This window comes from Pantoea sp. B623 (genome assembly GCF_024814475.1).
Lineage (GTDB): Bacteria > Pseudomonadota > Gammaproteobacteria > Enterobacterales > Enterobacteriaceae > Pantoea > Pantoea ananatis.
In genome coordinates, this window is sequence record NZ_JANUXM010000004.1 from 172,638 (window position 1) to 230,308 (window position 57,671).

At 54.8% G+C, this 57,671-nt stretch carries 46 protein-coding genes and 4 pseudogenes (1 of these 50 only partly in view); 27 read left to right on the forward strand and 23 right to left on the reverse strand.

Annotation, left to right across the window (positions count from 1 at the left end; genetic code table 11):
• A protein-coding gene (locus NXS97_RS02635; protein ID WP_064373810.1) for a methyl-accepting chemotaxis protein crosses the window boundary here: on the forward strand, nucleotides 1-243 show its 3' end. It extends 1,398 nt beyond the left edge of the window; only the last 243 of its 1,641 coding nucleotides appear in the window; its start codon lies beyond the left edge, outside the window; the stop codon is at nucleotides 241-243.
• An 80-nt stretch (nucleotides 244-323) separates the two neighbouring features.
• Here the strand turns inward: NXS97_RS02635 and NXS97_RS02640 are convergent, their stop codons facing one another.
• Genes NXS97_RS02640 through NXS97_RS02650 form a run of 3 tightly spaced genes read right to left on the reverse strand, consistent with a single transcriptional unit; the run spans nucleotide 324 to nucleotide 2,126 of the window.
• Nucleotides 324-971: an anti-sigma factor domain-containing protein gene (locus tag NXS97_RS02640; RefSeq protein ID WP_105088153.1), complete on the reverse strand. Its 648-nt coding sequence runs from the start codon at nucleotides 969-971 to the stop codon at nucleotides 324-326.
• A complete protein-coding gene (locus NXS97_RS02645; RefSeq protein WP_042676752.1) occupies nucleotides 968-1,522 on the reverse strand; it encodes a sigma-70 family RNA polymerase sigma factor in 555 nt (184 codons plus the stop codon). Before NXS97_RS02645 ends, NXS97_RS02640 begins: the two co-directional genes overlap by 4 nt.
• A gap of 40 nt (nucleotides 1,523-1,562) precedes the next feature.
• A complete protein-coding gene (locus NXS97_RS02650) occupies nucleotides 1,563-2,126 on the reverse strand; it encodes a fasciclin domain-containing protein (RefSeq protein ID WP_014593752.1) in 564 nt (187 codons plus the stop codon).
• Nucleotides 2,127-2,352: 226 nt separating this feature from the next.
• Between NXS97_RS02650 and NXS97_RS02655 the strand changes: the two genes are divergently transcribed.
• Entirely contained in the window at nucleotides 2,353-2,748 is a 396-nt protein-coding gene (locus tag NXS97_RS02655) for a cupin domain-containing protein (protein WP_089517339.1), read from the forward strand.
• A 36-nt stretch (nucleotides 2,749-2,784) separates the two neighbouring features.
• Here NXS97_RS02655 and NXS97_RS02660 read toward each other — a convergent pair whose 3' ends face one another.
• Nucleotides 2,785-3,693 (reverse strand): LysR family transcriptional regulator, encoded by a 909-nt coding sequence (locus tag NXS97_RS02660; protein WP_019105195.1) that lies wholly within the window; start codon nucleotides 3,691-3,693, stop codon nucleotides 2,785-2,787.
• A 92-nt stretch (nucleotides 3,694-3,785) separates the two neighbouring features.
• Here NXS97_RS02660 and NXS97_RS02665 point away from each other — a divergent pair, with 92 nt between their 5' ends.
• Genes NXS97_RS02665 through NXS97_RS02680 form a run of 4 tightly spaced genes read left to right on the forward strand, consistent with a single transcriptional unit; the run spans nucleotide 3,786 to nucleotide 8,175 of the window.
• Nucleotides 3,786-4,916: a DSD1 family PLP-dependent enzyme gene (locus tag NXS97_RS02665; RefSeq protein ID WP_015700275.1), complete on the forward strand. Its 1,131-nt coding sequence runs from the start codon at nucleotides 3,786-3,788 to the stop codon at nucleotides 4,914-4,916.
• 30 nt (nucleotides 4,917-4,946) lie between these two features.
• Entirely contained in the window at nucleotides 4,947-6,419 is a 1,473-nt protein-coding gene (locus tag NXS97_RS02670) for an aldehyde dehydrogenase (protein ID WP_116219746.1), read from the forward strand.
• A gap of 24 nt (nucleotides 6,420-6,443) precedes the next feature.
• A complete protein-coding gene (locus NXS97_RS02675) occupies nucleotides 6,444-7,775 on the forward strand; it encodes an FAD-binding oxidoreductase (RefSeq protein WP_116219745.1) in 1,332 nt (443 codons plus the stop codon).
• Nucleotides 7,776-7,785: 10 nt separating this feature from the next.
• Nucleotides 7,786-8,175: a RidA family protein gene (locus tag NXS97_RS02680; protein WP_015700278.1), complete on the forward strand. Its 390-nt coding sequence runs from the start codon at nucleotides 7,786-7,788 to the stop codon at nucleotides 8,173-8,175.
• A gap of 81 nt (nucleotides 8,176-8,256) precedes the next feature.
• Here the strand turns inward: NXS97_RS02680 and NXS97_RS02685 are convergent, their stop codons facing one another.
• The gene (locus NXS97_RS02685) at nucleotides 8,257-10,137 is read right to left on the reverse strand and encodes a M48 family metallopeptidase (protein ID WP_181901416.1); all 1,881 of its coding nucleotides are present in this window, start codon (nucleotides 10,135-10,137) and stop codon (nucleotides 8,257-8,259) included.
• A 364-nt stretch (nucleotides 10,138-10,501) separates the two neighbouring features.
• A complete protein-coding gene (locus NXS97_RS02690) occupies nucleotides 10,502-11,548 on the reverse strand; it encodes a GntR family transcriptional regulator (RefSeq protein WP_019105199.1) in 1,047 nt (348 codons plus the stop codon).
• Between the two features lie 284 nt (nucleotides 11,549-11,832).
• On the opposite strand from NXS97_RS02690, the gene NXS97_RS02695 reads away from it, so the two are divergent.
• The 11 genes from NXS97_RS02695 (at nucleotide 11,833) to NXS97_RS02745 (ending at nucleotide 21,936) form a co-directional block, all read left to right on the forward strand.
• Complete coding sequence (locus tag NXS97_RS02695) at nucleotides 11,833-13,209, forward strand: amidase family protein (protein ID WP_014605814.1); 1,377 nt, start codon at nucleotides 11,833-11,835, stop codon at nucleotides 13,207-13,209.
• A gap of 19 nt (nucleotides 13,210-13,228) precedes the next feature.
• The gene (locus NXS97_RS02700; protein WP_116219743.1) at nucleotides 13,229-14,104 is read left to right on the forward strand and encodes a polysaccharide deacetylase; all 876 of its coding nucleotides are present in this window, start codon (nucleotides 13,229-13,231) and stop codon (nucleotides 14,102-14,104) included.
• A 34-nt stretch (nucleotides 14,105-14,138) separates the two neighbouring features.
• On the forward strand, nucleotides 14,139-15,509 hold the full coding sequence (locus NXS97_RS02705) for an MFS transporter (RefSeq protein WP_014593743.1): 1,371 nt from the start codon (nucleotides 14,139-14,141) through the stop codon (nucleotides 15,507-15,509).
• Between the two features lie 9 nt (nucleotides 15,510-15,518).
• Entirely contained in the window at nucleotides 15,519-16,292 is a 774-nt protein-coding gene (locus NXS97_RS02710) for an SDR family NAD(P)-dependent oxidoreductase (protein ID WP_014593742.1), read from the forward strand.
• A gap of 9 nt (nucleotides 16,293-16,301) precedes the next feature.
• Nucleotides 16,302-17,048 carry an SDR family NAD(P)-dependent oxidoreductase gene (locus tag NXS97_RS02715; protein ID WP_116219742.1) on the forward strand — a complete coding sequence of 249 codons (747 nt, stop codon included), beginning with the start codon at nucleotides 16,302-16,304 and terminating at the stop codon, nucleotides 17,046-17,048.
• A 10-nt stretch (nucleotides 17,049-17,058) separates the two neighbouring features.
• Complete coding sequence (locus NXS97_RS02720) at nucleotides 17,059-17,343, forward strand: hypothetical protein (RefSeq protein ID WP_116219741.1); 285 nt, start codon at nucleotides 17,059-17,061, stop codon at nucleotides 17,341-17,343.
• Nucleotides 17,344-17,366: 23 nt separating this feature from the next.
• Complete coding sequence (locus NXS97_RS02725; RefSeq protein ID WP_014605819.1) at nucleotides 17,367-18,386, forward strand: GTP-binding protein; 1,020 nt, start codon at nucleotides 17,367-17,369, stop codon at nucleotides 18,384-18,386.
• Between the two features lie 4 nt (nucleotides 18,387-18,390).
• Nucleotides 18,391-19,587 (forward strand): PotD/PotF family extracellular solute-binding protein, encoded by a 1,197-nt coding sequence (locus NXS97_RS02730; protein WP_029568782.1) that lies wholly within the window; start codon nucleotides 18,391-18,393, stop codon nucleotides 19,585-19,587.
• A 35-nt stretch (nucleotides 19,588-19,622) separates the two neighbouring features.
• The gene (locus NXS97_RS02735) at nucleotides 19,623-20,084 is read left to right on the forward strand and encodes an NUDIX hydrolase (RefSeq protein ID WP_013025805.1); all 462 of its coding nucleotides are present in this window, start codon (nucleotides 19,623-19,625) and stop codon (nucleotides 20,082-20,084) included.
• A gap of 415 nt (nucleotides 20,085-20,499) precedes the next feature.
• Entirely contained in the window at nucleotides 20,500-20,910 is a 411-nt protein-coding gene (locus tag NXS97_RS02740) for a VOC family protein (RefSeq protein ID WP_112900388.1), read from the forward strand.
• Between the two features lie 792 nt (nucleotides 20,911-21,702).
• Nucleotides 21,703-21,936, forward strand: a complete 234-nt coding sequence (locus NXS97_RS02745) for a hypothetical protein (protein WP_029570026.1) — start codon at nucleotides 21,703-21,705, stop codon at nucleotides 21,934-21,936.
• 219 nt (nucleotides 21,937-22,155) lie between these two features.
• Here the strand turns inward: NXS97_RS02745 and NXS97_RS02750 are convergent, their stop codons facing one another.
• From NXS97_RS02750 to NXS97_RS02765, 4 genes are all read right to left on the reverse strand, one after another.
• A complete protein-coding gene (locus NXS97_RS02750) occupies nucleotides 22,156-22,692 on the reverse strand; it encodes a C40 family peptidase (protein ID WP_014593738.1) in 537 nt (178 codons plus the stop codon).
• 253 nt (nucleotides 22,693-22,945) lie between these two features.
• A complete protein-coding gene (locus NXS97_RS02755; protein ID WP_014605821.1) occupies nucleotides 22,946-23,659 on the reverse strand; it encodes an MgtC/SapB family protein in 714 nt (237 codons plus the stop codon).
• Nucleotides 23,660-23,968: 309 nt separating this feature from the next.
• Nucleotides 23,969-26,296, reverse strand: a complete 2,328-nt coding sequence (locus NXS97_RS02760) for an FdhF/YdeP family oxidoreductase (protein WP_029570018.1) — start codon at nucleotides 26,294-26,296, stop codon at nucleotides 23,969-23,971.
• 152 nt (nucleotides 26,297-26,448) lie between these two features.
• Complete coding sequence (locus tag NXS97_RS02765) at nucleotides 26,449-26,613, reverse strand: DUF2256 domain-containing protein (protein ID WP_013025800.1); 165 nt, start codon at nucleotides 26,611-26,613, stop codon at nucleotides 26,449-26,451.
• A 154-nt stretch (nucleotides 26,614-26,767) separates the two neighbouring features.
• Here NXS97_RS02765 and NXS97_RS02770 point away from each other — a divergent pair, with 154 nt between their 5' ends.
• From NXS97_RS02770 to NXS97_RS02780, 3 genes are all read left to right on the forward strand, one after another.
• The gene (locus tag NXS97_RS02770) at nucleotides 26,768-28,102 is read left to right on the forward strand and encodes a glycoside hydrolase family 10 protein (protein WP_170934914.1); all 1,335 of its coding nucleotides are present in this window, start codon (nucleotides 26,768-26,770) and stop codon (nucleotides 28,100-28,102) included.
• Nucleotides 28,099-28,536 (forward strand): GNAT family N-acetyltransferase, encoded by a 438-nt coding sequence (locus NXS97_RS02775; protein ID WP_029568780.1) that lies wholly within the window; start codon nucleotides 28,099-28,101, stop codon nucleotides 28,534-28,536. The genes NXS97_RS02770 and NXS97_RS02775 overlap by 4 nt, the downstream gene beginning before the upstream one ends.
• Nucleotides 28,537-28,647: 111 nt before the next feature.
• Nucleotides 28,648-29,877, forward strand: a complete 1,230-nt coding sequence (locus NXS97_RS02780; RefSeq protein WP_014593725.1) for an MFS transporter — start codon at nucleotides 28,648-28,650, stop codon at nucleotides 29,875-29,877.
• 40 nt (nucleotides 29,878-29,917) lie between these two features.
• Here the strand turns inward: NXS97_RS02780 and malT are convergent, their stop codons facing one another.
• Nucleotides 29,918-32,620, reverse strand: a complete 2,703-nt coding sequence (malT, locus tag NXS97_RS02785) for an HTH-type transcriptional regulator MalT (RefSeq protein WP_105087592.1) — start codon at nucleotides 32,618-32,620, stop codon at nucleotides 29,918-29,920.
• 278 nt (nucleotides 32,621-32,898) lie between these two features.
• Between malT and malP the strand changes: the two genes are divergently transcribed.
• The 3 genes and pseudogenes from malP to NXS97_RS02800 all read left to right on the forward strand — a co-directional run bounded on the left by malP (nucleotide 32,899) and on the right by NXS97_RS02800 (nucleotide 38,843).
• A complete protein-coding gene (malP, locus tag NXS97_RS02790; RefSeq protein ID WP_116219740.1) occupies nucleotides 32,899-35,301 on the forward strand; it encodes a maltodextrin phosphorylase in 2,403 nt (800 codons plus the stop codon).
• A gap of 8 nt (nucleotides 35,302-35,309) precedes the next feature.
• Complete coding sequence (malQ, locus tag NXS97_RS02795; protein WP_116219739.1) at nucleotides 35,310-37,361, forward strand: 4-alpha-glucanotransferase; 2,052 nt, start codon at nucleotides 35,310-35,312, stop codon at nucleotides 37,359-37,361.
• 810 nt (nucleotides 37,362-38,171) lie between these two features.
• Nucleotides 38,172-38,843 (forward strand): annotated as a pseudogene (locus tag NXS97_RS02800) (SOS response-associated peptidase).
• 111 nt (nucleotides 38,844-38,954) lie between these two features.
• On the opposite strand, the gene NXS97_RS02805 reads toward NXS97_RS02800, so the two are convergent.
• From NXS97_RS02805 to NXS97_RS02825, 5 genes and pseudogenes are all read right to left on the reverse strand, one after another.
• The gene (locus tag NXS97_RS02805; RefSeq protein WP_116219738.1) at nucleotides 38,955-42,797 is read right to left on the reverse strand and encodes a hypothetical protein; all 3,843 of its coding nucleotides are present in this window, start codon (nucleotides 42,795-42,797) and stop codon (nucleotides 38,955-38,957) included.
• Between the two features lie 160 nt (nucleotides 42,798-42,957).
• Nucleotides 42,958-43,206 (reverse strand): annotated as a pseudogene (locus tag NXS97_RS02810) (DUF4113 domain-containing protein); the annotation flags it as partial.
• Nucleotides 43,207-43,343: 137 nt separating this feature from the next.
• Nucleotides 43,344-43,967: pseudogene (locus NXS97_RS02815) on the reverse strand (tail assembly protein).
• Between the two features lie 87 nt (nucleotides 43,968-44,054).
• The gene (locus NXS97_RS02820) at nucleotides 44,055-44,714 is read right to left on the reverse strand and encodes a hypothetical protein (protein WP_116219737.1); all 660 of its coding nucleotides are present in this window, start codon (nucleotides 44,712-44,714) and stop codon (nucleotides 44,055-44,057) included.
• A 36-nt stretch (nucleotides 44,715-44,750) separates the two neighbouring features.
• Nucleotides 44,751-45,266: pseudogene (locus NXS97_RS02825) on the reverse strand (NlpC/P60 family protein); the annotation flags it as partial.
• Between the two features lie 148 nt (nucleotides 45,267-45,414).
• On the opposite strand from NXS97_RS02825, the gene NXS97_RS02830 reads away from it, so the two are divergent.
• Nucleotides 45,415-45,699 (forward strand): hypothetical protein, encoded by a 285-nt coding sequence (locus NXS97_RS02830; RefSeq protein ID WP_110145635.1) that lies wholly within the window; start codon nucleotides 45,415-45,417, stop codon nucleotides 45,697-45,699.
• 732 nt (nucleotides 45,700-46,431) lie between these two features.
• On the opposite strand, the gene NXS97_RS02835 is transcribed toward NXS97_RS02830, so the two are convergent.
• The 4 genes from NXS97_RS02835 to malK form a co-directional block, all read right to left on the reverse strand.
• Nucleotides 46,432-46,695 (reverse strand): hypothetical protein, encoded by a 264-nt coding sequence (locus NXS97_RS02835; RefSeq protein WP_233516652.1) that lies wholly within the window; start codon nucleotides 46,693-46,695, stop codon nucleotides 46,432-46,434.
• Nucleotides 46,696-46,960: 265 nt separating this feature from the next.
• Nucleotides 46,961-47,881: a maltose operon protein MalM gene (gene malM / locus NXS97_RS02840; RefSeq protein WP_116219736.1), complete on the reverse strand. Its 921-nt coding sequence runs from the start codon at nucleotides 47,879-47,881 to the stop codon at nucleotides 46,961-46,963.
• Between the two features lie 103 nt (nucleotides 47,882-47,984).
• Nucleotides 47,985-49,286, reverse strand: a complete 1,302-nt coding sequence (locus tag NXS97_RS02845) for a maltoporin (protein WP_015700304.1) — start codon at nucleotides 49,284-49,286, stop codon at nucleotides 47,985-47,987.
• A 41-nt stretch (nucleotides 49,287-49,327) separates the two neighbouring features.
• On the reverse strand, nucleotides 49,328-50,437 hold the full coding sequence (gene malK / locus NXS97_RS02850) for a maltose/maltodextrin ABC transporter ATP-binding protein MalK (protein WP_014593717.1): 1,110 nt from the start codon (nucleotides 50,435-50,437) through the stop codon (nucleotides 49,328-49,330).
• A gap of 367 nt (nucleotides 50,438-50,804) precedes the next feature.
• On the opposite strand from malK, the gene malE reads away from it, so the two are divergent.
• Genes malE through malG form a run of 3 tightly spaced genes read left to right on the forward strand, consistent with a single transcriptional unit; the run spans nucleotide 50,805 to nucleotide 54,485 of the window.
• Nucleotides 50,805-51,989 (forward strand): maltose/maltodextrin ABC transporter substrate-binding protein MalE, encoded by a 1,185-nt coding sequence (gene malE, locus NXS97_RS02855; RefSeq protein WP_042677592.1) that lies wholly within the window; start codon nucleotides 50,805-50,807, stop codon nucleotides 51,987-51,989.
• 57 nt (nucleotides 51,990-52,046) lie between these two features.
• A complete protein-coding gene (malF, locus tag NXS97_RS02860) occupies nucleotides 52,047-53,585 on the forward strand; it encodes a maltose ABC transporter permease MalF (RefSeq protein ID WP_019105218.1) in 1,539 nt (512 codons plus the stop codon).
• A 9-nt stretch (nucleotides 53,586-53,594) separates the two neighbouring features.
• Nucleotides 53,595-54,485, forward strand: a complete 891-nt coding sequence (gene malG / locus NXS97_RS02865) for a maltose ABC transporter permease MalG (RefSeq protein ID WP_014605835.1) — start codon at nucleotides 53,595-53,597, stop codon at nucleotides 54,483-54,485.
• A gap of 66 nt (nucleotides 54,486-54,551) precedes the next feature.
• Here malG and NXS97_RS02870 read toward each other — a convergent pair whose 3' ends face one another.
• From NXS97_RS02870 to NXS97_RS02880, 3 genes are all read right to left on the reverse strand, one after another.
• Nucleotides 54,552-55,112 carry an RNA polymerase sigma factor gene (locus NXS97_RS02870; protein ID WP_116219735.1) on the reverse strand — a complete coding sequence of 187 codons (561 nt, stop codon included), beginning with the start codon at nucleotides 55,110-55,112 and terminating at the stop codon, nucleotides 54,552-54,554.
• Between the two features lie 3 nt (nucleotides 55,113-55,115).
• Entirely contained in the window at nucleotides 55,116-55,535 is a 420-nt protein-coding gene (locus NXS97_RS02875) for a hypothetical protein (RefSeq protein ID WP_014605837.1), read from the reverse strand.
• A gap of 220 nt (nucleotides 55,536-55,755) precedes the next feature.
• Nucleotides 55,756-57,369 carry an alkaline phosphatase gene (locus NXS97_RS02880; RefSeq protein WP_116219734.1) on the reverse strand — a complete coding sequence of 538 codons (1,614 nt, stop codon included), beginning with the start codon at nucleotides 57,367-57,369 and terminating at the stop codon, nucleotides 55,756-55,758.
• Between the last annotated feature and the right edge of the window lie 302 nt (nucleotides 57,370-57,671).

Sequence of the window (57,671 nt, forward strand, 5' to 3'; positions counted from 1 at the left end):
GTGCATCAGGCCGTCAATCAGATGGATGACGTGACACAGCAGAATGCGGCGCTGGTGGAGGAAGCCTCATCGGCATCTCGCTCGCTCATGGATCAGGCCTCAGCACTGAATCAGCTCGTCGCCACGTTCGTGCTGACCGATGCCGCGCCTGTTGCCCAATCCAGCCCCGCACGGGTTTCTTCCGCCTTTGTTCAGGCTCGTGCGGCCTATGCTAAGCAGGAAGATAACTGGCAACGTTTTTAGGGTTGTGCGGCGGGTGGGGCGATAACACGGGATAAAGGCATGCCATCGTCCCACCCGCTCAACCCGCAGCCCGAATGGCGTTATCCTGTCCTGCCACTGTAAAGCACCGGGCCGGTAGGCTGCCCGGTGGGTGAACCGCCCTGGGGCTCAAGGCTGACCGCAATCACCGCGTTTTTCAGCGTATCACGTGCGGCAAGTTTGAGCTGCGTGGTCTCATGGACATTCAGCAGCCCCAACGAAACGGGCTGTTGACCGGCAGGGATGAGCCACAGTTGCAGGCTGTTGTTTGCGCCAATAGCGACCGGCTGCAACGGTGTTACACGCAGCTGCGTCAACGCCTTATCTGCACTGACCACCCATTGCCCCTGTTGCTCCGCGCCCCGCATTACGGTCAGCGGGGTAAAGTCGGGCGTCCTGATAACCTGATACGACACCAGCGTCAGCGCGGCAAGGGCAGCGGCAACCAGCCAGCCTACATAACCGCGCCTGACGCGCGGCGTTATCTTTGTCGGCAGACTTAGCGTAATTTTTTTCCAGACGTATTCCGGTGGAATCTGAGGCATCAGACTGCGATCCAGTCCGGCAAGCAGGGTTTGCCATTTGGCTACCTGCTCAGTCAGTTCCGGCTCACTCTGCAGACGCTTCTGAAAGCGTAACCGCGCATTGCCGCGCAGCGTACCCAGCGCGTATTCCGCAGAGAGCGCGTCGTCACGTTGGCGTTTATTCATAGTCCGACACACTCCCGAAGGTGCGCCATCGCCCGGCGGATCCAGCTTTTCACCGATCCAACCGGCTGCTGGAGCCAGTGAGCAATATCGCTGTGGGACATGCCCTGATAGTAGGCCAGCGTGATGCTCTGGCGCTGCTCACTGCTGAGGTTTCCCAGACAGCGCTGTAAGCGTGCGGCTTGTGCATCATCCTGTCTGTTATGCAGTTCGTCATGTTCAGCGGCCAGTAGGTCATCGTTATGGGCTTCTTCCGCGCTGGCAAGGCGTGCCTGTCCGCTGCGGAGCCAGTCGATACACCGATTACGAACAATGTGGGTCATCCAGGTCAACGGGGAGCTCAGCGCGGCATTATAGGTTTCCGCCTTGCTCCAGATGGTGATGTAGCAATCATGCAGCACCTCCTCAGCCCAGGGGCGATGCTGCAACATGCGCAACGCGATGGCAAAAAGGTGAGGCGATGTCAGCCGGTAAAGTTGTTCAAATGCCTGACGATCGCCGTCGGCGATTGCCTGCATCAATTTCACCTGCTCCACTGCCTGCACCTTGTCCATAAGCGTCCCGAATGATCTGTTTCCGTTCGAGTATAAATTATTACTTCGGCATTAATACGGTATCAATCACATCTATCACGCCATTTTTTTGGTTGACGTCATAGGTACTGATATTCGCGACGTTGCCCTGGCCATCTTTCAGCTGAATATTGTGGGGGCCATTGTTCATAATCCATAACGGCTGACCGTTAACGGTCTTCAGCTCGGCATGACCGCCACCTTGTTTGATTTTGGCTTCCAGCGCCTTCATATCGTACTTACCGGCAACCACGTGATAGGTGAGTACGCTGGTCAGTTTCGCTTTATTTTCCGGTTTGAGCAGACTGTCTACGGTGCCTGCAGGGAGCTTAGCGAACGCCGCGTTAGTTGGAGCAAACACGGTAAAAGGGCCTTTACCTTGTAAGGTATCAACCAAACCGGCTGCTTTTACCGCAGCCACCAGGGTGGTGTGATCTTTTGAGTTAACCGCATTTTCAACAATATTTTTTTGCGGGAACATGGCGGCACCGCCTACCATGACAGAACCCGACTCCATAGCGGCAAGAGAGGCAGTGGTAAACAGTAATGCACTTGATACAACGGTCACAGCGATTAGCTTTTTCATCGTAAATCCTCATTAGAGCGTGGAGTAAGTGGCTTTCAATGAGATATACGAGTAGGGGGACGAAAGTGGATGCAGAAAAAATTAAATATTTTTAACTCTGCGCTTAGCCTGCCCAATTCATCAGCCTGCGCGTGTTTTTCGGCCATGTGCGCACAGGCAAGCAGCGGCCAGAATGAGAGACGTCCGTCCCTGTCCTCTGTCACACGACATCAAAGGTAAGCCGATAATGAAAATCATCAAAAATGCCGCCGTTCCCTCAGCGAAAGGTCCTGAGGCGTATTTTACCGGTCAGGTCCGCATTGATTCGCCTTTCAGCACAGCGGCCCCGGCACGGGTTGGCGGCGCTATCGTCACCTTTGAGCCCGGTGCCCGTACGGCCTGGCATACGCATCCACTGGGGCAGACGCTGATCGTCACCGCCGGTCAGGGATGGATTCAGTGTGAAGGCGAAGAGAAGCAGACGATTAATCAGGGCGATATCGTCTGGATACCGGAGGATGTTCGTCACTGGCACGGCGCCACCGACAGCCATGCAATGACGCATATTGCCATCGCGGAATCCCTTAACGGCAGTCCGGTGACCTGGCTTGAGAAGGTCACGGAGCACGAGTTTTTATCGTAAGCAACACCTGTTGAGCCGGTGCAACACCAGGGAGGCCTAATCGATCTCCCAAGGCGGTGCGCTGAAGGTGTGTTTCATCAGGTCGATAAAGCCCTGAGTGCGGGGAAGCCGCTTTTTTTCCTGCAGGCTGGTCAGGGCGACGATATCGGCAGACGGCAAGGTAAACGCGGGCAGCAAGGGAACAAGAAGGCCCTGGCGGATCTCGCGGCTGACATCCCAGGCGGAGCGTACCATAATCCCTTTACCGCTCAGCGCCCATTTTTTAATGATACGACCATCATTGCTGGCGAGACGTGGCGTAATCCTTAGGGTCGTTTCGTCCCCGTTGTGGCTGAATGTCCAGCGCGTCACATCTTCCGCATTTTCCCGTATCACCAGACAGTGATGGTGCTGCAGCGCATCAGGATGCGTCGGCGTACCCTGCTGCTGCAGATAAGCCGGCGAGGCGCAGAGTAAACGCGGATTGGCGGCGAGCCGGGTGCTGTAGAGCGTGGAGTCGCGCAGATGGCCGATATAGATCACCACATCCCACTTATCGGCCTGCATCCAGTCGGGGTTATCGGAGAGGGTGAGATCGATACTGAGATCGGCATGGCTGTCGGCGTACTCCGCCAGCAGCGGGGCAATGTGTTCGGAACCAAAGCCCAACGGGGCCAGCACTCTCAGCGTTCCGCTGATGCGGTTTCGCGTCTGATCGATCACATCCTGCAACTGGTCTATCTCATGCAAAATCACCCGGGCGCGACCCAGCAGAGCTTCGCCTTCATCGGTCAGAATGATGCGTTTTGCCGGACGCAGGATCAGCTTCACCCCGATCTTTTGTTCAATACTTTGCAGGCGCTGCGTCACGGAAGGCGGCGTGATATCCAGATGGCGCGCCGCCGCCGCCAGCGTCGGATGCAGGGCAATGACCTGAAAAAAACGTAAATCTTCGCTGTTGATCATTAGGTTCAAACCTAATCATTAATTGGGCCTGACGGCATTTTAAACAGATTTAAACGATGAGAGCATCAATAAAACCTTACAGGAATTCGACGATGCTCAATCACTTAACCATAACCACGCCTTATCTGCTGTTAGATAAAGTTAAGTTTGAACGCAATATCAACCGCTTGTATCAGAGAATCGAAGGGCAACGCTGCCAGATTCGCCCGCATCTGAAAACGCTTCGCACTCTCCAGTCTGCGCCTTATCTGCTCAAAGCATCCTCTTCACCTGCCACCGTTTCTACCCTGGCAGAAGCCGAAGCCTTTGTCGCCGCTGGCTTCAGCAATGTGCTTTACGCCGTGGGGATTGCGCCCGCTAAATTGCCGCGTATTGCCGCCCTGCGGTGCAGCGGCAAACAGGTGCATGTGTTGCTGGACAGCATGGCGCAGGCACAGGCCATCAGCGATTACGCTTTACAGCATCAGGTGACGTTTTCCGTTTTCATTGAGATCGACTGCGATGGCCATCGCGGCGGCATTCGACCTGACGACGGGACGTTGGCCGAGATTGCCGGTCATCTGCATCAGCACGGGATGGTGGTGGAAGGGGTAATGACCCACGCGGGCGAGTCCTACCATTGCCGCACGCCGCAAGACATTCAGCGGGCGGCGCAGCAAGAGTGCCAGGCTGCCATTACCGCTGCCCAGCATATCCGTGCCGCAGGGATCCCGTGCCCGGTCGTCAGCGTTGGCTCCACGCCCACGGCGCATGCGGCTACGGACCTCACGGGCGTAACCGAGGTGAGGGCCGGGGTGTTTTCCACCTTCGATCTGTTTATGCACAATCTGGGCGTCTGCACCCAGGACGACATTGCGCTTTCGGTGGTGACAACGGTGATCGGCCACAACCACGACAAGGGCTGGGTTTTTGTTGATGCCGGCTGGATGGCCATGTCACGCGATCGCGGCACCGCCTCACAGGATACCGATTATGGCTACGGGCTGGTGTGCGACGACGCGGGTTGTCCGTTGGGATTGCTGCTGACAACCACCAATCAGGAGCACGGAATTATTGCGTTGCCGCGCGACAGTGCGTATTCCACCGGAGATTTTCCACTGGGTACCCTGCTGCGTATTCTGCCCAACCACGCCTGCGCGACCGCCGCGATGCATACGCACTATCAGGTGATCGACACCCGAAACGGCGAACATGAGGTCTGGCAACGCATCGTTGGCTGGTAGCGTTTTTTCCATTCATTGTGAGAGGACATCATGTCAGATTTTGATCCCGATAAGGTCCGTCTTTCGACCGGGCATTTTATCAACGGCCAGTTTGTTTCGGCATCCGGCAAAACAATGGGGATTAAACGTCCCTCGGATGGCCAGCATTACGCCGACATCAACGAAGCGGGCGCAGAAACGGTCGGCGAGGCGGTAAGCCTCGCGGAAGACGCGCGCATTCGCAGCGGCTGGTCAAGCTGCTCGCCACGCGAACGTGGCGCGGCCATTTCCCGCTGGGCGGATTTGATCGATGCCGACAAAGATTATCTGGCGCAGCTTGAGGCGGTGGGCTCCACGCGTCCGATAACGGACACGATCAATATTGAAGTGCCTTTCACCGCTGCTGCTCTGCGTTTTTATGCAGAATGCGCAGACAAGTACAGCGGAGATGTGTTTCCAACCCAGAACAGTAGCCTGGGGATGCTGGTGCCGGAGCCTTATGGCGTGATCGGCGCGATCACGCCGTGGAATTTCCCGCTGTCGATGGCGTCATGGAAGTGCGGCCCGGCGCTGGCTGCGGGAAACGCGGTGGTGCTCAAGCCCTCTGAGCTGACGCCATTCTCCACCGCGCGGCTGGCTGAGCTGGGCGTGCAGGCCGGTATTCCGCCCGGCGTGCTCAACGTCGTTCAGGGCGGCGGACAGGTCACCGGCAATGCACTGGTGACCCATCCTCTGGTCAGAAAGGTGTCCTTTACCGGTTCAACCGCGACCGGGGCGGCGATCATGAGCCAGGCCGCGTTGCACGGTACCAAGCCCGTGACGCTGGAACTGGGCGGAAAAAGCCCGCAGCTGGTTTTTGACGATGCAGGCGATGCGGATGAAATCGCCGAGCGCCTGTTTCTGGGCTTCACCGTCAACGCCGGTCAGGCCTGTGTTTCAGGGACGCGTCTGATCATTCAACAAGGTATCGCAGAACGGGTCATCGAAAAGCTTATCGCCCTATGCAAAACACCGCTGCCCGGTATGACCTGGCAGGCCGCCACGCGTTACTGTCCGCTGATCGATCAACGTCAGGGGGAAAAAGTCGCGACGATTATCGCGCAGTCCGTGGCGCAGGGGGCCAGCATTCTGGCCGGCGGCCAGCGTTACGAAAACACCGCGCAGGGCTGGTTCTGGCAACCGACGCTGTTAGCCAATGTGAATCAGGATAACGTCGCGATTCAGGAGGAGATCTTCGGACCGGTGCTCACCATCCAGACGTTTAGCGATGAAGAAGAAGCCCTGGCGCTCGCACAGCATCGCGTTTTTGGCTTATGTGCAGGCGTGCATACGCTCAACATGCCACGTGCGATGCGGCTGATGAAAGCCTTGGACAGCGGTACGGTCTGGATCAACCGCTATCGTCGAACCTGGGACTTTATCATTCCAACCGGCGGCTTTCAGGGGTCCGGTTTTGGCAAAGATCTTGGGCGCCAGGCCTTTGAGTCATGTCAGCGCTACAAGAGTGTCTTAATCGATTTTTAACACCTTTACTGGAGATCACAGACGATGCCCGCACCGCTCAGGCTTGTTCAGGACAGTACGCATTTCCCCGATTCGGTGGATGTGGTGATTATCGGTGCCGGGATTGCAGGTGCAGCGACCTGTTGGGAGCTGACCAAAAAAGGCTATCGGGTTGCCGTGATCGAAAAGGGCCTTGTCGGCGCAGAGCAGTCCAGCCGTAACTGGGGCTGGTGCCGTCAGCTTAACCGTGACGAGCGGGAAATTCCGCTCATTCTGCACGCCCTGCAACGCTGGCATGCGCTGAGCGACGACATCGGGATGGACGTAGGGTTTCGCGCCAGCGGGCTGGTCTATGCCACGCGAACGGAGAAGGATATTCACAACTGGGATAACTGGGGCAAGATGGCAAAGCAGTACGGCATTCGCAGTCGAATGCTGAGTGCCGCCGAGGCCAAAACGATGACGCCGGGCAGTACCACAAACTGGCATGGCGGCGTACATTCCCCTGACGACGGTTATGCCGACCCGGCTTTAGCCGCGCCGGGGCTGATGGAAGCCGCGGTGAAAAAGGGCGCGTTTCTGTTTCAGCGCTGTGCGGTTCGCGGGCTGGATATCTCGGCAGGACAGGTCAGTGGGGTGATAACCGAACGCGGCCTGATCAAAACCGCCCGGGTCGTATGCGCCACGGGAGCCTGGACATCGCTGTTTTGCCGCCGCCACGGCATCGATCTGCCCGCCGGTAACGTCATTGGCAGTGCGTTTCGTACCCATCCTGCAGAGCAGCCACTCACTCTGCCTTTCTATACGGATGCCTTTGCCTGTCGTCCACGCCAGGACGGCGGTTATACTATTGCGCTGTCTGGAACCGGACGGCTGGAGCCGGGGTTCCAGGGCTTACGCTATGCCCGAGAGTTTTTCCCCTTATACAAAGCCCGCCGGTTAAATCTGGAAACCAAAATCCGGCTCTCATCGTTTTTGCATGGCCCTGAATCCCGGGCAAGCTGGTCTATGGATAGCCTTTCACCCTTCGAGAAACTTCGGGTGCTGGATCCTCAGGTTTCAGACGGCATCGTTGAAAAGGGGCTGGCGGCGATAGGCAGGGAGTTTCCGGCGCTGGCCGGGCTGCGGGTGACTCAGGCCTGGGGCGGCGTGATTGACTGCATGCCGGACGACATTCCGGTCATTTCTGCCGTACCGCAGCTTCCGGGGCTGATCCTGTCTTGCGGCTACAGCGGCCATGGATTTGGTATTGGCCCCGGTGCGGGACGTCTCACGGCGGACCTGGTCACCGGGGATGCGCCGATTGTCGATCCCACCGCGTTCCGCTATTCCCGTTTCCGCGACGGCACAACGCTGAAAAAGCCGGGCATGATGTAAAGAGGTGAAGATGCAACCATTAATACACGCGCGCGATATACAGGACACACCGCATCCGGGCCACTATTCGCACTATGCGCTGACCTCGGGATTGATGTTTATATCCGGCCTGTTGCCGGTCACGCCAGCCGGAGAAATGCGTAGCACGGCCTCCTTTGCTGAGCAGACGTCGCAGGTGTTGGCCAATCTGGAGGCCTGCCTGCAGCAGGAAGGCCTCAATAAGCATCATCTGGTGATGGTGAGGGTTTATCTGGTGGATGTCGGGCTGTGGGCAGAATTTAACAGGCTGTATGCACAATGGCTCGGCGAGTGGAAACCCGCCAGAGCTATCGTGCCGGTGCCGGAACTCCACTACGGCGTGCTGCTGGAGGTTGAAGCAACGGCGGCAACGGGCCGCTAAAACGCCGGACGTGAGCCTGTCCGGCAGCCGTGGGGCGTAAAAAAATAAAAACCGTCGCAGGCGCGCCCGCGACGGCAGAGGTCAGGCCGTGCCTTGCGGGGTTTCCGGCTGCACCTGCTCTTTCAGCGCCCGCACCGTCTGGTGGCGATGCCAGTAATAGTTGAGCGTGTATTTAACGTGTTCAATCTCTTTTTTCAGACCGGGCAGGCGGATTTTGCTGCGCTTTTTGCCCTGTGCATTGGGCTGAACATGCTGCACATACACACTGTCTCTGCCGAACTGACGCAGCACGTTAATATTTTTGACGTTATCCCACTCAAGCAAACCGGCTGAATGCGGCTGCACGATGCCTTGCCAGGTAATGATCATCTGCGAACCATCTTTAAGTGTAAAAGGCACATCCGGAAAATACTTTAAGACCAGCGCGGTCTCTTCTTCACCCGTCGGTTGGTAACGCCAGGCCAGGCTCTCTTCATGTTGCGAGGTGAAGTCTCGCTCATATTTTTGCCAGAGCCGCTGCTCAATCTGATCGGCGACCGGGATTACATCGACCCAACTGTCCGCCGGTGATGTCGCGGCGATGACGGCGTAATCCGCCTCTGCCACGGCATAGTTAACGTTGCGCATTCTTTCAGACAGGGGGGGATGGGAATCAAAGGGATGAGGGATATTCTGTTCACGCATCGTGCTGACAAAGTCCGCGGAACTGACGTGTTGCGGCAGGCCAACGGCGATGGCCTGACTGATCCCGGGTGCATTTTCATACAGCGTTTTATTTGCAAAAAGCTTACGCTCAACTTCGTAACGATAGCTGGCATAGGCTGAGATTTTGATTAACGATTCAATAATCGCCGCAGAGGAGACGCGCGCGGCGGCGTTCCGGTCGGCGATAAATTCGCGTTCACGGCTGTTACGCTGCCACGCGAGTTCGAAGAACAGGCGATAAAGATAGAGCGGATAAAAGACAATAAGCGTGGACAGATTCTCGCTCATTAACTGCGTATACATATCGAACCGATGGAGCTTTGGACCCAGCAAGGCACCCGATGCCGTATCGCCTTCGTGCAGGTGTGTCAGTTCATGCACCATCACGCTGTCAGCCTGCGCGGTACTCAGCTGACGCAGCAGGGGAATACTGACATACAGTTTTCGGCCTTGCAGTGGCTGGTCGTTCACGCTCAGCGGTGCTTCTGTCACGAAGAAGTTGGTATCGATACCGGCGATGATGTGATCCGGCGGGATAGTGCCCACGCTGGCCGCCAGCGCGTCAACACGCGCCCAGAGTGCCGGGGCTGCTTCGCGGCTGACCACGTCGCCTTCAATGCTCTCCTCCGGCGGCAGCTTTTTAAAGATGCCTTTGATCATGTAATACATCGCAGCCAACACCAGCAGCGCGACCAGGATCACCAGCTTTGGATAGTATTTTTGCGTGAAAAAGGCGGTGCCCCAGAAAGAAAGCCACACCAACATGGCGCCCTGTACCAGCACCTGCAGCGAGCACGCCAGCATTAAAAAGGGACGCGCCAGGCGGAGGCTGAGTAACTGCCCCCGTCGGCTTTTAAATGCCAGCGCACTGAACAGAAGGATCATCAGCAGAATGACGCCGCTGAAAACCATCGTCCATAGAGCGACTTTGCCAATGAGATAAAATTGCGACAGTTCGGAACCCGGTCCACAGACGGCATTTTTATAGTCAATCAAATTATCGGCGACCGGTCCGCAGACGCTGGAAGGCGGATTGGCTTGCAGAAACTGCATTAATTTACCCAGACTTTGATTCTGCGCACGCGCATTATCGATAAAAATCTGGGTGTATTCCTGATCGAGTTCGTGACTGCCGTAGTGAGCAAAAACCAATGTAATCGCAGGGGTTAAAAACAGCGTGAGCAAAAGCCATAAGAAAACTTTTGCATATCCTTTTTTCAATGCCGTTAATTTATTCACAATAGTTCGCTCGCTCATTGTCGGTGGGGGGGACAAGCTGTTTATTATCTGGCGATACTGACAGGGCGTTTCCGACATCAGGAAAATGGCGTGAGATCCGTCTCAGCATGCTTCAGCTTTGTGCGTGTCTTATTTGTGCGTGTCTTAGAAGAGCAAGATGGATTATAAGCCAGCAATTACTTTACGTCTTCTTAACACTCGTGGCGTTCGGTGGCAGACAGCCGATCTGTCAACGCGAGAGGCTCGCGGCAGGGCTCACAGGAAAGCGATCCTGCGGCAGGATGGCCGCATGTTCATCAGTCACGCGATTTTCGTCTGATAATTTATGATTGAACCTGATTAATGCGGCGCGTTTGGTTTTGGATTTTTTCGCTGGAAAGGCTTACTGGCGCTCCATAAAGACCGGCAATTCAGGCACCGGTAACACGGATAAGACTTTCAGGCGCTGTAATGTTCTGACCTGCGCCCGCTCAAGGTGATCGCGCATACAGGCGGCCGCCAGTTCCCAGTTCCTTTTCAGCAAAAATTCATAGACCAGGCTGTGTTCATCCAGCATTGCGCTGTCGACAGGGATGCTGAGCCGCTCGTAAAAGATTCGGGTGACGATAAACGGCGATTGATTTTGCCGTAAAATTTGCATCATCAGCTTATTGCCCGCAGGCTCCAGGCTGCGAATGTGCAGATCTTCTTCCAGCATTTCGAGTTCCGCGGCATTAAGCTGTTTGCCCCGGCAGGTTTGCACGTTATCCAGCCGCGCGTTAAGCCAGGCAACACTTAACCGTTCCCCGGCTTTTCGTAATGCGGCCGGCTCCAGATGCGCCCTGATTTCAAAATGGTCAGCCAGTTCGCGCGCGGTTAACGGGCCTGTCAGCCACTGAGAATAGGGCTCTTTTTCTACCAGCCCCTTGTCGCGCAGGCGCATCAGGCTCTCACGTATCACCGCGCGGCTGGTGTTATAGTGCTTCGCCGCGCCCGTTTCATCCACCTGGTAGCAGCCGAATACCATCGCGGTAGACAGGATCCCCTGCAGATTTTCCAGCACTTTTTCACCCGTGCTGCGCGTATCAACCAGCTCGTCGCGCTGTTCAAGGCCGAACAGCTCGCGCGTCAGCGCAATGCGAACCGGCTCAACGTCCTCATTATCGCGCGCAACGATAAATCCCCGACCTTCAAAACGGGCAATCCAGCCTTCATCATGCAGCATGCTTAACGCCCGCCGGACGGGAACACGACTGGTGCCAAACAGCTGCGCCAGCGGACCTTCCAGCAGCACCAGCCCCGCAGGCACGCTATTCTGCTGAAAAACCTTCAGTAAAACCTGGCGAATACTTTCGTAACGCGCAGAGCCTGCATCGTCCATGTCCGTTCCCGTCACCTTGTTTTGCATTGTTTCATCTTCTGCTCTCCGTCCTGCCAGCCACATTAGCATATCTGACAGCACTCCCGGTGCAGGCTATCAACAGCACTGATGTAGTGCACCTTGCCCAATAATGGATCACTTTTAAATTAATACATTTAATGTCTGCGTGCAATTTCATCTGTGACGTGACGAAATTATCGAAAATGCGGCAAATAACCCCTTGATAACACATCAAATTTAATTATAAGGATCGACATGATCACAATTATGCAACTTAACAGTGCTTTTTATGGCACCGTTATTGCTATCTTCAAATGTACATTGAAACGTAATATACATTTAAAGGTGATGCTGTGCAGGCCGAAAATGTTCGTCAGTTATTCATGGCTGGTCAGATTGATGCGCTGGGAATCAGTGCGCTCTATGCACAACAGCGCCTGTCGCCGCTGGCCTTTACCACAGCCTGTCTAAAAGCGGCTGAAAACGCGCCTTCCGTTTTCATCTCAATGACCGCCGCCCGTGCCCGCGAAGAGGCCGAAGCCTCAACGCTGCGCTGGCAAGCGTGCCGCCCGCTGAGCCCACTGGATGGTATTCCGGTGGCCTGGAAAGATCTGTTCGATATTCAGTCAAGCCAGACCTCCGCCGGGTCGGCCACGCGAAGCAATGTCCCTGTCGCACCCCAGGATGCCGCGCTGGTGGCACAGTGTTCGGCAGCAGGACTGGTGACGCTGGGTAAAACCAACCTGAGTGAATTCGCGTTTTCCGGCCTTGGACTCAATCCCAGTTTTGGTACGCCGGCCATCCGGGGCACCACGTCGCAGCTTTTTGCACCCGGAGGATCGTCCAGCGGCGCGGGACGGGCAATTGCGGAAGGTCTCGCCTGTATCGCCTTTGGCACCGACACCGGCGGCTCAATACGGATTCCTGCCGCATTCAGCGGCACGATCGGCTATCGCGCCAGTCGCCAGCGCTATGTGACAACGGGCGTCTATCCTCTGGCGCACTCGCTGGACACGGTGGGGCCGCTATGCCGAAGCGTACGTGATGCTATTGCCCTGGATGACATTCTGTGCGGCGCGCAAAAAATGCGCTTTCCTGCGCCGCACTTTCGTGTGGACGAGGCATTACTTGCCGCGTGCCAGCCCGCCGTGCGTGAGAACGCTTGTCGCCGGATAGCCCAGTTGACGGCCGCCGGGTTCAGAATTGATCACGCGCCACTTCAGGCCTTTAACCAGGCACTGGCCTGGATTGCCGATAAAGGCTGGCCGGGTGGACGTGAGGCCTGGCTGCTGCATCGCGAACTGTTAGCCTCGCCTGACGCGGCATTGATGGATGCGCGCGTGCGGGAACGCCTGCTTGCCGCCAGCCATCAGGATCCTGCGGTGCTTGAAACGTTTCTGGCGCAACGCAAGTCGTGGCAACAGGCACTGGCGGCAGAACTGGACGGGGCAGTGCTGATTACGCCTACCGTTGCCCACACCGCACCGGAACTGGCCCCCTTGATGCAAGACGACGACCTGTTTGCCCAGACCAATCTTGCCACGCTGCGGTTAACCATGCCGGGCAGTCTGCTGGATATGCCGGGAATCGCTTTGCCGACCGGCAAAGACGCAAACGGGCTGTATACCAGCCTGCTTTTTTCCCTTCCTGCTGGCGAGGATCGCCGGCTTCTTCACGCTGCCAGCACGGTCGCAGGCACGTTTACGGCAGACCATTCCGTCTGCGCTTAACTCCTTAGAGGAAAGACTCATGGCTAAAGAAATTTTGTGTGCATTTGGTGTTGATGTGGATGCGGTTGCGGGCTGGCTGGGTTCTTACGGCGGGGAAGACTCGCCGGATGATATCTCACGCGGACTGTTTGCCGGGGAGGTGGGCGCACCGCGCCTGCTGAAAATGTTTGCTGAACACCAGTTGCGTACCACCTGGTTTATCCCCGGTCACTCCATTGAAACCTTTCCTGAGCAGATGAAAGCGGTGGTGGACGCAGGGCATGAAATTGGCGTTCACGGTTACAGCCATGAAAACCCCATCGCCATGACACCCGCGCAGGAAGAAACCGTACTGGACCGCAGCATTGAGCTGGTCACCCAGCTATCCGGAAAACGTCCGACAGGCTATGTGGCTCCCTGGTGGGAATTCAGCAACGTGACCAACGAGCTGCTGCTGAAAAAGGGCATCAAATACGATCACAGTCTGATGCACAACGACTTTCATCCTTATTACGTTCGCGTCGGCGACAGCTGGACCAAAATTGATTACAGCCAGCATCCCGACAGCTGGATGAAGCCGCTGACGCGTGGTGAAGAGACCGATTTGGTCGAGATCCCCGCTAACTGGTATCTCGATGACCTGCCGCCAATGATGTTTATCAAAAAATCGCCAAACAGCCACGGCTTTGTGAACCCCCGTCATCTGGAAGAGATTTGGCGCGACCAGTTCGACTGGGTCTATCGCGAAAATGACTACGCGGTGTTTACCATGACCATTCATCCCGACGTTTCAGGTCGTCCGCAGGTGCTGCTGATGCTGGAACGTCTGATCAAGTACATCCAGAGCCACCAGGGTGTGCGATTTGTCACCTTCGACGAAATCGCAGATGACTTCTTAGCGCGCAAACCGCGTTAAGTTTCTTTCCTTTATCTTGCAGAGCGATCACGACATGAGCATCTACAAAAAAAAATCCGTTAACGGCTGGCAGCCACAGCAGTTAACCATCAGGGATGTGAAATTCGCCACATGGATTGCCTTCTTCGCCTGGATTTTTGCCGTTTACGACTTCATTCTTTTCGGCACGTTACTGCCGGAAATCGGCGGCCATTTTGGCTGGAGTGAAGTTGAGCAGTCGGAGATTGCCACCTGGGTCGCTTTCGGCGGGGCGGTCATCGCCCTGGCCATTGGGCCACTGGTCGACCGGCTGGGGCGTCGCATGGGCATCGTGATTACGGTGGGTGGCGCGGCGCTGTGCTCGCTGCTGACCGCAATCGGCGGCCTGTGGGGCAAGGGCGCGTTAACCGCTATTCGCTCCGTCGCTGGCCTGGGCTATGCAGAGCAGACGGTAAACGCCACCTATTTATCTGAGCTTTATACCGCACTCGACGATCCTAAACTCAACAAGCGCAAGGGCTTCGTTTACAGCCTGGTGCAGGGCGGATGGCCGGTGGGTGCGCTGGTCGCATCCGCCCTGACCGCGATTCTGCTGCCGATCATTGGCTGGCAGGGGAGCTTTATTTTCGCCGCGTTCCCCTCGCTGGTCATTGCGCTGCTGGCGCTCAGACTCAAAGAAACGCCACAGTTTGAAGTGCAGAAAAAAATCAAAACGCTGCGCGAGCAGGGCAAAGACAAGGATGCCCGTCAGGTGGCTGCCGACTATCGGGTGCCGTATGAAGATCAGCCTAAATCGGGTTTTGCTTCGGCGTTTCGTGGCACCGCCCTGCGTTCGACCTTAGTGCTCGGCATTGCCATTCTGCTGAACTGGTTCGCAATCCAGATCTTTAGCGTGCTGGGCACGACGGTCATCACCAAAACCCACGATGTGTCGTTCAATAACTCGCTGCTGATCCTGATTCTGTCGAATCTGGTGGGTTACTGCGGTTACCTGGCGCACGGCTGGCTCGGCGATCGGATTGGCCGCCGCAACACCATTGCCGGAGGCTGGATGCTGGGCGGTATTGCCTTTGCCGCCATGCTGTTCTGTCCGGACAACTTTGCCATCATCGTTGCGCTGTACAGCGTCGGTCTGTTCTTCCTGATCGGACCCTATGCCGCTGCCCTGTTTTTTATCAGTGAAAGCTTTCCTACCGCAATCCGCGCGACAGCGGGTGCCCTCATCATGGCGATGGGACCGGTCGGTGCCATCGTAGCCGGTATTGGTACCACCTCGGTGCTGAGTCAGGGCGGCCACTGGCAGGAAGCCGCTCTCTGGTTCGGCGCCGTACCCTGTTTTGTCTCCGGCATCATTATTCTGTTTGCACGACCGGCGGCGCAACTGGATACCCAGGTCAACGCCACCTCGACCCAGCCTCAGGCTTAAGGACAGCATATGCAGAATGAAAAAGGCACGCCGGTCGCCGCTATCAGCGGTGCCGCCAGCGGCATTGGTCTGGCGCTGGCCACGCTGTATGCGCAGCGTGGCGTGCGGGTGATTGCGGGTTATTACCCGCAGGATCCGCACGATCCGGCGCTGGCGTCAGCACAGGTTGAAGCCGCGGGCGGAGAGGCACTCTGGCTGCCGCTCAACGTTGGCTCCACCGCCTCCGTCGATGCATTTATCGCCCAGGGCGTTCAGCACTTTGGTCGGCTTGACTACGTGGTGGCTAACGCCGGCATTCTGCGCCGCGCAGGCATTGATGAGATGAGCGATTCGCACTGGGATGAGATGCTGAATGTCGATCTGACGGGCGTGATGCGGCTGTTCCGCGCTGCCGCCGCGCATCTGCATTCTGGGGCCAGCCTGGTTGCCGTGTCATCGATTGCAGGCGGGGTTTATGGCTGGCAGGACCATGCTCATTACGCGGCGGCGAAAGCCGCCGTACCGGGCATTTGCCGGTCGCTGGCGGTGGAGCTGGCCCCGCGCGGCGTCCGCTGTAACGCCATTATTCCCGGCCTGATCGAAACGCCGCAGTCGCTGGATAAACACAACTCGCTTGGCCCGGAAGGGCTGGCCAAAGCGGCGCACGCGATTCCCCTTGGGCGAGTCGGCCGGGCGGACGAGGTGGCTAAAACAATCGCGTTTCTCACCAGCGAAGAAAGCAGTTATCTCACCGGGCAAAGCCTGATTGTCGACGGCGGGCTGACCGTCCGCTGGCCTGATTAAGGAGAGAGTATGCAGTTAGCAAGCAAACGCTGCGTTGTCAGCGGGGCGGCCAGCGGAATCGGGGCCGCCATCGCTACGCTGTTCGCCCGCGAGGGCGCACACCTGATACTGACCGACCGGAACAGTGAGCATCTGGAGGCCATGGTGACACGCTGTCGCGCCTTAGGTGTGCCCTGTTTTGGTGTGGTAGCGGATGTCGGGGAGGTCGACGGGGCCACGGCGGGCGTTGATGCCTGCCTGGAACGGTTCGATGGGATTGATATTCTGGTTAACAATGCCGGTATGCTCACGCAGGCCCGCTGCACGGATATCACGCTGGCCATGTGGGAGCAGATGATGGCGGTGGATTTACGCAGCGTCTTTCTCGCCACCCAACGTGCGCTGCCTTCCATGCTGGCGCAGCGCTGGGGAAGGGTGATCAATATCGCCTCGCAACTGGGAATAAAGGGCGGCGCAGAACTGAGCCATTATGCCGCCGCCAAAGCGGGTGTGATTGGTTTTACCAAGTCTCTGGCGCTGGAAGTCTCTGCCGATAACGTGCTGGTGAACGCGATCGCGCCGGGGCCAATTGAAACCCCGCTGATCGATGGCATCAATCAGGCGTGGAAAACCGCCAAGGCCGCTGAGCTACCGCTGGGGCGTTTCGGCCGGGCAGAAGAAGTGGCACCGGTTGCGCTGCTGTTGGCCAGTGAGCCGGGCGGCAACTTGTTTGTCGGTCAGACGCTGGGGCCGAATTCTGGCGATGTAATGCCCTAAGGAGCACGCGATGTGTGGAATGTGCGGATTGCTGGATAATGGGCCGCAGTGGAGCGATGCGCTGGAAAACAATCGGCCCCAGCGTCAGCTACGCCTGCAGCAGCTGGCGCTGCTTAACCGGGCGCTTAAGCCCTGGCGACTGAGCTTAACCGAGTTTCACACCAGTTGGGTGCTGTCCAGTCCCACGGGGCAGCAGGTCATGGTGAGCTCGCTGGACCTGCTGTGGAAAGAAGCCGAGAAGATGACCCGACGCACTCTCGATCCGCTGGATGAGACCTGGCTGGCGGCGCTTTGATGGCGAGTAACGGAGAGTCCGCGATGCGAAATGAAAAACTGCCGCTGCATATCCTGAGCGGCTTTCTCGGCAGTGGTAAAACCACGTTGCTGAAGGGCTGGCTGACGCACCAGAATCTTAACGATGTTGCGCTGCTGGTGAATGAGTTTGGCGAAGTCGGGATTGATCACCATCTGTTAAATGAAGTGGCACCGGATACGGTGCTGTTACCCAGCGGCTGCGTATGCTGTCAGATTCGCGGTGAACTGAAAACGGCGCTTTTGGACCTCTACGAACGCCGTACGCGCGGCGAGCTACCACCGTTTAGTCAGGTGATACTCGAAACCACCGGGCTGGCCGATCCTGCGCCCATTCTGTCAACCTTGCTGCACGATCCGCAGCTTAAACACCATTTCAGTCAGGGCACGCTGGTGACGCTGGTCGATGCAGAGCACGCCCGTTTACAGTCGGCCCATCAGCCCGAATGGTTAGCCCAGGTGAGCGCGGCTGACAAACTGCTGCTCAGCAAATGCGATCGGATCGATCACGACGGTTTGCTCGCCCTCCAGACATGGCTTGGCGGTTTAAACCCCCTAGCGGAGCTGAGCGATACGCAACATGCGCTGGCCGAACCCGGGCAGTTATTCGCGCTTCGCCTCGCCAAAGGAACGCACGCACAGCGGTTTCGCTGGCTTGGTGCCGTGGGCGATGCCCGCTACAATCTGACTCCCGGACAAAAAACGCATCATCACCCTCTAACCCAGACCTGCGTGATCACTCTGGAAGACGAACTGAACTGGCCCGCGTTTGCTATCTGGCTGTCAATGCTGTTACATAGCCATGGGCAATCGGTCTTGAGAATGAAGGGCATTCTGCGTTTTAGCGGCACCAGTGCGCCGGTGGTGATTCACGGCGTTCAGCATACCTTGCATCCGCCCATACATATGAACGACTGGCCGGGGGATTTAGACACTTCCAAACTGGTTTTTATTCTGCGCGGACTCGACGCAGAGCGGCTGAAACAGGGATTTAACCGCTTCCAGCAGGCGTTAAAGGACAGGTAAAACGATGAATTCTGCAGCGAAGGTCAACGATCAACTCACTTTACGCGTGCTCGGGACCTCCGTCACGTTGCTCGAAATGCTACGCGTCAGCGCCGAGAAAGATCTGGGCATTCGCATTGAATATTTGCTGCACAGTGTGGAAGATGCGCAGCGCATTGCCGTCATGCAGCCTGAGAGCTATGACCTTTACGATCAGTGGTTTCACAATATTGATTTTGTCTGGCCCGCGCAGGCCATTCAGCCGCTGGAGATTAAACGACTTAAATACTGGGACGAGATCACCCCGCTGGCTAAAACCGGCAGGCTGCGTCCAGATCTGCCGCTCGCTGACGGCAGCGTGCCCTCTGAACGGCTTTATGTGCAGCGCGACAGGCATCTGGGCAGCCATGCCAGCGATCACATCAGCATGTTGCCGCTGACGCACAACGTTGACAGCTTTGCCTATCACGCCGACAGGCTCCCGACCGCGTTACAGCAGCAGGAGGAAAGCTGGGGATGGCTGTTGCATCCTTCACTAACGGGCCAGGTTGCCTTACAGGAAGATGCGGCAATGGGCGGCATCGATGCGGCGCTTGCCATGCAGGGCGCAGGTCTGGCGCGCTTTGCCAACACGGGCAATCTTACGCTCGAAGAGATCGACCTGCTGACGCAGCAACTGGCGCGCCTCAATCGTAACGGGCATTTTGCGGCATTCTGGGCCTCCCAGGATGAAGCCTGCGACCTCATTGCCAATCAGCAGGTGGAAGTGCAGAGCCTGTGGGCGCCCATCTATTTCCGTCATCACTTTCATCAACGTGGCTATAAAATGGCACGCCCGCGTGAAGGTTACCGCGCCTGGTACGGCGGCATGTCGCTTTCGCGCTGCGCGACCGGCAGAATCAAAGACGCTGCCTACGACTATTTAAACTGGTGGCAGTCCGGCTGGCCTGGCGCAGTGATGGCGCGGCAGGGTTACTATATCTCCAACGCGGAACGCAGCCGGGCGCATCTGTCAGCTGCAGAGTGGGATTTCTGGTACGGCGGCCAGCCTGCGAGAGAGGTGCTACTGGATGCCTGGGGCGCACCGCTGATTCCCCAGGGTGAAGTGCGCGACGGTGGTAGCTACGACGCGCGCATGAGCCATATTGCCGTCTGGAACGCCGTAATGGATGAACATAACTACCTGACGCGCCGCTGGCAGGATTTTTTGCGGGCCAGTTGAAGGACTGCGCCAAGCTAAAACAGAAGGAAGAAGGCATGCGTACGCGCCGCTCGGCCCGACTACTGATCCTCAATGCTTCGCATAACCTGTTGTTGTTTCGTTTTGTGCATACACAGGATGCACTCGCAGGCCATGCTTACTGGGCAACGCCGGGCGGCGGCGTAGAGGAGGGCGAATCCTTCGAGCAGGCGGCGCTCAGAGAACTTTATGAAGAAACCGGTATTCGCCGGAACGATCCTGGCCCGTCCCGAAGAGAGCGATGCTTTGTCATGACGCTGCCCTCGGGCGAACGCGTTCAGGCACATGAGCGTTTTTTTATCATTAATGTCTCGGGAGACGAGATTGATACCCTGGGTTGGAGTGAAAACGAAAAGTCGGTTATTGCCAGCTATCACTGGTGGTCGATTAGTGCACTTAATGCCACAACCGAAACGGTATATCCAGACAATCTCGTAGAAATGTTGACCAGCATGGATTCAGATTCATCTGGGAAGTAGAAAAAATAAATGCTGGAAAAAACTGACTAAGCCAGAAGAAGGTCGGTTAACCCGTTTATAGCGATACGATCATGCAATTATCCAGCCCATAAATAAGACATATCGACGATACTTGAAAATTTAAATACATCATCTAATGATGTATTTATTAATTTCATAGGCTAAGCATATAGGATGCTGAAATTACTTTTTATTGATCATAGCGCTAACCCACACAGACATCATCAGGAAAACATCCCTTATTCGCTCTAAGTTTAAGAACATGCTGAAAGGGGGGATGCATCAGAGAATGGGCGCGCTTCTATATTCCATAACCAGTTATGTTAAATCAGAGCTCATGGTGTGCGCATTATTTTGCATCACTGCACGATATCTTCGATGCTGATTCTCTTTATAGGTTGTCATTGAGGTGAAAGTGAACTTAGTTAAAATCGACCACGTCCACATTTATGTGCATGACCTGGATAAGGCCGAGCGCTGGTATAACGACGTACTGGGGTTTTCACGCGATGAGTCGTTGCTGTTCTGGTTTAAGCAAGGTGGCCCTCTGGTTTTAAAAAATAACGCTGCAGCGATTTCGCTGTTTTTAAGAACACATCAGCCGCCCGGCAATACCGTGGCATTCAGTCTTGAAGCCACGAGTTTTTGTCTGTTATTGCACATTCTGGCAGCGCAATCCATACCTTTTATAGTCAGCGATCATCAGGTGTCGATGTCCGTTTATTTTTCCGATCCTGATGGAAATCAGATTGAACTGACGTCTTATCAGTACTCAGAAGCGAAGGAAAACCTGGCGATGTCTCAGGAGAGACTGCGGGAGGGTTAAATTGGACGGTAACAACGTCAGATCATAAGCCATTAGTTCTCATTCATGACAAAGAAGAAAAGGGCAGCGCGGTTATTTAAGGGATATCGTTATGGTGTAAACAGGTGAAAGTATCCGTTGTAAGGTTGTCATTGCAGGTGAACTGACATGTTCCTGAATAATCATACCTATAAACAGACCTCAATTGGCAATCGTATAAATTTCGCCTTGATCGATTATGCTGAATTCTGTGGAAAATTTGGCAACCTGGTGCACTAACTTTCATTTGGCAGCGTCAGTTTGGTTTGCAGGCAATCATGCAGCCCATGCAGCCTTATAAAAAAATTAAGATGCGACATGCCGGGACTCTGTGCATCTTCCATAAACACGCTTTCTCTATGCTAAGTGAATCTCGATAGAGCAGAGATGCTGATGCGCATTTCGAACCATGAACATGCGTCGCAAAAGTTCATCATCATTTAATCTCACTGAGTAAAGAGGAAAGTCGCAAAACGACAAAGCAGTTTTTTCGATTGTGGCCTGATGACGAAATGAATGAGATGTAGGTCATCAGGCAAACTTAAAGCCAGGGCGTAAAGAGACAGTAATGGCTTGATATGCGAAAAAGACGGGCTAAACGGCCATATCAAAGTCTACCTGCAAAAGTGCGCATAATGTATATTATGTTAAATGAGACATCCCGCCGCGTACCCGGTTACGAACCGGGACCTCACCTTCGTCCCCTCTGGACCTGAAGCCCGTTAATCACCGGGCGCGCTACGTGAAAACTGGCGCACAGAACCCCTGCGGGTTATGCAGAATTCACGTAGCGTTGCCTGTCATGATCTGACTATTGCCCACTTTCAGCTGCACGGCAGCGTCATCACACTCTGTTGTTTACGCGTCATGCGCTTTGACCGTTCAGGCTGCTCTCGCGCGTACTTCGGCTCGGCATCATTCAGCGCGTTCACGACCACACTCTACTGCAGCGTGAAGCTGCGCGCCTTCTCGAACTCACCGTCCGTCAGGTTCAGCGCGTTATCGTGAACATGGCGCGGCGTCGGTTGTATCAGAACTTCGCGGGCGTCCCGGCAACAACCGTATTCATCAGCAAGCAATCATAACAATGCGATAAGAATAATCATCCGCACACAAACTGCTGCTGCACAGATTTCGGCGTTGTAGTTTCAGCACTGTGTTTTCAGCACTACGGCAGCAAGTTTTCCAGTTACGCACTCGCCAGAAAATCGCTTTGCGTTCTTCGCATCAACTTGTTCGGTTCAACGTCACCTGCGCGCCGTATTCACGCGTCAGCCGGCGCGACTGGTAATAAACGGATTTCCAGTATGGGTTATCCAGTGACGAACGAATCACGCCTTTGCTGGCCGAGGCATGAATAAACTGATGGTCTGTGTCATAGAAGCCGACATGCATACCACCACCGATACGGAAAAACACCAAATCGCCCGGCTGTAAATGTTCCGGTGCTACGCGTACGCCCATATGCAGCAGATCGGCGGTAGTCACGCGGTCCATCGGCAGATTAAAGCGGTCATGCAAAGTACGCCAGACGTAACCAGAGCAGTCCACGCCCGACAGCTGCGTGCCGCCCCATTGGTATGGCGTATCATGCCAGGTGTGCATTTGGTCGTGAAGTGCAGCAACAATGGGAATTAAATCAGGATTTTGAGCTGAATCCGATGCGGAAACGTCCTCTGGAGCTTCGGGACGAGGATGATGGCTGCAGCCGGAAATCAGCAATATAAGGCCGGAAAGTAAAAAGAAAGATGTTCTACGCTTCATCGAGTGATCCGCACAGTAAAGATAAAGAGTCAGCAAAGTTAAGGGATTTATAACCTATTCATTCGCTTATAGAAATATCAAAGCTCCGCTTTACTTAACCTTACACTTCGAGCGTCAGGCCCTCCTTATATAGCTCAAAATTTGTGCGATGGGAACAGAAATTAATAAACAAAATCACGCTGCTACGCGAAATCTGACGGATTACTCCCCTGCCCGTTCCTCAGAATTCACGTAGCGACGCCTGTTTTTTGTTCTATCCGTTTTCACTCGGATCCAACCCGCACACCTGCCAGCGCACGGAACTGACACCTTTCTCCAGGCTGATGCGACTCACCAGACTTTCCAGCTGTCCGGTCATGCTGGGCTGTCCCATCACTTCAGCATTCACTTCCATACGATGTGGCGGATCCATATCTTCGCTATGGAGCGACTGCAGGCGCAAGCCGCTGTTGCCCAGGCTGTGCAGCATCAGGCTGCGTACCTGAACTTCATCCTGAGCCAGACAGACAATTTGTACTTTATAATGTTGCACCGCTTCGTCGGCGGAGACGATGGACTGACGATTAATGCCCAGCGCCAGCTCGCGCAGCAGGATATTGGCGCACAGAATCACCATGCAGCCAATCGCGGCTTCAAGCAATAATCCCATGCTGCACAGCACCCCAACGGCCGCGGTACACCACAAGGTGGCGGCAGTGTTCAGGCCACGAACGTTTAATCCGTCGCGCATAATCACCCCGCCGCCGAGAAAACCAATACCAGAAACCACATAGGCGGCAACGCGCGTCGCGTCGCTGGCAATGCCCGGCACACATTGGGTCATAAGAACAAACAAGCAGGCGCCGGTGCTCACCAGCGCATTCGTACGCAAGCCGGTCATACGTTGGCGCAGTTGGCGTTCGCTGCCAATCAGCGCGCCAAGAATCAGCGCAGCCGACACGCGCAGTAAAAAGATTTTCCAGTCCATGATAAACCTCTCTCCGCCACGCACGTATGCGCAGTACGGAAAAATAAAGATGAATAAAATGGATTACAGCGGGCGCTGATGCACAGAGCACATCACGTTATGGAGGGAAGATTGAGCCGCCATCTTAACGCGCAGTTAAGACAGCCAGAAGACTATCTTACTGCAGAAGCCAGGTGTAATCGTTCGGGACTTGTGTCCAAGGTTGATTGCCTCATGAGTAAAATTCCCGGCGATTGTATAGCCATCTGAGTAGAGATTTCCACTCAGATGGCCGTTCGTTAAGGTTTGGTTTAGACCAGCAGAAAACCCTTAGCGGCGCGTTGCGCTATCCGCTGGCGCCTCTGTCTGGGCCAGTTCCATCATTACCGGGGTGCTTTTATAGGAAGGAATACCGCTTTTCGTGTCGTAGCTGTCCAGCGGTATGAGTACGTTAGCCTCGGGATAATAAGCTGCGACCGAACCTTCAGCCATGTCGTGTACGGCAATGGTGAGATTATCAATACGACGATGCGTTGGGTTTCCGTCAGGATCCAGCGCAATCACATTCACCCGATCGCCCATGCGGACACCGTTTTTTTCCGCCTCATTTTCACTGATAAACAACACATCACGGCGTCCTTTGATTCCGCGATAGCGGTCGTCAAGGCCGTACAGCGTGGTGTTATATTGGTCGTGGCTGCGCAATGTCGTCAACACCAGGTCGTGGCACTTCAGCGAGCGCGGATCTTCATTGATGCCTTCCATGACCAGGAACTGCGCTTTGCCCGACGACGTGTGCCAGACTCGCTCGGAGGCGCCGTTGGGTAAACGAAACCCGCCAGGCTGCTGGAGGCGCTCATTAAAGTTTTCAAAACCCGGCACCACTTTCTCGATGGCATCGCGAATGAGGCTGTAATCGGCGATCATGCTGTCCCAGTCCACTACCGTGCCCGGCAGTGTGGCTTTCGCCAGGCCGGCAACCAGCGCGGGTTCGGATTTCAGATGCGGTGAGGCAGGATCAAGGGTACCGCGTGATGCGTGCACCATCGACATGGAGTCTTCAACCGTGACGCTCTGCGCGCCGGATTGCTGCCGATCGATCTCTGTGCGGCCTAACACCGGGAACAGATAGCTGTGTTTTGCCAGAAGCAAATGCGACCGGTTCAGCTTGGTGGCCATATGCACGACCATGTCCAGCTTGCGCATGGCTGGGAACGTCACCTGGGGATCGGACATCGCTTCGGCCAGGTTACCGCCGAGGCAGAGCAACGCGTTGATTTTGCCATCCCGTATTGCCTGAACGGCCTGTACCGCACTGTGACCATGTTTGGCCGGTGGCTTGAAGCCAAAGACCTTTTCGAGGCTGTTCAACAGGCTTTCGGAGGGAATCTCAGTGATGCCAACGGTACGATCGCCCTGCACGTTAGAGTGACCGCGCAAAGGGCAGATTCCTGCGCCCTTCTTGCCCATATTGCCGCGCAACAGTAGCAGATTGGCAATCTGCTGAACATTTTGCGTTCCATACTGGTGCTGGGTAATCCCCATGCCGTAGCAAATGATTGTGCGTTCAGCATTGGCATAAAGGTGAGCAATATGCTGGATTTGCTCGCGCGTCATACCGGACACTTTCAGGATATGATCCCAGTCTGTCGCAGCCAAATCGGCTTTTAACGCGTCAATGCCTTGCGTGTGTTGTTCAATAAAGGTCTCATCGAAGATGCCAGGGTTGCCGTTCGCTTTAGCTTCATCATCCATCGCCAACAAACATTTCATCACGCCTTTCAGCATCGCGGCATCGCCGCCTACCCGAATTTTATAATAGGTTGAGGCGAGTTCCGTTGAACTGAGGGTTATCATCTGAACCGGACTCTGTGGCGCGGTAAAACGTTCAAGACCGCGCTCGCGCAGTGGGTTGATGGCGACGATTTTGGCACCGCGTTTTGACACCTCCTGCAAGGTTGCCAGCATGCGGGGATGGTTGGTTCCAGGATTGTGACCGATGCAAATCACCAGATCACAGTGGTCAAAATCATCCAGCTCCACCGTGCCTTTGCCGATGCCAATGGATTCGGGTAAGCCTACGCTGGTTGGCTCATGGCACATGTTTGAGCAGTCGGGGAAATTGTTGGTCCCAAACTCGCGGGCAAACAGCTGCCAGAGAAACGCCGCTTCGTTAGAGGCGCGGCCCGAGGTGTAAAACTCCACGCTGTCGGGATCCTGATAACTCCGCAGTCGCTCGCCAATTTCGTTAAAGGCCGTTTCCCATGCAATGGGCTGATAGGTATCGCTGGCGGGATCATACTTCATCGGATGCGTCAGTCTGCCCTCGCCTTCAAGCTCATGGGCATTACGCCCCCATAGCTCGGTAACGGTATGCGCCGCAAAAAATTCAGGTGTGGTGCGTTTGCTGGTCGCTTCCCAGGAAACCGCTTTTGCGCCGTTTTCACAGAACTCAAACGATGAAGTATGTTTGGGATCGGGCCAGGCGCAGCCCGGACAGTCAAACCCTTCAGGTTGGTTGACCTTGAACAGCGCAATGACATCCTGGGTTACCGCCATCTGTCCGCGAATGGCACCGGCCACAGCTTTTAACGCGCCCCAGCCGCCCGCCGCACCGTCATAGGTATGAATGCCTGATGTGCTCTCTTGCTCTTTCATATTGCTCCACAATCACTGTTATTGGCTTTTCTTTAAGCCTGGTACAGTAATTGCGTTGGTGCGTGGGAACAGTGATGTAAAAGCCAGGATAACTTTTGCTAAATGTTACATGGCGGGTTATCGCAGGCAAAACCACAGGATTTTACCGGCTTTCAGGCATCGGCATTTGTGGCTCGCCGCTGCCGACGGCAGCGCTCGGAGCAATATTGCACCTCTTCCCAGCACTTTTCCCACTTTTTGCGCCAGGTCATCGGTTTCTGGCACTGTTTGCAATAGCGAACCGGCAATGACTGTTTATTGCCTTTAAATGTTTTCATTTATCGCTCCTTTGCTCAGGTTACGCCTCAGCATAAAAAGTTCAGGCGCCGGGTAAGGCAAACTGCGTGACCAGATGCTGGCAGGGTTGATTGACTTTGCGGCAAATAGGATCAGAATAGCCTGCATCAAGGACTGCGCTACACGGAGTTTATCATCATCAGCCTTCGCGATCTTTTCCGCCTTAACGCGGCGGTAAAACCCGGCCTGTTAGCCTCGGCTTTACTGCTGGTCAGCTGTGCCTCGACGCCGCCTAAGTCTCTGGTTACGCCTTTTCCGCCCGCCAGTAAACCTGCGCCGCCTTCTCAACCGGTGCCGCACAACGCACCCATGCGCGGCGTCTGGCTCACCACGGTTTCACGCCTCGACTGGCCGCCGCTCGCCTCGGTGAATATCAGCAGCGACGACGTGCGCATTCGGGTGCAGAAAAAAGCGTTGACGGATAAGCTGGATAAACTGAAAAGTCTGGGAATCAACACGGTGTTCTTCCAGGTTAAACCTGACGGAACCGCGCTCTGGGACTCAAAAATCCTGCCCTGGTCAGACATGATGACCGGGAAAATTGGGCAGAATCCGGGCTTTGACCCGCTGCAGTTCATGCTCGATGAAGCGCACCGGCGCGGTATGCGGGTACATGCCTGGTTCAATCCCTACCGTGTATCGGTGAATACCAAACCTTCAACGGTAGCCGAGCTAAACCGCACGCTGTCGCAACACCCTGCCAGCGTATTTGTGCTCCATCGTGACTGGATTCGTACCGCGGGGGATCGCTATGTGCTCGATCCGGGCATTCCCGATGCCCGTGACTGGATAACCAGTATTGTGGCTGAGGTGGTCAAGCGTTATGACATCGATGGTGTGCAGTTTGACGATTACTTCTATGCCGAGTCCCCCGGCTCTGCCCTGAACGACAGCCAGACCTTTATTAAATACGGTCAGGGCTTTGCGTCCAAAGCAGACTGGCGCAGACATAATACACAGTTGTTAATCGAGCAGGTTTCCCACACCATCAAGCAGCTCAAGCCGAATGTAGAATTTGGCGTCAGCCCTGCGGGCGTCTGGCGCAACCGCTCACATGATGCGGCAGGCTCAGACACGCGCGGCGCGGCGGCTTACGATGAATCTTACGCGGATACGCGCCGTTGGGTGCAGGAAGGGTTGCTGGACTATATCGCGCCGCAAATCTACTGGCCCTTCTCGCGCAGCGCTGCCCGCTATGATGTGCTGGCAAACTGGTGGGCTAACGTCGTCAAGCCGACCAAAACTCGCCTGTATATCGGTATCGCCTTATATAAAGTTGGCGTGCCGGCCAAAAATGAGCCGGAATGGACGATTAACGGTGGCGTGCCGGAGCTGAAAAGACAGCTGGATCTTAACGATTCCCTCCCGCAGATTGATGGCACTATCTTGTTTCGTGAAGATTTCCTGAATCAGCCGCAAACGCAGGATGCCGTGAATTATCTGCGCAGCCGTTGGGGGCAGACTCGATGATTCATACCGACATCGTCCCCGGCAGCGCACCCGCGCTACAGACGCTGACGGCCCGCCTGTCAGCCGAGCTGTTGGCAATAACCGGCGACAACGGAACCCATCACTTTAATCCCTCAGACGGGGCGCTGTGGATACTTGCCACCAATGAAGTGGGTAACGCTGTTGGCTGCGGCGCACTCGTGCATGTTTCCGCTGAAACCGCCGAACTGAAACGCATGTTTTCAACCCGACAGCACGCGGGAACCGGCGCGGCGCTGCTGTCAGCCCTAGAGCAGCTTGCCCGGGCGCGCGGCTACAAGGCAATTCGCCTTTCTACCCGCGTCGTTAATACCCGCGCGGTAGCGTTTTATCAGCGTCACGGCTATCAACAAACCGCGCGCTATGGTGTGTACAAGGATAAGCCTGTGTCGGTTTGTCTGAGTAAAACGTTATGAGCATTAACAATTATTTTACTAATTTGCCATAAATAGCACGTTTGTCAGCACCGCCATTTTTTCGTGGAGTAAGATACGTCAATAAACGTAAAGCCTTAAGCGGAAATCTTCATGTCTGATTACACCAGTGACGTAAAATCAAGCCAGCCGGATCTGCCCCCCACCGTTGACGACAGCCAGAAGATTCTGGTGTCGATTCTTGGCGCGGTCGCATTTTCCCACTGCTGTAACGATTTTATCCAGGCCATGCTGCCATCGATTTATCCCTTGCTGAAAACCAACTTTACGCTGAGCTACGCGCAGATTGGTTTGATCACGCTGATCTATCAGATGACGGCGTCGCTGTTGCAGCCCTGGATCGGCCTGTACACCGACAAACATCCCAAACCCTGGCTGCTGCCGTCTGGCATGGTTTCGACCCTGATTGGCATCGGACTCCTGGCGATGGCCCCGCACTTCTCCGTGGTGTTGGTTGCTTCGGCGCTGATTGGCGTTGGCTCTGCAACCTTTCACCCGGAAGCCTCGCGGGTTGCAAGAATGGCATCGGGCGGCCGCTTTGGTACGGCACAGTCAACGTTTCAGGTCGGCGGTTATATTGGCACGGCGTTTGCGCCTTTAGTGGCGGCGATGCTGATTATTCCGCATGGACAGATAGCGGTCGGCTGGCTGATGATCATTGCGCTGTTTGCGGTCATTATTCTTTCCGGCATCAGCCGCTGGACGGTGAAACACGGCCATGCGCACATGAAAAAACACAACCTTCAGGCGCTGCGGTCGCTTTCTTCGCGGGATGTCAAAGTGGCGTTGTCCGTGGTTGGCGTGCTGCTGCTGGCAAAATTTACCTATATTGCCTCAATCAGTAACTACTACATTTTTTACCTGGTTGAGCGCTTTCAGCTCCCGATTCCGCAGGCGCAGATCTACCTGTTTACCTTTCTGGCCGCCGTCGCGGTTGGCACGCTGGCCGGCGGACCGATTGGCGATCGCATTGGCCGCAAAGCGGTTGTCTGGATCTCGTTTCTGGGTGTTATCCCGTTCTCGCTGCTGATGCCGCATGCCAATTTGTTCTGGACCGTGGTGCTGACCGTTTGTATCGGCCTGGTCTTTTCATCAGCATTTGCCGCGCTGGTTGTGTACGCGCAGGAAGTGTTGCCCGGCCGTACCGGGATGGTGGCCGGGATTATGTTCGGCACCATGTTTGGCATTGGCGGTATCGCCGCGGCGGCGCTGGGGAAACTGGCTGACGGGTACGGTATCACTACCGTGTATAACGCCTGTGGCTTTCTTCCGCTGCTGGGATTTGCCACGTTACTGATGCCTGATACACGTCGGGTTAACTAAACCGCGCGAACAGGCAGCGCGTCGCTGCCTGTTGCCTTTCTCAGACGTAACCCATCATTTTCAGCATCGACTGCGCCTGAGTCATCGCCTCAGCCCGATGCGTAATCCCCAGCTTCTGATAAAGATTCCGGATATGGGTTTTGATCGTGGTTGAGGCTACATCCAGCTCCGCCGCAATCTGCTCGTTGCTGTAGCCGGAATAGATCAGCCCCAGCACCTGCCATTCACGCTGCGTTAGCGGACTGGTACGAATCAGCTCGGGCACGTCAGGATGATTCAGCAAACGGCTGACAAAGCCTTCATCAAAATGGGCAAATTTGTGACGATGATACTTATTGATCTCGTTAAGGATGCGGCGCGCGCGGTGGTTATCCAGCTCATCAAGGGTATTCAACTGCAATAACTGACGCAGCTGTTGCGCCATGGATTCGCCCTGCACCACAAAGTGGCTAATGAACCCCGTGCTGCGGGCCAGCCGGAGCGCATCCAGCAACGCATGCTGCGCTTTTGCACGCTGATCGGTTTCCCAGTAAATCTGGTTCAGCAGCAGTACATTACGGTTGAGATCGCTCATCAACTGCAAGGGGCGCGCATTTTCATTAAGCTCGTCGAGAATCACTTCTGCCTGCGTGTAATGCCCGAGCAAAATCTGTGCCCGTGCCACGTTTCGCCACTGGCCCTGCAAAAAATGGTTATTGGCGCAGGCCGGTTTAGGTGTCTGACGCAGCCACTCACTGGCGCTTTGCGTATCGCCGGTCATTTGCCAGTACAGCACTCTGACCTTATCGGCATTGGCGAGCCAGTCATTGTGCCAGCGGCCGTTGTTTAGCAGGTTTTCCAGCCGGTTCAACAGGCTGCGTGCGTTGTCCAGGTTGCCCCGGGCAATTGCGCTTTGCACCAATAAGCCCAGGCACTGTATTTGCTGCTGAGGCTGATAACCCTGCAGCACTTTCATGCCCTCGCGTGCCGCCTGCTCGGCTTCATCCAGCCTGCCCCAGGCCCACAGCAGCTGGGCGCGGATACGCAACAGAAACTCATGCAGCGGAAAGTGCGAAAGATGCTGCTCTTTGACCAGCACGAAGGCCCGCTCCTGAGTCTCGTACGCCGTTTGCAGGAAGCCTTGAGCAAACAAAATTTCGCTTTGCTGGATCAGGCTCCAGAGCACATAGTGCCAGGCTTCATCCCGCCGCGCCATTTGCTCTGTCTGGCGCATCAACTCCAGCGAGTTACTCAGCTCGCCTTTACAGTGCATGACTTCGCCATGTACCGAGGTTGCCACGATACGGCTGTAGTGGCGGCTCTCAGGCAGCGTATTCAGCGCCAGCATCGCCAGGCGTTCCGCCTCATCGGCATTGCCATCGTTAATGGCGACCTGCGCCAGTAACGCGTTAAATTCACCGCGTAATACCGCATCAATTTCGCACTGGCTTTCCTGCTCAAATCGGGCCAGCAGGCTGTTCACCTCTGCGTAGCGGTGTTGGCTTTGCATCAGCCAGGCCTGTAACAACACCAGGCTGGGATTATCGAGCCGCATCGCCCAAGGCAGTGCATTCAGCGAGGACTCCAGTAAAGGCAGCTCGCTTTGATTAAACAGCGACCACGCGTGCTCGGTTAACACATCACGCAGCATCTCCGCGTCACCGGAAGCACGCGCATGATGAATCGCCTCGCTCGGGAAGCCCTGCGCCATCCAGCTGGTTGCCGCCGCCCGATGCAGCGCCGGAAGTTCGGCAGCCAGTTCCCACTGGCAACGCTGTTGCAGGAAACTGCCAAACAAAGGGTGATAGCTAAACCACTGGCCGGAGTCATCCATCCGCTGCAGAAACAGCCCCTGCCGCTCAATGTCTTCCAGCCAGCACTGGCCGTTATCCTCGCCTGTCACCTGGGTAATCAGCGGCGCGTTAAGTGAACGCAGCAGCGAACTTTTCAGCAGAAAATGGCGCGTGGTCAGACTGACGTTATCCAGCACTTCCTCAACCAGATAATCGGTTAAGTGGCTGGCATTGATCCCTGACAGGCGACGCGCGGAGTGTTGGGCCGCGCCCGCCCCCTGTCGGGCCGAGAGCGCGATAAGCTGCAGCGCCGTAGCCCAGCCTGCAACGTCATCACACAGGCGCCCCGCATCTTCGGACTCCAGCGGCGCAGGCAGTCGGGCATCAAAAAACTGCTGCGCCTCCTGATGGGTAAACGCCAGTTGCTGACTGCTCAACTCCATCAACTGCTCGCGAACGCGCAGGTTGGCGATCCCCAACTGGGGAAGATTACGCGAAAGCACCACCAGGGTAACGTTTTCAGGTTGATGGCGTAAAAAGAAACGCATCGCTTCATGAATCACAGGATTGGTGATGTGATGGTAATCATCGATAATCAGCCACAGCGGTTGATGCCAGGCATGAAGCTCATTGAAAATCTGCGTAAACAGCGCATTCAGATTCACGTACTGCCGTTTGTTTGCCAGCGCTTCGCTCCGGCTACAGCTGCCGTGCGTGGCCTGCTGCAGGGCGGCAATTAAATAGTCCGCAAAACGCTCTGGCTGATTGTCACTTTCATCCAGGGAGTACCAGCCCAAATCGGCTTTGTCTGCAGCCCACTGCGATATCAGGGTGGTTTTGCCATAGCCTGCAGGACTGGTTACCAGCACCAGGCGGTAGTTACCTGCAGCGGAAAGTTTTCGTATCAGCCGCTCCCGTTTCACCGTGGCTTCATGGCGGACAGGACGGCTGAGTTTAGAGGGGATTAACATGTACGCACGCTTCTCCGTTAACGTCTGGCGCATCATTTTTTTACGCTTCGTAATTATTCCTCACACGTTCAGCTATCCCTCCTGATAAAGCAAGCGGACGCTTTAGCGAATCTTCACAAAAGCGAGTCTAATCACACTTAAGTGAAATTTTCAGACTTGCCTCACCGTCTCCTCCCTTGCCCTCATCCTGACGGAACTTTTGCCAGGAGGATGAGCGATTCCGCGCGCAAGGGCAGACTCATCCTCATTCCCATTCTTTGTCGACAGGACAACCGGCTATGACACAGCACCCTTTTGAACGTTCCCGTTTTGACGCTGCGCTGACGCGCCAGTGGCAACGCTTTGGCCTGCATGATGCAGGAGAAATGACGCCATATCAGTGGTGGCAGGCTCTGAGCGGCGCGCTGGCAGAAATGCTCAACGCGCTGCCCGCCCGACCGGCATCCGGCGATTTGCGCCATGTGAATTACCTCTCTATGGAGTTTCTCACCGGGCGACTGACCGGCAACAACCTGCTCAACTTAGGGTGGTTCGACGGCGTTAATACGGCACTGAAGCAGTGGGATGTTTCGCTGAGCGAGGTGCTGGAAAGCGAGAGCGATCCGGCGCTGGGCAATGGCGGACTGGGCAGGCTGGCGGCCTGTTTTCTGGACGCGATGGCCACGGTGGGTCAGCCCGCAACAGGCTATGGCCTGAACTACCAATATGGCCTGTTTCGTCAGCGCTTTGTCGAAGGTGAACAGGATGAACTGCCCGACGACTGGCAGCGCGACCGCTATCCCTGGTTTACACATAATGCTGCGCTAACGGTGCAGGTAGGCCTGGGCGGCAAAGTCGTGGCAGAGAATGGCAAAGCGCACTGGCAGCCTGCGTTTCAACTGGAGGGCGAAGCCTGGGATCTGCCGGTCGTGGGCTTTGAGAATGGCCTCACGCAGCCTCTGCGGCTGTGGCAGGCAAAACATGCGCACCCTTTCGATCTCAAAACGTTTAACGGCGGCGCTTTTTTACGGGCGGAAAAGCAAGGCATTAATGCGGAAAAACTGACCAAAGTGCTTTACCCCAACGACAACCATCAGGCAGGAAAAAAACTGCGCCTGATGCAGCAGTATTTTCAGTGCGCCTGTTCGCTGGCAGACATTCTTCGTCGTCACCGTCTGGCGGGCCGTGCCATTGAAACCCTGCCGGATCATGAGGTGATCCAACTGAATGATACGCACCCAACTCTGGCTATTCCTGAACTGATGCGGCTATTGCTGGATGACCATCAGCTCAGTTGGCAGGACGCCTGGCACCTTACCCAGCGCACCTTTGCCTACACCAACCATACGCTGATGCCGGAAGCGCTGGAGTGTTGGGATACCCACATCGTGCGCAGCCTGCTTCCGCGGCACATGGAGATTGTTAACGCCATCAATACCCAGCTCAAAGAGGCGGTTAACCGGCAGTGGCCTGGTAACAAGGCCGTCTGGTCGAAACTGGCCATCGTGCACGGTAAGCAGCTGCGCATGGCCAATTTATGCGTGGTGACCTGCTTTGCGGTAAACGGCGTGGCCGCCCTGCACTCGCGGCTGGTAAAAGACGATCTGTTCCCGGAATACGTCACCCTGTGGCCGGAAAAATTCCACAACGTCACCAATGGCATCACACCGCGCCGCTGGATTCATCAGTGTAATCCCCGACTGGCGGCGCTTATCGGAAAAACGCTTAATCAGCCCTGGCTCAACGATTTGGATGCGCTTCAGGGGCTGGAAAAACAGGTGGATAATCCGGGGTTTTGCACGGCGTACAGCGAGATTAAACAGCGCAATAAAGTGGATTTGGCCTGCTGGATTGCGCAACGCACCGGGATTAAGGTGAATCCCGAGGCCCTGTTTGATGTGCAAATCAAACGGCTGCACGAGTACAAACGTCAGCATCTCAGCCTGCTGCATACCATCGCCTTATGGCAAACCCTGGTGAGCGATCCTCAGGCGAACCGCTGTCCTCGCGTCGTGATCTTCGGCGCGAAAGCGGCACCGGGCTATGCGTTGGCTAAAAATATCATTTTTGCCATCAACAAGGTGGCCGACGTCATCAACACCGATCCGCGCGTGGCCGATCGCCTCAAAGTGGTGTTTATTCCCGACTATAACGTCTCTGTGGCAGAACGGCTTATCCCGGCCGCAGACCTGTCAGAGCAGATTTCACTGGCGGGCAAAGAGGCCTCGGGCACCGGCAACATGAAGCTGGCCCTGAACGGCGCGCTGACCATTGGCACGCTCGATGGTGCGAACGTGGAGATTTCTGAACAGGTCGGCGAGGAGAATATCTTTATTTTTGGTCATACGGTAGAACAGGTTAACGCCCTCAAGGCCGCTGGCTATGCCCCGGGAAAATGGCGCGAAAAAGACGCCCAGCTCGACCAGGCGCTGACGTCACTGGAGGATGGTACGTTCAGCGCAGGCGACCGGCACGCTTTTGATCTGCTGTTGCACAGTCTGGGGGCTAAAAACGGCGATCCTTATCTGGTGCTGGCCGACTTCCGGCATTACCTCAACGCTCAGCAGCGCGTTGAAGCACTGTGGTCTGATAAAGCGGCCTGGACGCGCGCCACGATACTCAACACCGCTCGCTGCGGCATGTTCAGCGCCGACCGGTCGATTCGTCACTATCAGCAACGTATCTGGCAGCGTAAACGCTAAGGATCAGCATGAAACCACTTCATTATCCGGCCGGGATCGGCAGGGTAGCCACTGAATATGTTGATGCGCATGGGGCGGTCCGGCAGGTTTCTGCATCGACCCGCGATCGCTTGCTGGCGGCGATGCAGCCGGGCCCTGGCCCTGGCGTTATTCCACCGGTCGCCGTCTTTACCCAGGGTTTGCCCATCCGTTTAACGCCCTCTCTGGCTGGCCCGGCACGCTGGCACCTGGAGGGCGAATCGGGTGAACGCTGGTCAGGGCACTGCGAGCCTGAGGCGTCTTTGACGCTCCCGGCGCTGCCTGACGGTTACCATCTTCTGACGATAAACGCGGATGCACAGCAATCGAGGTGCCAGATAATAGTGACACCGTCACGTTGCTATGAGCCGGAGGCCTTGCTACGGGGCGAGAGACGCTGGGGAACCTGTGTCCAGCTCTACGCTTTACGATCGGATCAGAACTGGGGAATCGGCGATTTTGCTGACCTGCGGGACATGGTGAAGGCGGTTGGCATGCGCGGCGGCGCTTTTGTGGGGCTGAATCCCCTGCATGCGCTTTTTCCTGCGTTACCTGATGATGCCAGCCCCTATAGCCCGTCTTCCCGGCGCTGGCTCAACGTGCTCTATATCAGCGTTCCTGAGGTTGAGGACTTTAACCTGAGTGCCGCTGCGCAGTGCTGGTGGCAGTCGGATGAAACGCAACACAGGCTGCACCAGGCGCGTCACGCGCCCTGGGTCGATTATTCGACGGTGGCATCACTTAAGCTGGATGCCCTGCGGTTTGCCTGGCAGCAGTTTATGCAGCGTGAGAAAGAGGATAGTCAGGCCGAGGCATTTGAGGCGTTTGTGGCTGAGGGCGGTGAAAGTCTGCTGCATCAGGGATTGTTCGATGCCCTGCAGGCCTGGCTTCGCGAAGAAGATCCCCTGCGTCACGGCTGGCAAACGTGGCCCACTGCCTATCAACAACCCGATACAGCCGCCGTACACGCGTTTCGGATTGAACATGGCGATGAGATTCGTTTCTATCTCTGGCTGCAATGGCTGGCGGCGCGTCAGTTTGCCGCCTGTTGGCACCTGTGCCAGCAGCACCAGATGGCACCTGGACTTTATCGCGATTTGGCCGTTGGCGTCGCCGCAGGGGGATCGGAAACCTGGAGCCAACGCGGGCTTTACTGTTTAGCGGCCAGCACAGGCGCCCCGCCGGATATTCTGGGCCCGCTTGGCCAGAACTGGGGGCTGCCGCCAATGGACCCGCAATCTTTGTATGATCGGGCATATGAACCCTGGATTACGTTGCTGCGTGCGAATATGCGCGATTGTGGGGCGTTACGTATCGATCATGTCATGGCTTTGCTGCGACTGTGGTGGATTCCGCAAGGAGAAACGGCCGCCGCAGGCGCGTATGTCGCCTATCCCATTGACGATCTGCTCGCTATTCTGGCGCTGGAAAGTCAGCGCCAGCGCTGCATGGTGATTGGTGAGGATTTGGGCACGGTGCCGGAGGCGATTGTCGATAAACTCCACAATGCTGGCGTCTACTCGTATAAGGTGCTCTATTTTGAGCAAAACTCGCACAAGGGCTTTCGCCCACCTGCGGCATGGCCGCGTCAGGCAATGGCTGTAGCCACCACACACGATATGCCAACGCTCCGTGGCTGGTGGCAAAGTGACGATCTGACACTGGGGAGCCAACTGGGGTTATATCCTGATAAAGCGGTGCTTGCCGGGCTGTATCATCAGCGCCGGGCAGCCCGATCGGCGCTGCTTCAGACCCTGACGCGCCACGGTTACCTCAAGCCCAAAGGGCGGGTTCAGGCAAACAGTCCGCGCATGAGCCTGTTACTTAACCAGGTTATCCATCAGTATCTCGCGGACTGCACCAGCGCCCTGCTGGGTTTACAACCCGAAGACTGGCTGGATATGGCCTCGCCGGTTAATGTGCCGGGCACGGTAGAGGCTTATCCGAACTGGCGGCGTAAGCTCAGTCTGTCGCTGCAGGCGATGTTTGCAGATAAGCGTATCACGGCACTGCTGGAGGAGATTTCCCGGCGTTGTTCGTGATTAATCAGGCGATCCAGGGATAAGTTTCAGGCGTGGTCCCGGATCGCTGAAATCGTTGTCGCAGAGGCTGTTCAATGCGGTCAGCATGAAGAGCAGTACACCAAAATGGACTGGCGTGAGAAAACACAGGCAGAACATAAGGTTTGCGTTTAGCTATCGATTCGTGTTTTTTACTCTGTAAAATGGACGCCATTCTGGCTTTTGAGTTAGCGTATGTTTTCGATTCCCTTTCCTGCTTTGACGTTATTTGCACTACTGATATTAATGATGATGCTCATTCGTTCTGGTAAGCGCGAATACCGTGGGGCAATGATGTTTATTGCAGCGTCAGCAGGACTAATGGCCTTGAGTATAATTAGGTGGGAATGGCATTTCTCTCTTCTTAAACCCCTGCAGGCTATACTGGCAACACTCTTACCCGCAGTGGCCTGGTCGTGCTTTAGCGGCCTTACGCATCAATCCCGTCCGCGTCGCCTGAAGCTGGCTGTTATCCCTGTTTTAGTGTGCAGAAAACCCCCAACTCATTGAAATAGCTATATTTATCATAATTTCAATGGGTTGACCTTAAACGTTTAACGGACATTTACGGACGTGCACGGTTTTTTTGGTGCCGCTATTGGTGTCCCTTCTTTCAAAATGCCCCCAAAATCCCCCTCTTTTGCGTAGCTCCTTCCAGTTTAGTAACACGCCGCTTTACGCCTCTATACCTGATCAGCATAATCGCCACGAATCCGTTTGTAAGACTTAACCAGCGCGCTGATTTTTCTCCCTGCCCTATACTTTCAGTCTGGCATCCGACTGGAGGTTTCTATGTATGGACGTTTTGCACAAGCCCAAACACGTGAAGAATATCTTGCGTACCTGGCCGATGAAGCCGATCGTGATATCGCATATGACCCAGAGCCTATTGGACGGTTCAACGTCGCGCCAGGTACCAAAGTCCTGCTGTTGAGCGAACGCGACGAGCAGCTTCATCTTGATCCAGTCCTGTGGTCTTACGCGCCCGGGTGGTGGGATAAACCGCCACTGATTAACGCACGTGTCGAGACGGCGGCCACCAGCCGAATGTTCAAGCCTCTCTGGCAGCATGGCCGGGCAATCTACTTTGCCGATGGATGGTTCGAGTGGAAGAAATAAGGCGACAAGAAACAGCCCTACTTTATTCACCGCGCTGACGGTCAGCCCATTTTTATGGCGGCGATCGGCAGCACGCCGTTCGAACGAGGCGATGAAGCGGAAGGATTTCTGATAGTGACGTCTGCAGCTGACAAAGGTTTGGTCGACATTCACGACCGACGACCACTGATTATCTCACCAGAAGCTGCGCGTGAATGGATGCGGCAGGATATAGGCGGGAAGGAAGCTGAAGAGATAGCAGCCGACGGAGCAGTGCCCGCCGACAAGTTTATCTGGCACGCTGTGACGCGCGCCGTGGGTAATGTGAAGAACCAGGGCCCGAAGTTAATCAAGGCAGCACAATAAAGAACATTAACGGCCGTAATTCACGAATGACGACCGAGTTGACGGCAATTGAGATGTCCGAAAACACTTCTCGCGCTAAAGAGTCATTAAGATTCTTATGGACAGTCATCATTACTCAAACCGCTGCTCACCTCTACGATCTTCCTGTTGTTCCCGACTCCTTTGACGCTCAATCATAACCATCAAGCTTTCGTGGATTTTTTTTGCAGCGTCTGAGATGTCGTTCCGCGGGTGTTCAATAAGCTCACTGAAGGCGTCAGCCCTTGACTGCCATATGTTTGCAAGGCTGCCACTCCAGCTTGTGGGACTCGTTAAGTCAGCTAAAGATTCAAGAACCACGGAAGGTTCAGGTGCCGCCTCAAGGAATTTGACTGCATTTTTATGTAAGGCCGACCCGCTTGAGTCAGGAATACTGACCCAGACTTCTAACCCCTGTGGTATATATGCCCACACGCTCGGATCGCCACTACCGGAGCACCAGTTAATCAGGGTTTCGATGTCAACTCCTGAAAGCAGCGGTGTATCCGCAATGCTTCCATGCATAAAAAACAACCGCATACACCGTTGGTCTTCAGAATCGACAAAGAGACGGGAGAGAAACGCTTCAGGGATAAGTTTCACGGTTGTCTCTATAGTTTTACGATAGTCATGCATATAGCCGTAGTGTCTATCAATCGCTGAGAAGACCGCATCCAGCCACTGATTTTTGAGCTCGTCGTGGTCGTCCAACTGCAGTGCCGCCGCAACGACCGATTCCATAAAGTCATCAAAGAGGTTGCCCCTGGGGTCAGTATCTTTCTGTAAAACCTGAATGGCTGCCCTGAGGCCGATGTGAAGAAATTCGGGACCGGGCATGTCCTCTGGCGTCTTTTTGCCATGTAGCCTAATCCCGAGCCCGCTCAGGATCGCTTCTTCTCCGTTTTCTATGGATAACAGTCGTTCGGCCAGCTCGAGCACCCGGGAGGCTGGAAGATGTCGGCATTTTTTATCATACAAAAAGGTGTCAAACATAAACGGGCGGATATCCGGTTTATCCAGAAGCGACATGCATCGGTTTAAATCCGTTTCTGTAAAATCGCGCTGAGGATGAATTTTAACCAGGACCCGACTCAGTGAAGGGTGCGCAGAACACTGATCCAGAAACTCATGAGCCAGGGATTCATTCATACGATCCACACCGTCGATAAAGCCCAGAAATACCGAAAAATCCTTATTTTCAGTAGTCTCCTGGTCCAGCTCGCTTAAAAGCGAATGCCATTGCTCACGAGGATCCACAGCGCCCTGAGCCAGCCCTTGCCCGAATGCGCGCCGGTGAGGCATCCACTCAGAAGAAAACAGATTGGGTCTCAGATCAGAAAGACAATACTTTGAAGCGGCAAACTCGCGCCCCAGTTGCTCAGCTCTGGCCGTCAGCCGCTCTTCAGCTTCAGCGTATCGCTCATGGCCATGCCGATAATAGTCGTCATCAAGCACCCAGTTGTTTCGATCTCCGCTTAGGACATAATGCCGGATGGCAGAAAGCAAATCATACGGCCTGAGCTCCTTTTCAAGCGCATCCAGTGTGTCCAGCAGCAGGGGCGAAGCCTTAGGATCCTTTCGCAAGAAGTACAGTCGGGTCCGAATCGCCTTCCAGCCCTCTCCCCAGGGAAGACGGGCATGCAGTGTACGGGCGGCATCAACCAGCACAAAGCCCATCCTCTTGTCGCTCCACAGGCCACTGAGTGAATTTGCCAGAATAGTCCGTGCACCGCTGGCAAGATGACTATCGCTGTCGTTTCCGACGCGAACAGCAATTGCAATGAACGCACGTCGCCACGTCATCAAAGCCTCATAGTCTGGTTCTGCACCATAATCCCTCGGTCGGGCACCAAACTCACAGATACCCGAGCCTGTCCAAGTCGAACCGCTAAGTCCAGCAGAAAGCAATTTCAGTCCGAGCGCTCGACGCTGTGGCAAAGTTGATAAGAGGCATTTTTCCAGAAGCGAAATTCGCTGTTCAAGAGATGCATGTGTGCCTGACAGGTAAGGCTGGCAGAACAAGGTCAGTTTGTCCCGTGCATTTTGCTGACCAGGCTTATCCGTTTCATGATCGGCGATCTGCAGAAGAAGGCTGGCGCACCGGTCAAAGTATGAAGCCTCCCAAGCCAGGACCTGCAAAAGGTTGAGGATAGTGCTCCAGCGCGGATCATAATGTCTTTCCCGGCTTTTAAAGTCTGAGCCCCTCAGGACATTGTCAATCCTGGTAAGCAGAACGTCTGGCACCACCGGCGCAATGTACTCAAGCATACGAATCTGCTCATCCTCTAAGGCTAGCAGGTTACCCAACAATGCTTCAGGCAGAAGCCACGCGGCAGAAATTTCCTTTGCCACCTGATGATCGTGTAAAAAACCCAGCCGATGAGCAAAGGACATAAGCAGGCGCTCGCGTCCCGGCACTTCAAAGGCAGACCTGAGACACGCGACCGGAAAGCTGTCCAACGCAGAGGCGGCTAGTCTGTTCGCGATAGCATGGGGTAAGATGGCCCGCCAGTGCGACCTGGCCTGAAGAATGTGGCGATCGGTCAGCTTGTTGAGCGTCCGGTAGAGCTGGCGATGTGAATAACCCGCGAGCGAGCCCAGGAACCCCAGCTCACTGTCGCCTGTTTCAGATACGTCACTCGAAAATGAGTAGACTAGAGAAAGGAGCTCGGCCTGCTCCCGTAATCCCTCGTCCGGCCCATGGCGTTGTTGAAAAAGTCGGTCGAAAAGTTGTGCATCAGACAGAACGGCCAGCGACTCCCCCTCTTCCACTCGCTCGGCGATAGCCAGTGAGACTCTGGCATTCCCGTCAGCGAATTGCGCGATCCGACGGGCATTCAACTGTCCGATACCGGGAAAACGGCGCAGCAGAAGTTTTTCCGCAACTTCCGGCCCTACCGCCTCGATGTGGATCACTTCAGTGGTCTGGGGTTTGTCTTTCCGAATATCATACTCAACGGTAATGAGTTTGATCCTGCTTCCGTGAGAGGTGACTTTTGCCGCGAGGGAAGCATGAAGATCAGGCGGGCAGTTATCGAGAACCATTATTGCGCTGCGCTGGTCAGCGATGAGGCGTTCCAGCATGGCTGCGGCCGAAGGGTTCGGATCGTCACCGGTATCTGCATACACCGACAGGGTACGGTCCAGGGCATCAGTACCGATAGATTCCTCAAACAAGGCCTGAACAATCCTCGTTTTACCGACACCCGATAGACCGGTCATACGCACGGCTTTCCGGGTGGTCCGGATAAGCTGGCGTATCGGCCCGATGGCATCCTGAATACTCAGGGGGCGACCTTGCTCAGACGGAAGTGAGATCGTGATACCGGAGGCGGTAATCAGGGTATCTTCCGCCCCCTCCGGAGGGCAACTCCATGCGCCATATGGCTGCCAGCCAGAATATCCCCGTCCCAGTATTCTGTTCACCCAGAGCATCACTGATGGATGCTGACGTATCCACTGCGCTAATTTAGCACGATCATAGAAGGCCAGATGAAGATCTGCCTGACAGGGATCGTGCCTTACAGCCTCCTTCATCGCCCCGACACGTTCGGCAAGCATCGAGGGGGAGCAGTCCTCGTTCAGACTGACAATTATATAGCTTCCCCCCTTTGCGGCCTGCTCGGATATCATGGGAGAAAGATCGCCTGAAGAAGCCATCTCTCGCAGAATATCAGCCCTTCGCATCTTATGCTTTTTTGCCTGGAAAACGGTATCAGGTCGCTCAATATAACCGGACTGGAGCTGATCGACCGGAACCTGCACGTGGACATCCACCCCACCATCAGGTGCGTTGATCGATCCTGACCAGCGCACCCGTGCCGGGCTATGACCGCAGGCCGCAACTTCGGCTTCAGCAAGGCGCGCAATTAACTCTTCCAAAAGAGTATCTGAGAGCCCGAGTAATTCATCTTTATCGGTATCGAAAATCGCCACGGCATAGTCCTGATAGAGGATGAAAAATTTTCACAACTGATGCCCGGAATATTAAATAATTAGAAGTAGAATGTCCTGTGGCTGATTCCCATTACTTTATACAAAGGCAAATTAGCAACACCCGCTCTTGGCACACAGCCGTCCAAGAGACTAGTTAAATTTATCGGACTCTAAGCAGATCTGAATATCTTGTTGTATATCGCGGCGACAGCATTTCGCGCTTCATCTGCCAATGTTGCTGTATTCCCTGCCCGGCAAAGTAGAGTGTTCCTTTCCCGTCTTTCGCGTTTAGGTGATCTAGCACTTCCATCAACTTGTCGCTTCCGGTTCGCGGCGCGTTTTCATCGAACAGGTTCAACTGGGCCACCCCGTGGCTGAAGAAGTCTCCCAGCATGATTCCAGCCTTTTGATTGCAGATCGTCAGGCTGTTCGGTAGGGGTTCGGGAACTTGAGCTGCCGCCCTTGCGGCCTTTAATAGCGATTGCAGTTGCCATATTGCGCCCATAAAAAAAGCCACCCGAGGGTGGCCTGAAAGAAAGTTTTTATTTATTGCTGATCTTCGACATAAATCCCGGCAGAAATAATCGCGCCGCCGATTCGCCGGCGGCCATAAAGAAGTGGTACCGGATTCCCCTGGGCTGTCGTGTTTGTTACTCCACCAAAGGCTTAACTGGCTTGGTTATCCGCAGATTGCTTACTGGCGAGCCCGGTTGTCTGTGGAGAAAGCATCTGGACTACTCCGCCGATCGCCATTGATGCCCCAATTCCCGCCACAGCTCCCCATCCGCCAGCGAAAGCGGTACCACCAATCCCGATCGCGGCCCCTCTCGTGACAAACGCAGCAACAGCGACAAGGGCAACCCCGAGGATTGTCTGAAAAACCCCGGCGCGTTTACTCCCGAGGATAACCGGCGCGATACGGATATCGGCGGTACTCTGATCCATAGAGATTTCATCATCGTTCAGATTACGTTTTCCACTGAATACAGCGTAAGTAAGCCCGCGCTGCTTACTGGTATTCAAAAAACGCTCGAAACCTGGCACGATAACGCACAATGCGCGGATGGCCTCTTTTGGTGATGCTACGGAAAGTTGGAATTCTCGTCCAAACGTTGCCCCCAGGACGCCATAAAGGCGAATTGTTCTGAATCCCTCAGAAACCACTTTCATGAGTAATGGACTCCAATAAAAAGCCCACCAATAATAGTGGGCTGAGATTACATCACGGAAAACGTCTCATATTACTTAAATCACGTATCAAAAAAGCCTTCCTATCCACCCACGCACTTTTAGCCAAAGCGATGAGCACTGTTTGAAGGATGCAGAAGATTTCAATTCGGGGTGGTTATTTTTCAATTGAACGAATGCATCAGGACACTGTGATGATAGTTCATAATAGTTCACTAAACACGGATCAACCTTAACACCATCTGTTGAATGGTATACACCATCAACAATCGAGGCTGTGGGATTCAGATATCGAGCTTTGGCTAGTTGGTAATTCAAATCCATTACATCTAATATGGGCGCAACACCACAAGAGCGTGCGGCATTAATGTAGGGTTGGCTGTCCCCCTTACAAGTTAGTGATGCTTCCGCAAACACGCTATACATATCTACTCTGAGCTTGTTGTATGCCGGATCGAGCGCTTTTGAATCTGTAAAAACACTAATGATACCCAATACAAATCCAACTGATACCATCACTCCACCGGATGTAAAATCCAAGTCACCCCATAACAGCCATCTAACAAAAAAAATGGTCAGGCCGAAACCGGTAAATAAATAACTACTGCCGGCCCATAAATTCATGGAACAACTGAAGAAACTATTTACAAAAAGGAACCCACCAATAATAAGGGGTAGCGAAACAGCTATCTTTTTGAGATTGTAGTAAGCTTTATTTTTATTTTCCATGAGAAAATCCATCGCATTGATATTGAATATTCATTATCAACGAAAAAGGATATTATGACGAACAATTTTCATTGTCCTATCAATCCAATATCCTCCATAAGGTATCCTCTGACTTAAATGCCCATAAAGGTGATGTAGCAAAATATTACCGCTAAGTAAGATACCAGCATGGTTCCACTTGTTGGCTTGAACTTGCATGATTACCAAATCACCGGGCATCGGCGGACCGCTAAACTCCCGAAATCCACATTCGTACCAGCAATCCTGATAGAAATTATCCGGATAAGAGTCCTCCCACCACGGATAATCAACACGGTAATCCTTAAGTTCGACATCAATCTCCTGCCGGAAATAGCTCATTACCAGCCCCCAGCAGTCATAGTGTCCGAGCACAAACGGGCGCCCGAGCAACGGTAATTCACCGCGGGGAGTAATGGTACGAAAGTCTCCTTCAGGCCAACTGACAATATGCCAGGGCAGCAACGTTGCATCGCATTGAGCCTTGTCCAGTTCGCTTGGTTGGGTCGTCGCGTCGGGGTGGCCAACCATTATCAAGCCTACTTACAGGCGGCTTTTGCCGCAATCGTCACTAATGAAGTGATCATACCCATGCCTGAATCTCATTTGGAGTAAAAAATCTTTAAAGAAACACCTTAATGGTGCCGTCTTTATTGTTTCAACACTTAAAAAAGGAGAACGCATGAGTATAGATTCAATGATGGCAGCCCAAGACTGCCGTGGATATTTGGGTATCGCAACCGAAACTGTTGCAGAAGTGACGGGGTACGTGAAGGGCACTGAGTATACAATCACTGTGACTATTGATCATAACAAAGTAGAATTTGCATTTGATGAACCCATTGGTCAGTTTCAGTACTTCGATACACAATGGCAAATCATGGAGTGGGACGAAGTAGAAAAGATATTAACCGTGAGTAACAATAGTCCTAAATATTCCTTCAAAGTATTTTTCCCTGAGCACTAAGGAATCTTTTTACGTACGAGCCTTTCTGGGGCTCGTTATCTTAGACTGTTTCTGCTCCATACCACAATATGCGCCAAGATGCCTTTCTTCATATGGAGGTCCATAACGTTGATGCCGTGATCAGTCATGTAGATTCGCTTTAATTAGCCAAAACTCCCTCTATAATGACAGTCACCAGCGACACAAAACTGTCACCAGCGACACAAAACTGTTTCCCAGCTCAGACTGACGTCGTTACATCTTGCCCGTGAAAGTTTCGCCTGTTTGGGTGGCTAGCGTGATTTGGTAGATGTCCGGCACTTAAAACCTCTTTATCAGCTAGTAGGGTTGACCTGCTCCCCGTTGATTAACACGCCGCAATGTTAGTAATACGACTATTTGGCTGCGAGTTCAACTGCTAACGGGTCGTGTTTCCGGAGTCAAAGGTAGCAACAAAGTTTTATGCATCTAAAAATATTACGACGTTCGCCGAACTTGCATCCACATGGTATGAAAACCATAAAATCGATCTCTCCCCCAATGCCACAAGAAGCTATGGGATAGCTGTAAGAACGTTAACAAAACTAATTGGCCCAGAAACGCTGGTCGCATCCATCACCAACAGCGACATTCTGGGCTGGAGAAAGGAATTACTGACTGGCGAGACTAACTATGCTCCCGAAAAGAGAAGAAATAAAACCGGCCGCGCCGTTAGAACAGTAGATTATTATCTGGCCATCCTGCGACAAATCCTCAACTCCCGCCATAACCATGAGATAACAGTAATACAGGATGTAAGCCGGGCAAGGGTTTAGCATTTCGCACCACGCTGACACCTGTAAACGCGGGATTATCCGCAATGTTTTCCTTGGGCGACGACGCTGCACTGGGATACCACACGGCAACTTCAACCGGGCGTTGCTGCTCGCCTGCTATGAACTGGCGAAAGCCGTTGCTGGCCATCGCAGAATGACTAAATACGATGAGGGAAAAAGAGATAATCAGACGTATTAACATGATGAAGGCTCCAGTTGTGATAGAGCCTTTTTTGTATCAGTGCCGAAGGTTATGCGCGTCCTGGAACGCGATCGGGTACCTCAATAACATCATTTAGGCTAAGGATTGCGCAAAGCCTGACCAAAAGTATCAGCGTCTTTGAAAGAGAAAGGCGCGAATTTACGCCAGAACGGAACAGGTTAAGCGCGAGGGACAGGTAACTGACCTCATAAAAAAAGGTGCGCCTCAGCGCACCAGATGGAACAAATCAGCACTGCCGGAGTGATTACCCCTTGCCTTTAACACTGCTGATAAAGGTTTGCCGCGCAGACGTCGAGCCGAGCCGTTCGGCCTCATCCAGCAGTCTGAGCGCTTTATCAATATTGCCCTGCGCCGACGCCTGGCGAATGGCATCGTTAAAATAGCCTTCGGTATCCTGAACAATAGGCTGTGTTTTCGCTACAGGAGCCGCAGTGGGCGCACGACTGGCTGCCGCCGGTTGACTGTTTCCGACCGTAACCGGAGCCGGGCCAGAGGATCCAAACAACGGCCCGACCAGTATTGAGGAATCCGAGCGGGTACTCAGTTTTATTTTTACTGTGCCAGATGTTGTATGACGGGCAACCGGATCGGGAATATCGGGAACGGCATGGCCGGTGCCTTTGGCATAGGCTTTTGCCGGATCAACCAGCGTTGTGGTCTGAGCAAGATCCGTCTCTGTGGTGAATACCAACAGATAAATTTTTTGCTGTCCGGGAACCGGGGTCAACTTCATCACGCCTTCCAACCGATCAGCGGCCATCACGCCAGGTTGCTGATAAGAAAACCAGCGGCTGGGGAACCAGGCGGCCGGACGCAGGTTTTCGTCCAGAATGAGCACGTTGGGCGCAAAGACCTGGTTCTGCTGTACCTCACTGCTTAAGGTGATTGTCAGCTCGCCCAGCGTGGCAGGCAGGCTGTAAGCGGCGACCGGCCCGGTGATACCGGCAACGTTTAGCGGACTATGCCCGGCCGTTAACGTCGTTACCTGCGGCCGTGCGGTATCCAGGGGTTGCCAGTGCATGCTCTGCAGGCTGGTAAGCGGAATGTCGGGCGCTGCAGAGACATCCTGCGGCATCAGATTGATCGCGGCCCGTGCAGGCAGACTGTGTCCTGCCAGCAGGAGCGCGCTCAGGCAAAGTGCGGTGAATGTTTTATACGTTTTCATTTTTAACCTCGAGAAACGGGCAGGCCGCGGCAACGCAGGCAATAGCCGCCGCGGCCTGAAACACAGTGCGAAACGGTCTACAGCGGTTTATCCAGAAAAGAGATCACCACCAGATTTCCATTTGCGCGCCAAAGGTCCACTCATCATTGTTGCCGCGGCTGTTGGTAAACAGGCCGTTTCCGGTGCTGTCCTGTGACGCGAAGGTGGTGATATCACCGGCCGCGTCTTTGTTATAACCCCACTTCTCATCCCATTTGGCATAGGTCGCGAAGAGCCGCAGCGCAGGACGTGACCAGATGCTGTCTCCCGCCTGCCACTGCTGCGCCAGCGTGATTTTGTACTGACCATTGCGTTCGCCTACCTGCTGTGACTTCACGTTGTCATAGCCCACTTCCAACAGGGTGCTCATGATCGGCGTCCATTTGTACATGGGCCGCACGCCAACGGTGTACCACTCATTACCCCGGTTGTTATCCAGATCGGTGTTTTGGTACATCGCGACGTACATCATGTCCCAGCGTTCCGCCAGGCTGATCGCCCCGTGGTCCAGAACCCGATACATCTTGCCGTTGTTATTGATATTCGTGCCCTGTGCCAGCCCTTTCCCCTGGGACGTCAACGCATCGGTCGCGTACTGCAGCACAAATTTGTTGTAGCCTTTGAGCATGCTCTGCGTATGCTCAGCGGTGAACAGCCAGCCGTCTCGGGATGCGCCATCTTCTAAGCGGTAGCCGTCACGCGCATTGGCACGGCCGTAATCCACACCCAGTTCCAGAACGCCATTGGGGTTGGTTTCCAGCCCTGCCAGACGGACGTCAAACACATCATCTGCGGTACTGGTGGCGTAATTGCGAATGCGATCGTTAGAAAAGGTGTAAGAGCCGCCCGCTTCCGATGAGCGCGTTGCGGCAAACGACAGCTTACCAAATCCCAGATCGACATCTTCCAGACCCGCACCCGGGCCGGAAATATCCCAGTAGTAGAAATCGATCATGTGAACGTCATGACGCTGGTAGAAACGTTTACCGGCCCAGATAGTGGAACCCGGCAGGGCGTCGATCAGGTTTTTACCCTTGACGTTGGCTTCACGAAAAGCCGGTGAAGTGGATTCCCAGTCGTTCTGCTGAGAAACCGAGTACGCCACGTTGGTGTCAAAGTAGAAGCTCTTGTCGCCCTCTTTCCACACTTCCTGACCCAGCTTAAGTTCAGCATAGGTTTCGCACTCGTTACCCAGACGGTATTTACTTTGAGCACCGGTTGCCTGGAAGCATTGCTGCTCGCCGCCGCTGCCCGTCCAGCCAATGCCGGAGCGAGCATAACCGGTAAAATCCACCGCCATCAGCGGTGAAGACAGCGTGCCTGTCGCTACCGCTACGGCAAGGGAAAGTTTGCGCAGAGTTAACATTTTCTATCTCCTGAGGTCATTGCTTTTATTGTTTTGCTGGATTAAACGCCGGGCTCCTGATGCAGCCTGCGACACGCGCTTCCGTCCTCTCGGAACAGATGACAACGCTCGGGTGGCAAGCCAATGCCCATCATGGCGCCCTCTTTTACCAACACCACGTCCTCCTGGCGGTACACCAGGTTTTGACGGATGGCGGGGATTTGGATGTGAATTTGAGTTTCGTGTCCCAGTTGCTCAACGACCTGCACTTCCCCCTCAAGGGTGACGTCAGCGATGTCACTGGACAGCAGATGTTCCGGCCGGATACCCAACGACATATTGCTGCCGACCTGCACGTTGGCGCTGTCTACCGGTAGCCAGACCAGCTGATTATTGGGCAGGCGTACCTGCACCTGTTCAATCGCGGTGGCGGTGACCTTAACGGGGAGGAAGTTCATTTTTGGCGAGCCAATAAAGCCTGCAACAAAGCGGTTTGCCGGATAGTGATAGAGCTCCAGCGGCCGCCCAACCTGCGCCACACGACCGGCGTCCAGTACCACAATTTTATCGGCCAGGGTCATGGCTTCGATCTGGTCGTGGGTTACGTAGATCATGGTGCGCCTGAGTCGCTTATGCAGGCGGGAGATCTCGATGCGCATCTGCACCCGCAGTGCGGCATCGAGATTAGAAAGGGGTTCGTCCAGCAGGAAGACTCGGGGTTCGGCGACCAGCGTGCGGCCGATGGCAACGCGCTGGCGCTGTCCGCCAGAGAGCGCCTTTGGGCGGCGATCAAGCAGATGCGCCAACTGCAGCACCTCAGCAACCTGGGTTACGCGCTGCTCTCTTTCCGCTTTTTTAACGCCGGCCAGCTTCAGGCCAAAAGACATGTTTTCTGCCACCGAGAGATGGGGATACAGCGCGTAAGACTGAAATACCATGCCAATGCCGCGTTCGGCAGGCGGCACCTCATTCATCCGTTTATCGCCAATCAACAATTCACCGCGGGTAATCGTCTCCAGGCCAGCAATCATCCGCAGCAGCGTTGATTTACCGCATCCAGAAGGCCCGACAAATACGACAAACTCGCCTTCACCAATCTCCAGATTGATATCGTTCGACACGACCGTGTCGCCCCAGGCTTTGGTGACATTGCGTAACACGACGCTCGCCATAGTACTTTCCTCTCCACTCGCTAATGCGGCCCGCACGTCAGCGGACAAATTCTGGCGTTCACTATGCGTAGCGTGACGCGTCGCCACATCCTCCACCGACGCGCTTTATCTGGGGGAGGAGACGGGAGGAGGAGAAAACATCAGCACACGAGAGCGGTCGCGCGCTGCACTGATTTTTGTGATCGGTAACGCAGTCTGGCACCCACCTTAGTGTGAGCCAGACCGTGATAATCCTGTCACTTTGTAACAGCGATCACACCTCGACGGCGGCAGGCGTAGAGGCCAGGAGGATGAGAAGCCGGTAAGAACACGCAGAATGTGCGGCAAGCAACATGTTCGTTTCCGCTAACAGGATGGAGTGTTAAAGATGAAAACTGGCGCAAAAATTTTGGCTCTGTCAGCCCTCTCGGCGGTGCTGTTCTCCGCTTCCGCAGTCGCAAAGATTGAAGAAGGAAAACTGGTTATCTGGATCAACGGTGACAAAGGCTATAACGGTCTGGCCGAGGTGGGTAAAAAGTTTGAACAGGAAACCGGTATTCACGTCACGGTCGAGCACCCGGATAAAATGGAAGAAAAATACCCGCAGGTGGCCGCGACCGGTGACGGTCCGGACATTATCTTCTGGGCGCACGACCGTTTCGGCGGTTACGCCCAGTCCGGCCTGTTAGCCGAGGTATCACCGGACAGCAGTTTCCAGCAAAAAATCTTTCCTTTCACCTGGGACGCCGTGCGCTTCGACGGTAAGCTCATTGGCTATCCGGTTTCGGTTGAGTCGCTGTCGCTAATCTACAACAAAGACCTGCTCCCCACGCCGCCGAAAACGTGGGAAGAGATGGCCGCCCTGGATAAGTCGCTGCGCGAGAAAGGCAAAAGCGCCATCATGTTTAATCTGCAGGAGCCCTACTTTACCTGGCCGCTGCTGGCAGCCGGCGGCGCTTATGCCTATCAGTTGACGGACGGACACTATGATGTCAAAAACACCGGCGTTGATAATGCCGGAGCCAAAGCCGGCATGCAGTTCCTGGTCGATCAGGTCAAAGCCAAGGTCCTGAATGCCGATACGGATTACTCCATTGCCGAAGCCGCTTTTAATAAAGGCCAGACGGCGATGACCATTAACGGCCCTTGGGCCTGGAGCAATATCGATAAGAGCGGTATTCACTACGGCGTCGCGCCGCTGCCGACATTAAACGGCAAGCCCACCAAACCTTTTGTTGGCGTACTCAGCGCCGGGATCAATGCGGCCAGCCCGAACAAAGAGCTGGCTAAAGAGTTTCTGGAAAACTATCTGTTAACGGATGCCGGCCTTGAGGCCGTGAACAAAGATAAGCCGCTGGGTGCGGTGGCGCTGAAGTCCTTCCAGCAAAAGCTGGAGAAAGACTCGCGTATTGCCGCCACCATGAACAATGCACAACGCGGTGACATTATGCCCAACATCCCACAGATGGCCGCGTTCTGGTACGCCATGCGCACCGCCACCCTTAACGCGCTGAGCGGCCGTCAGTCCGTTGATGCAGCGCTCAAGGATGCGCAGTCACGTTTAAGCAAGTAAATCGTTCAGTGCAGGCCAGTTTGCTGGCCTGCAACCTGCCGTTAAGGAAATCGGGTCATGTCAGAAAAACCGCAAACGGGACGGCATCGTTCTGTGTTGAAAGGCGCACTGGTGGGCATCTGTTGTTTGCTGGTCGGTTATTTACTGGTGCTGATGTATGCTCAGGGGGAATACCTGTTTGCCCTGCTGGCGCTGGTCATAAGCGGGCTGGGCATCGGGATTTATGCCAATCGCAGGGCCTACGCCTGGCGTTATGTTTATCCCGGCATGGCCGGCATGATGTTATTTGTCTTGTTCCCTCTGGCCTGTACCGTGGGCATTGCCTTTACCAACTACAGCAGCACCAATCAGTTGACCCAGGAGCGTGCGCAGCAGGTTTTACTCAGCAGACAATATCAGGACGGTGCAGGCCTGAATTTCAGCCTGCTTCCCGAAGGCGATCGCTGGCGGCTGGTGCTAAGCGAGGGTTCGAACAGTCAGACCTGGGTGTCACCGCTCTTCTCCTTCGACACTGCGGGCCCATTAAAGATGGTGAGCGCACCTGCTCCAGAGGGAGAACGGGCAAACTTACGCGTCATCACCACACATCGCCAGGCACTGGCAAAACTCCGCGCCGTGCTGCCTGACGGACGTGAACTGGTCATGAGTTCCTTGCGTCAGTTTTCAGGGACGCGCCCGCTCTATGTGGTAACGGATCATCAGACGTTAAGAAACCAGCAAAGCGGCGTGAGCTATCGCGCCAATCCGGATACCGGCTTTTATCAGGTGATTGACGCAAAGGGCCAGTGGGGAGAAGAACGTCTGAGTCCCGGATTTACCGTGGGCGCGGGCTGGCAGAACTTTATTCGCGTGTTCACCGACGAGGGGATTCAAAAGCCGTTCCTGGCCATCTTTGGCTGGACGATGATTTTCTCTTTGCTGACCGTGGTGTTAACGGTGGCGGTGGGCATGGTGCTGGCCTGCCTGGTGCAGTGGGAGGCGTTAAAAGGCAAAGCCGTTTACCGGGTAATGCTGATCCTGCCTTATGCCGTGCCCGCCTTTATCTCCATCTTGATCTTCAAGGGATTATTCAACCAGAGCTTTGGCGAAATCAACGTCATGCTCAACGCCCTGTTTGGCAGTAAACCGGCGTGGTTCAGCGATCCTACGCTGGCGCGTGCCATGCTGATCATCGTGAATACCTGGCTGGGTTATCCCTACATGATGATTTTGTGCATGGGGCTGCTGAAAGCGATTCCCGAGGATTTGTACGAAGCCTCTGCGATGGACGGTGCCGGGCCGCTACAAAACTTTTTCCTGATTACGGTACCGCTGCTGTTAAAACCGCTGACGCCGCTGATGATTGCCAGTTTTGCCTTCAATTTTAATAACTTTGTGCTGGTGCAGCTACTGACGAATGGTGCACCCGACAGGCTCGGCACGACCACGCCTGCGGGTTATACCGACCTGCTGGTGAACTACACCTGGCGTATTGCTTTTGAAGGCGGTGGCGGGCAGGACTTTGGTCTGGCAGCGGCTATCGCCACGCTGATTTTCCTGCTGGTTGGCGCACTGGCGGTGATCAATCTGAAAGCCGTGCGGATGAAATTCGACTAAGGAGTCATGATGGCGATGGTACAACCCAAATCGCAGAAGTTACGTCTGTTTATGACGCATCTGCTGCTGCTGGCGTTTATTGCGGCAATACTGTTTCCCTTACTGATGGTAGTGGCGATTTCGCTGCGCGCGGGAAATTTTGCCACCGGCAGTATTATTCCGGAACATATCTCCTGGGAACACTGGCGGCTGGCGCTGGGCTTCAGCGTTCAGCATGCTGACGGCTCAGTCACGCCGCCGCCCTTTCCTGTTTTGCTGTGGCTGTGGAACTCGGTCAAGATCGCGGCTATCAGCGCAATGGGCATTGTGGCGCTGTCCACCACCTGCGCCTATGCCTTTGCCCGGATGCGCTTTAAAGGGCGTGAGAGCCTGTTAAAAGGGATGCTGATTTTTCAGATGTTCCCGGCGGTGCTGTCGCTGGTTGCGCTTTATGCCCTGTTCGACCGTCTCGGGCAATATCTGCCGTTTGTGGGTTTAAATACCCATGGCGGCGTGATCTTCGCCTATCTTGGCGGCATCGCGCTGCATGTCTGGACGATAAAAGGCTATTTCGAAACCATTGATAGCTCGCTGGAGGAAGCGGCGGCGCTGGATGGCGCAACGCCCTGGCAGGCATTCCGGCTGGTTTTACTCCCGTTATCGGTGCCCATTTTAGCCGTGGTGTTTATTTTGGCGTTTATCGCTGCGGTAACGGAAGTCCCGGTGGCCTCACTGCTGCTGCGTGACGTCAACAGTTACACGCTGGCCGTGGGCATGCAGCAATATCTTAATCCGCAAAACTATCTGTGGGGCGATTTTGCCGCAGCCGCCGTTCTCTCTGCCATTCCTATTACCCTGGTGTTCCTGCTGGCGCAACGCTGGCTGGTTAACGGCCTGACCGCCGGCGGCGTGAAGGGCTGATTGCGTCATCCTTCCCCTTTCAAGGTGATAATGCGAACATTGGCGGCCCGTCATGGCCGCCTTTTTTCAATCTTCACTGACCAGATCGTCGTAGACCGCCCGCAAGCGCATGCGTAGATACAGTACGGCTTTATGCTTGCGCGACAGCAAGGTCTGAACACTGACGCCGGTTAATTCTGACAGCGCTTTATAGCTGATTCCCTGCAGCTCCGTTTGGTCAAACACCTCATACTGCGCGGACGGAAGTTCGGCTAGCGCCGCCTCCAGCGCCTCCCAGAGTAGCGCCCTGAGGTAATCATCTTCAGGGGTTTGCGGAATGCCAAACAGGGTTTCAGCCAGTTCGCTTTCAACCCCATCCTCCTCGTCGTTTTTCATGTAGCTGGCAAGTGGCAACTCCCGCTTCTTACGCGCCCGATCCGTCATTTCATTGCGTGCCGCCCGAAACAGCCAGGCGGAGATATTCTCAACCGGCTGTTCCACGCCGATCAGCTGACAGGTAATTTCCTGCAAAATATCGTCAGCGTCCTCCCGTGCTGGGGTACGGGCACGAATAAATCGCTGGAGTTTCGTTCTGCAGAGCGTAAGCGCTTTGACCCACGATGAGGCTTGCGATGCGCTGGCCTTCATCGTCTACTCAGTCCGGGCAGCATGGTTGTCATCTGACGACGGAGGCTGTTCGTCCCGGCGTTTATCACGGCAGTGTTGCCCCCGATGGCCAAAACCTTCCCGACGTTGCTTCATAAATGCGTCTCGTTGTTCCGGTGTCATCTGCATCCAGCGTTCATGCATACGACGCCGGGCATGGCCAAACATTCCCGGCCTGATACCCAAGCCGCCAAACAGAATCCGGCACAGTAGCAACAACCCTGCGGCCTGCCAGAAACCGATCGTTTTAACCCCGATAAGCGCGGGCAGCAAGGCATTCCACAGTGACATGACCAGCAGACACAGTGCGACAATAAAAACGGCACCCACTATCAACGGCTTCGCCAGTCGGTTTCTGCCCCTGGCACGGGCATGGCGGAACGAAGGGTGATCAAAATCTCTCATATCAGTATGACCTCATCAGTGATAAACACACGTTTGTGATGAGGTAGACGAATGAGCCAGCAGAATATTGCTGACGGCGGAAAAAAAAGTGAAGGCATTGACGTGTTGTGCGGGTGACGGAGATAACACAGCGGTGCCGGTGAGCGAATATTCACCGGCACCGAGTACCTGATGCGGTCAGGAAGGCATCACACGCCCTCTTTATTGTGACATTGTCACGTCAGGATTTACTGGCCTGCCCGGGCATAATTTTTTCAACGGCCTTTCCCTCCAGCGCGGCCTTTACGACGGTGAAAACGTCGGTATTATCGATGTAATCGCCCTGATTGTAACCGACATATTTGGCATAGCCCGCGTCGTTACCGCGCACGCGTTCGGCGAAGGCTTCAGCGCCCACACCTTTTGCCCACAGCGGAACCAGCGCGTTAGCGTGATTGCCGGTGGGACGGAAAGACACGCCTGGCATGGCGCCTTTGCCGTTATTGATGACGGGTTCAAATGCGCGAGTCTGCGCATCCGGCCCCATCGGCATGCCGTTATCATGATCCGTGGTAACAATCAGCAAGGTCTCGTTCCAGTTGCTGTTTGTCTCGACCCATTCAATGACAGAGGCCACGGCGTGATTAAAATCGGCGCTTTCTTCAATCAGACGGCCGTATTCAACGCCCACACAGTTGGGGTTATACGTGTTGCCCCAGTCTCCTTTACCACTGCAGGCATTGCTGGTATGGGCAGACCAGTCGGTTGCCCCACCTTCGACCATCATAAAGAAGCCGTTCGGATTTTTGCTCAGATGCTGAATCGCGCCACGGGTCATCAGGTTCAGCGTTGGCACCGTGGTAATAAATGCATCGCCTGATGGATTCGCCGCATCTTTACCAACAAATTCACCCTGCCGGCCCTGCTGTAACGTTCCGTTGGGGGCGACGTTGGGCGATCCCAGCAGCGGGCCATCATAGTTCAGCGAGCCGTTAGCCAACTGGGTAAAAGCCTCCGTGCTGCGCACAATTTTCCACGGCTGACCGCCCGCTGGCGCCAGCTTACCCGCGCGGAGTAAATCCCATTCGGTTTGCGCCAGATAAAGGTTCGCATCTTTGCCACAGCCGGCGGTGGACTCATTTTTCGCCAGATGCTGACAATCCGTTCCATTCACGTTGAAGCCCGGAAGTCCGGTTCCCATAATCACGTCGAGCTTACCGGCGGTGAGCATTTGTCTGGCGATCGCGTGATAATCGTTACGGGAAGCATTCTGCGCACCAAAGGCCGCTGGCGTGGCGTGCGAGAACGGCACACTGGTGACGACGCCCGTGGCCTTCCCCTGTGCCCTGGCTGTCAGAGTAATAAAGTCGACCGGTTTACCCTCGTTATCGACGTTGATGGCGTTGTTATAGGTTTTTACCCCGGATGCCAGCGCGGTGCCCGCCGCCGCACTGTCAGTAGGATTTATGGCCAGATATTCGTAACCCTTAAAGGGCAGTTCTTTGCTCTCGGTTTTTGTCGTGTCCCAGGCTTTCTGCGGGTCATAATTAACAAGGGATTCATTGCTGTGTGTGGCTTTTTTCGAGGCGTTGAGTGGATAGGTCGTCATGGCATACTTTACCGGGAATCCAGCATAAGGCGTTTTATCGCGCCCACCGTACTGCCAGTATGCGGTGGCATCCCATGTTCCCCAGCCTGCACCATCGTTAATCATGACAATGACGTTTTTCGCTTTGATGGCGTCGGCAAACGCAGAGGCACTGAGGGTCAGACCGCCCAGAGCCAGCAGGCACAGAGGAAGTTGACGCAGGGAAAACACAGTAGAGGAAGGGTGAAGACGAGGTTGACGTGGCATAAAACTCTCCATAATGATGACAGCGACCGCCTGAAAAAAGAAACAGGTTTCAAAGGATGTCGAAAGATGTCTTTTTGTTACTCCATGGTTGTGCAGTATTGGGATGCGTTGTGACAGTTTTATGAAAATCCTGTGCCGATGGACGAGAGAATTCCCTAAGGCAAATTTCATCACGGGTAAGCATGTTACTTATCAACCTGTTACCCGAACAATGCGGCTGATTTCAATTTTTTCAATTAATGTAAACGTCTGTCAGCCCGACGCCGCGCGCCCTTTTATTCCACTTTGCTGTTCTTGCCGGC

Excerpts from the sequence above, each read along its gene's own strand:
- NXS97_RS02725 (WP_014605819.1), top strand. The coding sequence starts at position 17,367 with ATGCGAAATGAAAAACTGCCGCTGCATATCCTGAGCGGCTTTCTCGGC.
- NXS97_RS02685 (WP_181901416.1), bottom strand. The coding sequence starts at position 10,137 with ATGAGCGAGCGAACTATTGTGAATAAATTAACGGCATTGAAAAAAGGA.
- NXS97_RS02670 (WP_116219746.1), top strand. The coding sequence starts at position 4,947 with ATGTCAGATTTTGATCCCGATAAGGTCCGTCTTTCGACCGGGCATTTT.
- NXS97_RS02730 (WP_029568782.1), top strand. The coding sequence starts at position 18,391 with ATGAATTCTGCAGCGAAGGTCAACGATCAACTCACTTTACGCGTGCTC.
- malK (WP_014593717.1), bottom strand. The coding sequence starts at position 50,437 with ATGGCGAGCGTCGTGTTACGCAATGTCACCAAAGCCTGGGGCGACACG.
- NXS97_RS02700 (WP_116219743.1), top strand. The coding sequence starts at position 13,229 with ATGGCTAAAGAAATTTTGTGTGCATTTGGTGTTGATGTGGATGCGGTT.
- malM (WP_116219736.1), bottom strand. The coding sequence starts at position 47,881 with ATGAAAACGTATAAAACATTCACCGCACTTTGCCTGAGCGCGCTCCTG.
- NXS97_RS02780 (WP_014593725.1), top strand. The coding sequence starts at position 28,648 with ATGTCTGATTACACCAGTGACGTAAAATCAAGCCAGCCGGATCTGCCC.
- NXS97_RS02775 (WP_029568780.1), top strand. The coding sequence starts at position 28,099 with ATGATTCATACCGACATCGTCCCCGGCAGCGCACCCGCGCTACAGACG.
- NXS97_RS02715 (WP_116219742.1), top strand. The coding sequence starts at position 16,302 with ATGCAGTTAGCAAGCAAACGCTGCGTTGTCAGCGGGGCGGCCAGCGGA.
- malP (WP_116219740.1), top strand. The coding sequence starts at position 32,899 with ATGACACAGCACCCTTTTGAACGTTCCCGTTTTGACGCTGCGCTGACG.
- NXS97_RS02875 (WP_014605837.1), bottom strand. The coding sequence starts at position 55,535 with ATGAGAGATTTTGATCACCCTTCGTTCCGCCATGCCCGTGCCAGGGGC.
- NXS97_RS02835 (WP_233516652.1), bottom strand. The coding sequence starts at position 46,695 with ATGTTAATACGTCTGATTATCTCTTTTTCCCTCATCGTATTTAGTCAT.
- NXS97_RS02665 (WP_015700275.1), top strand. The coding sequence starts at position 3,786 with ATGCTCAATCACTTAACCATAACCACGCCTTATCTGCTGTTAGATAAA.
- malQ (WP_116219739.1), top strand. The coding sequence starts at position 35,310 with ATGAAACCACTTCATTATCCGGCCGGGATCGGCAGGGTAGCCACTGAA.
- NXS97_RS02690 (WP_019105199.1), bottom strand. The coding sequence starts at position 11,548 with ATGCTAATGTGGCTGGCAGGACGGAGAGCAGAAGATGAAACAATGCAA.
- malE (WP_042677592.1), top strand. The coding sequence starts at position 50,805 with ATGAAAACTGGCGCAAAAATTTTGGCTCTGTCAGCCCTCTCGGCGGTG.
- malT (WP_105087592.1), bottom strand. The coding sequence starts at position 32,620 with ATGTTAATCCCCTCTAAACTCAGCCGTCCTGTCCGCCATGAAGCCACG.
- NXS97_RS02720 (WP_116219741.1), top strand. The coding sequence starts at position 17,059 with ATGTGTGGAATGTGCGGATTGCTGGATAATGGGCCGCAGTGGAGCGAT.
- NXS97_RS02650 (WP_014593752.1), bottom strand. The coding sequence starts at position 2,126 with ATGAAAAAGCTAATCGCTGTGACCGTTGTATCAAGTGCATTACTGTTT.
- NXS97_RS02680 (WP_015700278.1), top strand. The coding sequence starts at position 7,786 with ATGCAACCATTAATACACGCGCGCGATATACAGGACACACCGCATCCG.
- NXS97_RS02660 (WP_019105195.1), bottom strand. The coding sequence starts at position 3,693 with ATGATCAACAGCGAAGATTTACGTTTTTTTCAGGTCATTGCCCTGCAT.
- NXS97_RS02705 (WP_014593743.1), top strand. The coding sequence starts at position 14,139 with ATGAGCATCTACAAAAAAAAATCCGTTAACGGCTGGCAGCCACAGCAG.
- NXS97_RS02640 (WP_105088153.1), bottom strand. The coding sequence starts at position 971 with ATGAATAAACGCCAACGTGACGACGCGCTCTCTGCGGAATACGCGCTG.
- NXS97_RS02710 (WP_014593742.1), top strand. The coding sequence starts at position 15,519 with ATGCAGAATGAAAAAGGCACGCCGGTCGCCGCTATCAGCGGTGCCGCC.
- malG (WP_014605835.1), top strand. The coding sequence starts at position 53,595 with ATGGCGATGGTACAACCCAAATCGCAGAAGTTACGTCTGTTTATGACG.
- NXS97_RS02765 (WP_013025800.1), bottom strand. The coding sequence starts at position 26,613 with ATGAAAACATTTAAAGGCAATAAACAGTCATTGCCGGTTCGCTATTGC.
- NXS97_RS02745 (WP_029570026.1), top strand. The coding sequence starts at position 21,703 with ATGCAGAATTCACGTAGCGTTGCCTGTCATGATCTGACTATTGCCCAC.
- NXS97_RS02820 (WP_116219737.1), bottom strand. The coding sequence starts at position 44,714 with ATGGAAAATAAAAATAAAGCTTACTACAATCTCAAAAAGATAGCTGTT.
- NXS97_RS02675 (WP_116219745.1), top strand. The coding sequence starts at position 6,444 with ATGCCCGCACCGCTCAGGCTTGTTCAGGACAGTACGCATTTCCCCGAT.
- NXS97_RS02830 (WP_110145635.1), top strand. The coding sequence starts at position 45,415 with ATGAGTATAGATTCAATGATGGCAGCCCAAGACTGCCGTGGATATTTG.
- NXS97_RS02880 (WP_116219734.1), bottom strand. The coding sequence starts at position 57,369 with ATGCCACGTCAACCTCGTCTTCACCCTTCCTCTACTGTGTTTTCCCTG.
- malF (WP_019105218.1), top strand. The coding sequence starts at position 52,047 with ATGTCAGAAAAACCGCAAACGGGACGGCATCGTTCTGTGTTGAAAGGC.
- NXS97_RS02645 (WP_042676752.1), bottom strand. The coding sequence starts at position 1,522 with ATGGACAAGGTGCAGGCAGTGGAGCAGGTGAAATTGATGCAGGCAATC.
- NXS97_RS02845 (WP_015700304.1), bottom strand. The coding sequence starts at position 49,286 with ATGTTAACTCTGCGCAAACTTTCCCTTGCCGTAGCGGTAGCGACAGGC.
- NXS97_RS02755 (WP_014605821.1), bottom strand. The coding sequence starts at position 23,659 with ATGGACTGGAAAATCTTTTTACTGCGCGTGTCGGCTGCGCTGATTCTT.
- NXS97_RS02760 (WP_029570018.1), bottom strand. The coding sequence starts at position 26,296 with ATGAAAGAGCAAGAGAGCACATCAGGCATTCATACCTATGACGGTGCG.
- NXS97_RS02735 (WP_013025805.1), top strand. The coding sequence starts at position 19,623 with ATGCGTACGCGCCGCTCGGCCCGACTACTGATCCTCAATGCTTCGCAT.
- NXS97_RS02870 (WP_116219735.1), bottom strand. The coding sequence starts at position 55,112 with ATGAAGGCCAGCGCATCGCAAGCCTCATCGTGGGTCAAAGCGCTTACG.
- NXS97_RS02750 (WP_014593738.1), bottom strand. The coding sequence starts at position 22,692 with ATGAAGCGTAGAACATCTTTCTTTTTACTTTCCGGCCTTATATTGCTG.
- NXS97_RS02655 (WP_089517339.1), top strand. The coding sequence starts at position 2,353 with ATGAAAATCATCAAAAATGCCGCCGTTCCCTCAGCGAAAGGTCCTGAG.